The 55,983-nt window shown below is 66.6% G+C and carries 55 protein-coding genes and 1 pseudogene (2 of these 56 only partly in view); 20 read left to right on the forward strand and 36 right to left on the reverse strand.

What is annotated here, in order from left to right; all coding sequences use genetic code 11:
- On the forward strand, positions 1-914 hold the 3' portion of the coding sequence (locus ACE3TJ_RS09480) for a Do family serine endopeptidase (protein ID WP_374595858.1). Its footprint begins 640 nt before the window's first position; the window shows 914 of its 1,554 coding nt (coding positions 641-1,554); its start codon lies beyond the left edge, outside the window; its stop codon occupies positions 912-914.
- Positions 915-1,041: 127 nt separating this feature from the next.
- Positions 1,042-2,664 carry a helicase HerA-like domain-containing protein gene (locus ACE3TJ_RS09485; RefSeq protein WP_374595859.1) on the forward strand — a complete coding sequence of 541 codons (1,623 nt, stop codon included), beginning with the start codon at positions 1,042-1,044 and terminating at the stop codon, positions 2,662-2,664.
- Between the two features lies 1 nt (position 2,665).
- Here ACE3TJ_RS09485 and ACE3TJ_RS09490 read toward each other — a convergent pair whose 3' ends face one another.
- From ACE3TJ_RS09490 to ACE3TJ_RS09520, 7 genes are read right to left on the reverse strand one after another with little or no spacing between them, the layout of a single operon-like run.
- Positions 2,666-3,091, reverse strand: coding sequence for a DUF3035 domain-containing protein (locus tag ACE3TJ_RS09490; RefSeq protein WP_374595860.1), 426 nt, complete (start codon positions 3,089-3,091; stop codon positions 2,666-2,668).
- Between the two features lie 16 nt (positions 3,092-3,107).
- Positions 3,108-3,587, reverse strand: coding sequence for a signal peptidase II (gene lspA / locus ACE3TJ_RS09495; protein ID WP_374595861.1), 480 nt, complete (start codon positions 3,585-3,587; stop codon positions 3,108-3,110).
- Positions 3,584-6,433 carry an isoleucine--tRNA ligase gene (ileS, locus tag ACE3TJ_RS09500; RefSeq protein WP_374595862.1) on the reverse strand — a complete coding sequence of 950 codons (2,850 nt, stop codon included), beginning with the start codon at positions 6,431-6,433 and terminating at the stop codon, positions 3,584-3,586. The genes lspA and ileS overlap by 4 nt, the downstream gene beginning before the upstream one ends.
- A 5-nt stretch (positions 6,434-6,438) precedes the next feature.
- Complete coding sequence (locus tag ACE3TJ_RS09505) at positions 6,439-7,368, reverse strand: bifunctional riboflavin kinase/FAD synthetase (RefSeq protein ID WP_374595863.1); 930 nt, start codon at positions 7,366-7,368, stop codon at positions 6,439-6,441.
- 24 nt (positions 7,369-7,392) lie between these two features.
- Positions 7,393-8,550 (reverse strand): dipeptidase, encoded by a 1,158-nt coding sequence (locus ACE3TJ_RS09510; RefSeq protein WP_374595864.1) that lies wholly within the window; start codon positions 8,548-8,550, stop codon positions 7,393-7,395.
- Positions 8,550-9,065 (reverse strand): dihydrofolate reductase, encoded by a 516-nt coding sequence (locus tag ACE3TJ_RS09515; RefSeq protein ID WP_374595865.1) that lies wholly within the window; start codon positions 9,063-9,065, stop codon positions 8,550-8,552. The genes ACE3TJ_RS09510 and ACE3TJ_RS09515 overlap by 1 nt, the downstream gene beginning before the upstream one ends.
- Positions 9,062-9,856: a thymidylate synthase gene (locus ACE3TJ_RS09520; protein ID WP_374595866.1), complete on the reverse strand. Its 795-nt coding sequence runs from the start codon at positions 9,854-9,856 to the stop codon at positions 9,062-9,064. Before ACE3TJ_RS09520 ends, ACE3TJ_RS09515 begins: the two co-directional genes overlap by 4 nt.
- A 128-nt stretch (positions 9,857-9,984) precedes the next feature.
- Here ACE3TJ_RS09520 and ACE3TJ_RS09525 point away from each other — a divergent pair, with 128 nt between their 5' ends.
- Positions 9,985-11,394, forward strand: a complete 1,410-nt coding sequence (locus ACE3TJ_RS09525; protein WP_374595867.1) for a glycosyl transferase family protein — start codon at positions 9,985-9,987, stop codon at positions 11,392-11,394.
- Entirely contained in the window at positions 11,394-12,557 is a 1,164-nt protein-coding gene (locus ACE3TJ_RS09530) for a hypothetical protein (protein WP_374595868.1), read from the forward strand. The genes ACE3TJ_RS09525 and ACE3TJ_RS09530 overlap by 1 nt, the downstream gene beginning before the upstream one ends.
- A 2-nt stretch (positions 12,558-12,559) precedes the next feature.
- Here the strand turns inward: ACE3TJ_RS09530 and ACE3TJ_RS09535 are convergent, their stop codons facing one another.
- The 4 genes from ACE3TJ_RS09535 to ada form a co-directional block, all read right to left on the reverse strand.
- Entirely contained in the window at positions 12,560-13,633 is a 1,074-nt protein-coding gene (locus tag ACE3TJ_RS09535; RefSeq protein WP_374595869.1) for a diiron oxygenase, read from the reverse strand.
- A 22-nt stretch (positions 13,634-13,655) separates the two neighbouring features.
- Positions 13,656-14,360: a MerR family transcriptional regulator gene (locus tag ACE3TJ_RS09540; protein ID WP_374595870.1), complete on the reverse strand. Its 705-nt coding sequence runs from the start codon at positions 14,358-14,360 to the stop codon at positions 13,656-13,658.
- An 80-nt stretch (positions 14,361-14,440) separates the two neighbouring features.
- Positions 14,441-15,148: a 2OG-Fe(II) oxygenase gene (locus tag ACE3TJ_RS09545; RefSeq protein ID WP_374595871.1), complete on the reverse strand. Its 708-nt coding sequence runs from the start codon at positions 15,146-15,148 to the stop codon at positions 14,441-14,443.
- Complete coding sequence (ada, locus tag ACE3TJ_RS09550) at positions 15,145-16,233, reverse strand: bifunctional DNA-binding transcriptional regulator/O6-methylguanine-DNA methyltransferase Ada (RefSeq protein WP_374595872.1); 1,089 nt, start codon at positions 16,231-16,233, stop codon at positions 15,145-15,147. The genes ACE3TJ_RS09545 and ada overlap by 4 nt, the downstream gene beginning before the upstream one ends.
- 163 nt (positions 16,234-16,396) lie before the next feature.
- Between ada and ACE3TJ_RS09555 the strand changes: the two genes are divergently transcribed.
- The 3 genes from ACE3TJ_RS09555 to ACE3TJ_RS09565 all read left to right on the forward strand — a co-directional run bounded on the left by ACE3TJ_RS09555 (position 16,397) and on the right by ACE3TJ_RS09565 (position 19,806).
- Positions 16,397-17,311, forward strand: a complete 915-nt coding sequence (locus tag ACE3TJ_RS09555) for a sulfite exporter TauE/SafE family protein (RefSeq protein WP_374595873.1) — start codon at positions 16,397-16,399, stop codon at positions 17,309-17,311.
- Between the two features lie 8 nt (positions 17,312-17,319).
- The gene (locus tag ACE3TJ_RS09560) at positions 17,320-18,054 is read left to right on the forward strand and encodes a TIGR02186 family protein (protein WP_374595874.1); all 735 of its coding nucleotides are present in this window, start codon (positions 17,320-17,322) and stop codon (positions 18,052-18,054) included.
- Between the two features lie 123 nt (positions 18,055-18,177).
- Positions 18,178-19,806, forward strand: coding sequence for an ATP-binding protein (locus ACE3TJ_RS09565; RefSeq protein WP_374599376.1), 1,629 nt, complete (start codon positions 18,178-18,180; stop codon positions 19,804-19,806).
- Here ACE3TJ_RS09565 and ACE3TJ_RS09570 read toward each other — a convergent pair.
- Positions 19,803-20,741 carry a LysR family transcriptional regulator gene (locus tag ACE3TJ_RS09570; protein WP_374595875.1) on the reverse strand — a complete coding sequence of 313 codons (939 nt, stop codon included), beginning with the start codon at positions 20,739-20,741 and terminating at the stop codon, positions 19,803-19,805. The genes ACE3TJ_RS09565 and ACE3TJ_RS09570 overlap by 4 nt on opposite strands.
- Positions 20,742-20,834: 93 nt before the next feature.
- On the opposite strand from ACE3TJ_RS09570, the gene ACE3TJ_RS09575 reads away from it, so the two are divergent.
- On the forward strand, positions 20,835-21,449 hold the full coding sequence (locus ACE3TJ_RS09575; RefSeq protein WP_374595876.1) for an FMN-dependent NADH-azoreductase: 615 nt from the start codon (positions 20,835-20,837) through the stop codon (positions 21,447-21,449).
- Between the two features lie 3 nt (positions 21,450-21,452).
- Here the strand turns inward: ACE3TJ_RS09575 and ACE3TJ_RS09580 are convergent, their stop codons facing one another.
- From ACE3TJ_RS09580 to ACE3TJ_RS09620, 9 genes are all read right to left on the reverse strand, one after another.
- Positions 21,453-22,679 (reverse strand): dipeptidase, encoded by a 1,227-nt coding sequence (locus ACE3TJ_RS09580; RefSeq protein WP_374595877.1) that lies wholly within the window; start codon positions 22,677-22,679, stop codon positions 21,453-21,455.
- A gap of 23 nt (positions 22,680-22,702) precedes the next feature.
- Positions 22,703-23,056 carry a HesB/IscA family protein gene (locus ACE3TJ_RS09585; RefSeq protein ID WP_374595878.1) on the reverse strand — a complete coding sequence of 118 codons (354 nt, stop codon included), beginning with the start codon at positions 23,054-23,056 and terminating at the stop codon, positions 22,703-22,705.
- Positions 23,053-23,508, reverse strand: coding sequence for an SUF system Fe-S cluster assembly protein (locus tag ACE3TJ_RS09590; RefSeq protein ID WP_374595879.1), 456 nt, complete (start codon positions 23,506-23,508; stop codon positions 23,053-23,055). The genes ACE3TJ_RS09585 and ACE3TJ_RS09590 overlap by 4 nt, the downstream gene beginning before the upstream one ends.
- Complete coding sequence (locus tag ACE3TJ_RS09595) at positions 23,505-24,710, reverse strand: cysteine desulfurase (RefSeq protein ID WP_374595880.1); 1,206 nt, start codon at positions 24,708-24,710, stop codon at positions 23,505-23,507. The genes ACE3TJ_RS09590 and ACE3TJ_RS09595 overlap by 4 nt, the downstream gene beginning before the upstream one ends.
- The gene (locus ACE3TJ_RS09600) at positions 24,707-25,459 is read right to left on the reverse strand and encodes a SufD family Fe-S cluster assembly protein (protein ID WP_374595881.1); all 753 of its coding nucleotides are present in this window, start codon (positions 25,457-25,459) and stop codon (positions 24,707-24,709) included. Before ACE3TJ_RS09600 ends, ACE3TJ_RS09595 begins: the two co-directional genes overlap by 4 nt.
- Entirely contained in the window at positions 25,456-26,196 is a 741-nt protein-coding gene (gene sufC / locus ACE3TJ_RS09605) for a Fe-S cluster assembly ATPase SufC (RefSeq protein WP_374599378.1), read from the reverse strand. The genes ACE3TJ_RS09600 and sufC overlap by 4 nt, the downstream gene beginning before the upstream one ends.
- Positions 26,197-26,201: 5 nt before the next feature.
- Positions 26,202-27,668, reverse strand: coding sequence for a Fe-S cluster assembly protein SufB (gene sufB / locus ACE3TJ_RS09610; protein ID WP_374595882.1), 1,467 nt, complete (start codon positions 27,666-27,668; stop codon positions 26,202-26,204).
- The gene (locus ACE3TJ_RS09615; protein ID WP_374595883.1) at positions 27,668-28,105 is read right to left on the reverse strand and encodes an SUF system Fe-S cluster assembly regulator; all 438 of its coding nucleotides are present in this window, start codon (positions 28,103-28,105) and stop codon (positions 27,668-27,670) included. The genes sufB and ACE3TJ_RS09615 overlap by 1 nt, the downstream gene beginning before the upstream one ends.
- Before the next feature lie 81 nt (positions 28,106-28,186).
- Positions 28,187-29,035 carry a helix-turn-helix domain-containing protein gene (locus ACE3TJ_RS09620; RefSeq protein WP_374595884.1) on the reverse strand — a complete coding sequence of 283 codons (849 nt, stop codon included), beginning with the start codon at positions 29,033-29,035 and terminating at the stop codon, positions 28,187-28,189.
- Positions 29,036-29,613: 578 nt separating this feature from the next.
- Between ACE3TJ_RS09620 and ACE3TJ_RS09625 the strand changes: the two genes are divergently transcribed.
- From ACE3TJ_RS09625 to ACE3TJ_RS09645, 5 genes are all read left to right on the forward strand, one after another.
- On the forward strand, positions 29,614-30,666 hold the full coding sequence (locus ACE3TJ_RS09625) for a quinone-dependent dihydroorotate dehydrogenase (RefSeq protein ID WP_374595885.1): 1,053 nt from the start codon (positions 29,614-29,616) through the stop codon (positions 30,664-30,666).
- 41 nt (positions 30,667-30,707) lie between these two features.
- Positions 30,708-32,447, forward strand: coding sequence for a gamma-glutamyltransferase (ggt, locus tag ACE3TJ_RS09630; RefSeq protein ID WP_374595886.1), 1,740 nt, complete (start codon positions 30,708-30,710; stop codon positions 32,445-32,447).
- A gap of 24 nt (positions 32,448-32,471) precedes the next feature.
- Positions 32,472-34,274 (forward strand): long-chain fatty acid--CoA ligase, encoded by a 1,803-nt coding sequence (locus ACE3TJ_RS09635; RefSeq protein ID WP_374595887.1) that lies wholly within the window; start codon positions 32,472-32,474, stop codon positions 34,272-34,274.
- Positions 34,255-35,163: a DMT family transporter gene (locus ACE3TJ_RS09640; RefSeq protein ID WP_374595888.1), complete on the forward strand. Its 909-nt coding sequence runs from the start codon at positions 34,255-34,257 to the stop codon at positions 35,161-35,163. The genes ACE3TJ_RS09635 and ACE3TJ_RS09640 overlap by 20 nt, the downstream gene beginning before the upstream one ends.
- An 84-nt stretch (positions 35,164-35,247) precedes the next feature.
- Positions 35,248-36,027 (forward strand): SDR family NAD(P)-dependent oxidoreductase, encoded by a 780-nt coding sequence (locus ACE3TJ_RS09645; RefSeq protein ID WP_374595889.1) that lies wholly within the window; start codon positions 35,248-35,250, stop codon positions 36,025-36,027.
- Here ACE3TJ_RS09645 and ACE3TJ_RS09650 read toward each other — a convergent pair.
- Together ACE3TJ_RS09650 and ACE3TJ_RS09655 are read right to left on the reverse strand one after the other, a co-directional pair.
- Positions 36,024-37,388: an ABC transporter permease gene (locus ACE3TJ_RS09650; protein WP_374595890.1), complete on the reverse strand. Its 1,365-nt coding sequence runs from the start codon at positions 37,386-37,388 to the stop codon at positions 36,024-36,026. The genes ACE3TJ_RS09645 and ACE3TJ_RS09650 overlap by 4 nt on opposite strands.
- A complete protein-coding gene (locus ACE3TJ_RS09655; protein ID WP_374595891.1) occupies positions 37,385-38,338 on the reverse strand; it encodes an ABC transporter ATP-binding protein in 954 nt (317 codons plus the stop codon). Before ACE3TJ_RS09655 ends, ACE3TJ_RS09650 begins: the two co-directional genes overlap by 4 nt.
- 60 nt (positions 38,339-38,398) lie before the next feature.
- Between ACE3TJ_RS09655 and queG the strand changes: the two genes are divergently transcribed.
- On the forward strand, positions 38,399-39,541 hold the full coding sequence (gene queG, locus ACE3TJ_RS09660; protein WP_374599380.1) for a tRNA epoxyqueuosine(34) reductase QueG: 1,143 nt from the start codon (positions 38,399-38,401) through the stop codon (positions 39,539-39,541).
- On the opposite strand, the pseudogene ACE3TJ_RS09665 reads toward queG, so the two are convergent.
- Positions 39,521-40,093, reverse strand: a pseudogene (locus ACE3TJ_RS09665) (EI24 domain-containing protein); the annotation flags it as partial. The gene queG and the pseudogene ACE3TJ_RS09665 overlap by 21 nt on opposite strands.
- An 87-nt stretch (positions 40,094-40,180) precedes the next feature.
- Here ACE3TJ_RS09665 and ACE3TJ_RS09670 point away from each other — a divergent pair.
- Positions 40,181-41,170 carry an adenosine kinase gene (locus ACE3TJ_RS09670; RefSeq protein ID WP_374595892.1) on the forward strand — a complete coding sequence of 330 codons (990 nt, stop codon included), beginning with the start codon at positions 40,181-40,183 and terminating at the stop codon, positions 41,168-41,170.
- Positions 41,171-41,212: 42 nt separating this feature from the next.
- On the opposite strand, the gene ACE3TJ_RS09675 is transcribed toward ACE3TJ_RS09670, so the two are convergent.
- The 8 genes from ACE3TJ_RS09675 to ACE3TJ_RS09710 form a co-directional block, all read right to left on the reverse strand.
- The gene (locus tag ACE3TJ_RS09675; RefSeq protein ID WP_374595893.1) at positions 41,213-42,796 is read right to left on the reverse strand and encodes an amino acid permease; all 1,584 of its coding nucleotides are present in this window, start codon (positions 42,794-42,796) and stop codon (positions 41,213-41,215) included.
- A 140-nt stretch (positions 42,797-42,936) separates the two neighbouring features.
- Positions 42,937-43,317, reverse strand: coding sequence for a histidine triad nucleotide-binding protein (locus ACE3TJ_RS09680; protein WP_374595894.1), 381 nt, complete (start codon positions 43,315-43,317; stop codon positions 42,937-42,939).
- A 1-nt stretch (position 43,318) separates the two neighbouring features.
- Positions 43,319-43,651 carry a phosphoribosyl-ATP diphosphatase gene (locus ACE3TJ_RS09685; RefSeq protein WP_374595895.1) on the reverse strand — a complete coding sequence of 111 codons (333 nt, stop codon included), beginning with the start codon at positions 43,649-43,651 and terminating at the stop codon, positions 43,319-43,321.
- A 31-nt stretch (positions 43,652-43,682) separates the two neighbouring features.
- Positions 43,683-44,444 carry an imidazole glycerol phosphate synthase subunit HisF gene (hisF, locus tag ACE3TJ_RS09690; protein ID WP_374595896.1) on the reverse strand — a complete coding sequence of 254 codons (762 nt, stop codon included), beginning with the start codon at positions 44,442-44,444 and terminating at the stop codon, positions 43,683-43,685.
- Positions 44,441-45,169 carry a 1-(5-phosphoribosyl)-5-[(5-phosphoribosylamino)methylideneamino]imidazole-4-carboxamide isomerase gene (gene hisA / locus ACE3TJ_RS09695; protein WP_374595897.1) on the reverse strand — a complete coding sequence of 243 codons (729 nt, stop codon included), beginning with the start codon at positions 45,167-45,169 and terminating at the stop codon, positions 44,441-44,443. Before hisA ends, hisF begins: the two co-directional genes overlap by 4 nt.
- Before the next feature lie 27 nt (positions 45,170-45,196).
- A complete protein-coding gene (gene hisH, locus ACE3TJ_RS09700; RefSeq protein WP_374595898.1) occupies positions 45,197-45,853 on the reverse strand; it encodes an imidazole glycerol phosphate synthase subunit HisH in 657 nt (218 codons plus the stop codon).
- Positions 45,854-45,881: 28 nt separating this feature from the next.
- The gene (gene hisB, locus ACE3TJ_RS09705) at positions 45,882-46,481 is read right to left on the reverse strand and encodes an imidazoleglycerol-phosphate dehydratase HisB (RefSeq protein ID WP_374595899.1); all 600 of its coding nucleotides are present in this window, start codon (positions 46,479-46,481) and stop codon (positions 45,882-45,884) included.
- Complete coding sequence (locus ACE3TJ_RS09710; protein ID WP_374595900.1) at positions 46,478-47,800, reverse strand: sorbosone dehydrogenase family protein; 1,323 nt, start codon at positions 47,798-47,800, stop codon at positions 46,478-46,480. Before ACE3TJ_RS09710 ends, hisB begins: the two co-directional genes overlap by 4 nt.
- 93 nt (positions 47,801-47,893) lie before the next feature.
- Here ACE3TJ_RS09710 and hslV point away from each other — a divergent pair, with 93 nt between their 5' ends.
- Positions 47,894-48,445, forward strand: a complete 552-nt coding sequence (gene hslV, locus ACE3TJ_RS09715) for an ATP-dependent protease subunit HslV (RefSeq protein WP_374595901.1) — start codon at positions 47,894-47,896, stop codon at positions 48,443-48,445.
- A complete protein-coding gene (gene hslU, locus ACE3TJ_RS09720; protein WP_374595902.1) occupies positions 48,442-49,773 on the forward strand; it encodes an ATP-dependent protease ATPase subunit HslU in 1,332 nt (443 codons plus the stop codon). Before hslV ends, hslU begins: the two co-directional genes overlap by 4 nt.
- 7 nt (positions 49,774-49,780) lie before the next feature.
- On the opposite strand, the gene ACE3TJ_RS09725 is transcribed toward hslU, so the two are convergent.
- The 4 genes from ACE3TJ_RS09725 to ACE3TJ_RS09740 form a co-directional block, all read right to left on the reverse strand.
- Positions 49,781-50,767 (reverse strand): I78 family peptidase inhibitor, encoded by a 987-nt coding sequence (locus tag ACE3TJ_RS09725; RefSeq protein ID WP_374595903.1) that lies wholly within the window; start codon positions 50,765-50,767, stop codon positions 49,781-49,783.
- 58 nt (positions 50,768-50,825) lie between these two features.
- Complete coding sequence (locus ACE3TJ_RS09730) at positions 50,826-51,356, reverse strand: Smr/MutS family protein (RefSeq protein ID WP_374595904.1); 531 nt, start codon at positions 51,354-51,356, stop codon at positions 50,826-50,828.
- Entirely contained in the window at positions 51,340-52,566 is a 1,227-nt protein-coding gene (locus ACE3TJ_RS09735; protein WP_374595905.1) for a murein transglycosylase A, read from the reverse strand. The genes ACE3TJ_RS09730 and ACE3TJ_RS09735 overlap by 17 nt, the downstream gene beginning before the upstream one ends.
- A gap of 84 nt (positions 52,567-52,650) precedes the next feature.
- On the reverse strand, positions 52,651-53,307 hold the full coding sequence (locus ACE3TJ_RS09740; protein WP_374599382.1) for a Tim44/TimA family putative adaptor protein: 657 nt from the start codon (positions 53,305-53,307) through the stop codon (positions 52,651-52,653).
- Positions 53,308-53,522: 215 nt separating this feature from the next.
- Here ACE3TJ_RS09740 and secB point away from each other — a divergent pair, with 215 nt between their 5' ends.
- The 3 genes in view from secB to trpS are tightly spaced (at most 35 nt apart) and all read left to right on the forward strand, a layout consistent with a single transcriptional unit that may run on beyond the window.
- Complete coding sequence (gene secB / locus ACE3TJ_RS09745) at positions 53,523-54,047, forward strand: protein-export chaperone SecB (RefSeq protein WP_374595906.1); 525 nt, start codon at positions 53,523-53,525, stop codon at positions 54,045-54,047.
- Positions 54,048-54,072: 25 nt separating this feature from the next.
- Positions 54,073-55,635, forward strand: coding sequence for a murein biosynthesis integral membrane protein MurJ (gene murJ / locus ACE3TJ_RS09750; RefSeq protein WP_374595907.1), 1,563 nt, complete (start codon positions 54,073-54,075; stop codon positions 55,633-55,635).
- Positions 55,636-55,670: 35 nt separating this feature from the next.
- Positions 55,671-55,983, forward strand: partial view of a tryptophan--tRNA ligase gene (gene trpS / locus ACE3TJ_RS09755; RefSeq protein WP_374595908.1) — the start only. The gene runs 698 nt beyond the window's last position; the window shows 313 of its 1,011 coding nt (coding positions 1-313); its start codon is at positions 55,671-55,673; its stop codon lies beyond the right edge, outside the window.

Genomic DNA, 55,983 nt, shown 5'->3' on the forward strand with positions numbered 1-55,983 from the left:
CGGCGCTGCACCGCAACATCCAGGCGGGGCAATACGACCGCTACATCCAGACCGACGCATCGATCAACCAGGGCAACTCCGGCGGACCGATGTTCGACCTCGCCGGCAACGTGATCGGCGTGAACACGGCGATCTTCTCGCCCACGGGCGGCAATGTCGGCATCGGCTTCGCGATCCCGGCCGAGCAGGCCTCGCCCGTGATCGACCAGCTCCGCTCGATCGGCCGCGTGCGCCGCGGCTACCTCGGCGTCAGCATCCAGCCGGTGACGCCGGAAATCGCCTCCGCGCTCGGGCTCCAGAAGGATCGCGGCGAGATCGTCGCCAGCGTCGAGAACGACGGCCCGGCGAAGAAGGCCGGCATTCTTGCGGGCGACGTCATCACGCGCGTTAACAACCAGGAAGTCACCGTCGACAACACGCTGTCGTCGATCGTCGCGAACAGCGGCATCGGCAACCGCGTACCGATCGAGCTGTACCGCAAAGGCAAGCGTCAGACCGTGCAGGCGACGCTTGTGGAGCGGCCCGCCGAGATCGCCGCCGCAGGCAGTGAGAACGCGGCACCGGGTGACGACAAGGCGGCGAACGAAGCCACCGCGTCCGCGCGCCGCAGCCTCGGCATCACGCTCGCCGAACTGACGCCGGAAGTGCGCCGCCAGCTCGGCGTCGATAGCGATGTCGAAGGTGTCGTGATCGCCAGCCTGAACCGCAACAGCGATGCGGCCAAGCGCGGCTTGCAGCGCGGAGATGTGATCCTCTCGATCAACCAGCAGCCGACGAAGACGCCCGCTGCCGCTGCCGCCGCCGTGGATGCCGCGCGCAAGGCGGGACGCGACACGGTGGTGCTGTTCGTGAAGCGCGGATCGCGCCCGCCGCAGTTCATCGGCATCTCGATGATGGGCAAGGACGAAGGCTGAGCCCAAAGCGCTTCTGCAAGACACGAAACCCCGGCTTCGAGACACTCGCAGCCGGGGTTTTTCTTTTCCGACTTCCCGTTTTCACGCGACATGCTTTACTTGGGCGCAGGCGGACAGGGAGTTGGCGATGGGAACGATCTTCGTCGGGGCGGCGGGCGACAAAAGGCTCGAACTCGATCTGAAACGCGCCAACCGGCACGGACTGATCGCGGGCGCAACGGGCACCGGCAAGACGGTGAGCCTGCAGATCCTCGCCGAGGGCTTCTCGAAGGTCGGCGTGCCCGTGTTCATGGCCGACGTGAAGGGTGATCTCGCCGGGCTCGCGATGCCTGGTTCCGCGACGCACAAGGCGCACGCTGCGCTTCAGGAACGCGCCGCGAGCATGGGCGTCACCGATTATGCCTACGAGCCGTTCCCAGTGGTGTTCTGGGATTTGTTCGGCGAACAGGGTCACCCGGTGCGCACCACCGTCTCCGAGATGGGGCCGCTGCTGCTTTCCCGCCTGATGGGGCTCAACGAGACGCAGGAAGGCGTGCTCACCATCGCGTTCCGCATCGCCGACGAGGAGCAGTTGATGCTGCTGGACCTCAAGGACCTGCAATCGATGCTGACATACGTGGCGGACAATGCCGCGACGATCGGCACGCGCTACGGCAACGTCACCAAGCCGAGCGTCGGCGCGATTCAGCGGCAGTTGCTGGTGCTGGAGAACGAGGGCGGTGCGCGCTTCTTTGCCGAGCCCGCGCTCGACGTGAAGGACTTCATGAAGGTCGGCGACGACGGCCGGGGGCAGGTGAACATCCTCGCCGCCGACAAGCTCATGCAGAGCCCGCGGCTTTATTCCACGTTCCTGCTGTGGCTGCTCTCCGAACTCTTCGAGGCGCTGCCCGAGGTGGGCGACCCCGACCAGCCGAAGATGGTGTTCTTCTTCGACGAGGCGCATCTGCTGTTCGACGAGGCCCCGAAGGCGCTGCTCGAGAAGATCGAGCAGGTGGTGCGGCTGATTCGTTCGAAGGGGGTGGGCGTCTATTTCATCACGCAGAACCCGATCGACGTGCCCGAAGGCGTCGGCGGGCAGCTCGGCAACCGCATCCAGCACGCGCTCCGCGCTTTCACGCCGCGCGACCAGAAGGCGATCAAGGCCGCCGCCGAGACGTTCCGGGTCAATCCGGGGCTCGATGTGGTGACCGCGATCACCGAGCTGAAGGTGGGCGAAGCGCTCGTCTCACTGCTCGATCGCGACGGTGCGCCCGCGCCGGTGGAACGCGCCTTCATCCGCCCGCCCTGCTCGCGGCTCGGCCCGCTTACCGAGCAGGAGCGCAAGGTCATGATCGCGAGTTCGCCGGTCGCAGGGCGCTACGAAGAGACGATCGATCGCGAATCGGCGTTCGAGATTCTGAAGGGGCGGGCCGAACAAGCATTGGAAGAGTCGGAGGCCGACGCCGAGACAAAGGCCGAAGCGAAATCATCGGGCGGACGCGGCGGCAGCTGGTCGAACAGCATCCTCGGCAAGATCGCCGGTGCGGTGATCGGCGCGTTCGTGGCGAAGAAGGCGCGCGACTTCGGGGATAGTCTCGCGGGCAAAAAGCCATCGCGCCGGAGCGCCTCCGCGACCTCGACCGCTGTCGGAACCGCGGGCAGCCAGATCGGCTACGAGATCGGCAAAGCGATCGCCGGCCCAATGGGCGGGCGCATCGGCCGCGGCGTGCTCGGCAGCTTCAGCCGCGGGATGGCGAAGAAGATCGGCTGACCTAGATAGAAGCGCTCGCCGTCGCGGGGTCGGTGTTGCCCGGCTGCGCGTCGATGATCGTTTTCAGGAGCGCGCCCTTGTTGACGACCTCCGTGGCAGGATCGCCCGCCGTGGAGCGCGCCGACGGATCGGGGCGCGCGGCGCCTGCGTCATCGAGCAGCTTCTGTTCGCCGGCCGATTTCGGGGCCGGGCGCACGCCGGGGCCGAACAGCGCTTCCATCGCCTGCGTCTGCGCGTCGGTTTCCATCGGGCGCGGCGCACCGGGGCGCGGCGGCGCGAGGTTGTAGTCCGGCGGCACGACGAGCGGCGCAGCGCGGCCGATGGCGAACTCGTCCGGCGCATCACGCCCGAAGATGCCGCTGCTGCCGCAGGCGGAAAGGCCAAGCGCCGTGATCGCCACAAGAGCGGCGCGCGTCAGGGAAGACATGCTTTTCAACTCCACTTCATTCTGCTGCCGCAGACTTGCGTTCGAAGAACGCGCGCAGCAACAGGATTGCGACACCTATCGTAATCGCCGCGTCGGCGACATTGAAGACATAAAAGCTCCACGTCCCCACGTGGACGTGCACGAAATCGACGACGTAGCCGAAACGCACGCGATCGACGATGTTGCCGAGCGCCCCGCCGAGCACGAGCGCGAGCGCGAGAATGTCGATGCGGTTCGCTTCCTTGCGCATCCACCACGCGACACCCGCGGCGATGAGCGCGGTGACGCCGGTGAGAATCCAACGCTCCTTCGCGCCGTCCGCCTGGAGCAGCCCCATCGAGACGCCGCGATTTTCAACCCATGTGAGGCTGAGCACCGGCAGCAGGTTGATGCTGCCCTTCGCCTGCAGGCCGATGCCGGCAATGATCCACAGCTTCACGAGCTGATCGACGACGAAAATCGCCGCCGCGACGAGATAGCCCTTCGCCGCCGTCACGCGAGAACCTCCCCGCAGCGCACGCAGAGCTCGGTCGCGGGATCGACATCGCCGGTGTGACGCCAGCAGCGGGCGCACTTCTCGGCTTCGGTGCGCGTGACCACGGTGACGTCGCCGCCGTATTCGACCGCGCTGACGATCGAGACCTCGGCGAAGTCGGCGGCCGAGATGCCCGCGACTTCGGGGAGGCGCACGACAGCCTCGTTCGAAGAGCGGATCGTCTTTTCACGGCGGAACGGCTCGATCGCTTCGGTGACGCTTTCGCGCGCCGCGCGGATCGTCGCCCACTTCTGCCCAAGCGCCGCATTCAGCCACGCCGCATCGATCTCCGGCCAATCGAGCAGGTGCACCGAGCCGTCTTCGCTCGGGAAGCGGGCCTGCCAGGTTTCCTCGGCGGTGAACACGAGCACCGGCGCGAACCAGCGGGTGAGCGCGTGGAAGAGCGTATCCATCACCGTGCGGCAGGCGCGTCGTTTCGGTGACGTCACGGCGTCACAATAGAGGCTGTCCTTGCGCACATCGAAGTAGAAGGCGCTGAGGTCGTGGACGCAGAACGCCTGCAAAGCGGTCACGTAGCGCGTGAAGTCGTAGTCGTTCACGCACTGGCGCAGCTCGTCGCCGAGTTCGGCGAGGCGGTGCAGCACCCAGCGTTCCAGCTCCGGCATGTCGGCCGCCGCGATGCGCTCGGCCTCGTCGAAGCCGTCGAGCGCGCCGAGGAGATAGCGGAAGGTGTTGCGGACCTTGCGGTAGGCATCGGTCATGCCGCGCATGATTTCCGGGCCGATGCGGTGATCCTCGCGCCAGTCGACGTTCACCGCCCACAGGCGCAGCACGTCGCCGCCGCTTTCGCCAATCACTTTGTTGGGATCGATGGTGTTGCCGAGGCTCTTCGACATCTTGCGGCCCGACGCATCGAGCGTGAAACCGTGCGTGACGACCGCATCGTAAGGCGCGCGGCCGCGCGTGACGCAGGATTGCAGCAGCGAGGACTGGAACCAGCCGCGATGCTGGTCCGACCCTTCGAGATAGAGGTCGGCGGGCCAGCGCAGATCGGGCCAGCGGCCCGATTCGAGCACGAAGGCGTGCGTGCAGCCCGAATCGAACCACACGTCGAGAATGTCGCCGATGCGCTCGTAATCGTCCGCCTTGTAGCGATCCCCGAGGAAGACCTGCGGATCGGTGCCCGTCCACGCATCGACACCCTCGGCGCGGACCGCAGCGACGATGCGGGCGCTGACCTCCGCGTCGACGAGATATTCGCCAGTCTGCCGGTGCACGAACAGCGTAATCGGCACGCCCCACGCGCGCTGGCGCGAGAGCACCCAGTCCGGCCGCCCGGCGACCATCGCGCCGATGCGGTTTGCGCCGCGCTCCGGCACCCAGCGCACGCGCTCGATCTCCGCCATCGCGGTTTCGCGGAGCGTGCGGCCCTCACCCTGCGCGCTGCGGATGTCGGCTTCGGTCTTGCAGAGCGGGATCTGCGGATCGATCGGCTTGTCCATCGGCACGAACCACTGCGGCGTGCAGCGGAAGATCACCTTGGCCTTGGAACGCCACGAGTGGGGGTAGGAGTGTGGGTAATCCGCCGACGCCGCGAGCAGCGCGCCGACCTCTTTCAGCGCCGTGCACACGGGACCGTCCGGCGCGTTCACCTTGTAGACGTGATTGCCGCCGACGACCGGCCAATCCGCCTGATAGGTGCCGTCCGGCCCCACCACGAACTTCGGCTCGATCCCGTTCGCCTTGCACAGCCAGAAGTCGTCCTCGCCGTGGTCCGGGGCCATGTGGACGATACCCGTACCAGTATCGGTGGTGACGAAATCACCGGGGAGGAGCGGGCGCGGCTCAGCAAAGAAACCGCCGAGATGGTGCCACGGGTGACGGGCGACGGCGCCTTCCAGCGTTGAGCCCTTAATGCCCACGTGAAGCGGTTTCAGGTTATATTTCATACGGCTCGAAAGGCCGTCACGAAGATCGAAAGCGGCGACTACGTATTTCCCACGTAGACTCGTATCGTTGTGCTCAATCGGGTCGCCGATCTGGAACACTGCGTACTCAACATCCGGCCCATACGCCAAAGCCCGATTCACCGGGATTGTCCAAGGCGTCGTCGTCCAGATCACCGCGTACGCGCCGACCAGCTCCGGCGCGTTCGGCGCCTCGGTGATCTCGAACGCCACGTCCACCTGTGTGGAGACGATGTCCTCGTATTCGACCTCGGCTTCGGCGAGCGCGGTCTTTTCAACCGGCGACCACATCACCGGCTTCGCGCCGCGGTAAAGTTGGCCGCTTTCCGCCACCTTGAGCAGCTCGGCGACGATGATCGATTCCGCCTGGAAATCCATCGTGAGGTAGGGATTGTCCCAATCGCCGTTGATGCCGAGGCGCTTCAGCTGCTCGCGCTGGCGGTTCACCCAGTTCTGCGCGTAGGCGCGACATTCGGCGCGGAAGGCCTTGGGGTCGACCTCGTCCTTGTTCTTGCCCTTCTTGCGGTATTCCTCCTCGACCTTCCATTCGATCGGAAGCCCGTGGCAATCCCAGCCCGGAACATAGGGCGCATCCTTGCCGAGCAGCGTCTGCGTGCGGACGACCATGTCTTTCAGCACGTGGTTCAGCGCGTGGCCGATGTGCATGTCGCCGTTCGCGTAGGGCGGGCCATCGTGGAGGACGAACTTTTCGCGGCCCTTCCGCTCGGCGCGGAGGCGCTTGTAGAAGTCGAGGCCCTGCCAGCGGGCGAGCCATTTCGGCTCCGCCTCGGCAAGTCCGGCCTTCATCGGGAAATCGGTCTTCGGCAGGAAGACGGTGTCGCGGTAGTCTTTACGGGTATCGTCGCTCATATCGGGCATACGCCCTAGAGCAGCGCAGCGCGCGCGTCCACGATATCCTTGGCGATCTGGGCCTTCAGCACGTCCAGGCTGGCGAGTTTCATTTCCGGGCGCAGATGCGCGATCAGCTCGGTCTCGATGGTCTGCCCATAGAGATCGCCCGCATAATCGAACAGGTGGACTTCGAGCAGTTCCTTCGGCGGCGTGAACATCGGGCGGATGCCGAGATTCGCGACGCCTTCCACGACGCGCCCGTCCTCCAGCCGGCAGCGCACGGCATAGATGCCGTAGGCGGGACGGACATAGTCGCCGCCGATCGCGACGTTCGCCGTCGGCACGTCGATCGTGCGACCGCGCTTGTCGCCATGCTCCACGACCCCGCGAATGGCGAAAGGGCGGCCCATCAGCGCGGCGGCCTCTCGGCAATGCCCAGCCTGCAGCGCGGCGCGCGCGCGCGTGGAGGAGATGATCGCCGCGCCATCGTCGCGCACAGGCGCGACGGTCTCGGGGATGAGGCCGTGGGCGGCGCCCAGTTCAAGCAGCTTCGCCGTGTCGCCGCTGGCGCCGCGTCCGAAGGTGAAATCCTCGCCGGTGACGGAGCCGGTGAGGCCGAGGCGCCCGACGAGAACGCCGGATACGAATTCATCGGCCGGGAGCGCCGCGAACGCCGCATCGAAACGCAGCACCACGGCGGCATCCATGCCGAAGGATTCGAGAAGATCGAGCTTCTGGTCGGTCGTCGTCAGCGCGAAGGGCGGCGATTGCGGGCGGAACAGTCGCGCCGGGTGCGGATCGAAGGTGAGCGCGAGCGCGGGCAGGCCTTCGGCGCGCGCGCGATCCAACGCCCGCCCGACCACCGCCTGATGGCCGATGTGAAAACCATCGAAATTGCCGATCGCCGCGACGCCGCCGCGCAGGGCTTCGGCAAGCGGCGCATCCCCCGTGATGCGTTTCATGGCCGCTCTGCTATCCCGCCCGGCCTAGCGCGGCAAGGTGGCGCGGAGTACGCGGAGCACGTTGCCGCCCATTGCCTTCCGGATTTCGCCTTCGGTGAAGCCTTGATCGATCAGCGCCTGGGTGACCGCCGGCAGGTGCGCGGCATCGACGCCCACGGTCGTCGCGCCGTCCCAGTCCGATCCGAGCGCGACATGATCGATGCCGACGAGGTCGCGCACGTGCCGCATCGCACGCGCCGTCGCCTGCGGGGTCGGCTCGCACACAGCGGCATCCCAGAAACCGATGCCGACGACGCCGCCGGTTGCGGCGATACCCCTGATTTCCTCGTCGGTAAGATTGCGGTTGGTGTTGCACGTCGCCTTGACGCCGCCGTGGCTGTAGACGACCGGCTTCGTCACCAGCTTCAGCGCCTCTGCCACGGTCTTGTGGCTGGCGTGGGCGAGATCGACGACCATGCCCTTCGCCTCCATGCGGCGGATGACGTCGCGGCCGAGCGGGGTGAGCCCACCCTTTTCAAGTCCGTGCATCGAGCCTGCGACTTCATTGTCGAAGAAGTGCGTGAGGCCCGCCATGCGGTAGCCCGCATCGAAGAGCACATCGACGTTGCCGAGCTTGCCTTCGAGGTTCTGCAGCCCTTCGATCGAAAGCAGCGCGCCGGTCGCGGTCCTGTCTGCAAGCAGCGCATCGAGATCGCGGACGGTCTGCACGAGCCGGTAGCCCTTCGCGCGCTGCATCCGCTCGGCGTGCCAGAGCGAACGCTGGAGCAACGAATCCCACGTGCGCGGCGGCTGGAGCTGCGCGATGGCGAGCATGGTGATGTTGTCGGTATCGGCGCCGTTCGCCTCGTAATTCTGGCCCTTCGGCGTCTTGGTGACGGAGGAGAACACCTGCAGCTTGACGTTGCCGTCCTGAAGCCGCGGCAGATCGACGTGGCCACGCTCGGCACGCGCTTCGGGATCGCGTTTCCAGAGCAGCGTGTCGGAATGAAGGTCAGCGATCACGAGCCGGTCGTGGAGTGCCTGCGCGGCGGGGCTCACGGTCCATTCGCCCGACCCCGCGATGCGGTTCATCGACCGCTCCGCGATGCCCGGCGCGAGGCCGAAGAACAGCACGGCGGCGAGCACGACCAGCGCCGCCACGATCCACGGCCAGCGCCGCCTGCGCACCTTCGCCTTCGCCATCAAGCCGCCTCCAGCGTCACGAAATCAAAGGCGGGGTGCGTCTCCCCCGCCGGATGAACTTCGCGGAAGGTCTCACGCCAGCGCGCGGGATCAAGCTCTGGAAAATAGGTATCGCCTTCGGGCGCGGCGTGGATTTCAGTGAGCTCGATGCGCGTCGCGAAGGGCAGCGCCTGCGCATAGATTTCCGCGCCGCCCACCACCATGATCGCATCGGCGCGCGTGCGCGGATCAAGCCCCGCTGCCGCAATCGCTTCGGCGAGGTTCGGCACCACAGTCACGCCGTCGGCCTGCCAGCCCGGCTGGCGCGTCAGCACGATATTGTGGCGACCGGGGAGCGGCTTTCCGATCGATTCGAAGGTCTTGCGGCCCATGATGACGGGCTTTCCCACCGTGATCCGCTTGAAGCGCTTCAGGTCTTCGGAAAGATGCCACGGCATCGCGCCGTCCTTCCCGATCACTCGGTTGTCGGCACGCGCAACGACGAGAACAATGTCCGGCCTGTACGTGGGGGTCACACCGCCACCGGCGCCTTGATGTGCGGGTGCGCTTCATAGCCGACGAGTTCGAAGTCTTCGTAGCGGAAGCCGAAGATGTCCTTCACGTCCGGGTTGATGCGCATTTCGGGGAGCGCCATCGGGCGGCGCGTCAGCTGCAGATCGGCCTGATCGAGGTGATTGAGGTACAGGTGCGCGTCACCGAAGCTGTGGATGAATTCGCCCGGTTTCAGCCCCGTCACCTGCGCCATCATCTGTGTGAGGAGCGCGTAGGAGGCGATGTTGAAGGGCACGCCGAGGAACACGTCGGCGCTGCGCTGGTAGAGCTGGCAGGAGAGCCGGCCCTCGGCGACGTAGAACTGGAACAGGCAGTGGCAGGGCGGCAGCGCCATGCTGTCCACCTCCGCGACGTTCCATGCCGATACGATGAGGCGGCGCGATTCGGGATTGCGGCGGATCATCTCGACGAGGTTCGAAATCTGATCGATCACGCGCCCGTCCGGCGTTTCCCAGCGGCGCCACTGCTTGCCATAGACGGGGCCGAGCTCGCCTTCGCTGTCCGCCCAGTCATCCCAGATCGAGACGCCGTTCGCTTTCAGGTAGCCGATGTTGGTGTCGCCCGCGAGGAACCAGAGCAATTCGTGCACGATCGATTTCAGGTGCAGCTTCTTCGTCGTCAGCATCGGGAAGCCGTCGGCGAGATCGAAGCGCATCTGGTGCCCGAAAACGCTGAGCGTGCCGGTGCCGGTGCGGTCGCCGCGCTCCGTGCCGTGACGGCGGACGCGGGCGAGAAGATCGAGATATTGCTGCATGGGGAGAGATATACGCCGGGGAAGGGCGCTTGGCGAGCACCACAAATCCTTCAAAATTAAGGACTTGCCGAATCGATGCGAACAGCTTTCATTACGGACGCGTTTCTGAACGGGGGGATCGTTCAGCCTTGTTGGATTTGTACGTCTGGCTCGCCGGATACTGGCTGCTGACGCGAGAGCTGTTGCTTCTCGCGGCGGCGGGCGTTGCCGTGTCGAGTCTCGACGACCTTCTTTTCGACGCCCTCTATTTCGCGCGTCAGATCTGGCGGCGGATGACGGTCTACCGGGTCTGGGAGCGCGCCGATGCGAGCTCGCTGAAAGGCCCGGCGGCGGATGCGCCGATCGCCGTGTTCGTGCCCGCGTGGGACGAAGCGGACGTGATCGGGCAAATGCTCGCCACCTTCGCGCGCACCATGCGGCATCCGCACTACCGCATCTTCGTCGGGGTCTATCCGAACGACCCCGCGACACGCGCTGCGGTCGCATCGGCGGGCGATCCGCGCATCGAAATCGTCGTCGCGCCGCACCCCGGCCCCACCACGAAGGCCGACTGCCTGAACGCGATCTGGCGCGGCATGGAAGCCCACGAGCGAGCGCAGGGCGTGCGTTTCAAGGCGGTCGTGCTGCACGACGCCGAAGACGTCGCGCACGCGCGCGAACTCGACGTCATCGACTATCTGATCCCCGCGAAGGCCATGGTGCAGTTGCCTGTCGTGCCGTTTGCCGATCCGCAGTCGCGCTGGATCGCGGGGCATTATCTCGACGAGTTCGCCGAGAGCCACACGAAGGACATGGTCGTGCGCGAGGCGATCGGCGCGGCGCTGCCCGCCGCCGGGGTCGCGTGCGGGTTCGAGCGGGAGATGATGGGGCGCATCGCGGTAGCGCTCGGCGGCGCGCCGTTCGACCCCGATTCGCTGACCGAGGACTACGAACTCGGCCACCGCATCCACGCGCGCGGCGGCAAGGCCGTGTTCGTGCGCATCCCGGGTACGCGCGGCGAGCCGCATGTGACGACGCGCGAGCACTTCCCGGCGACGCTCGAAACCGCCGTGCGGCAGAAGTCGCGCTGGCTGCTCGGCATCGCGCTCCAAGGCTGGGACCGGATCGGCTGGCAGGGCGGCCTCGCCGCGCGCTACATGCTGATGCGGGACCGCAAGGCGCTTTTGAACGCGCTCGTCGTGATCGTCGCCTATGTGGCGGCGCTCGCCTACGCAGCCGCGATCGTGCTCAAGAGCACGGTGCCGGACGCGCGCCTGCTGCCCGCCGTGGTCGAGCCTGGCTCGGCGCTCCACGGGCTGCTTCGCCTCACGACCATCCTGCTGGCCTGGCGGCTTGCCATGCGCATGATGTTCACAGGCCGCCAGCACGGCATCATCGAAGCCGTCCGCGCCCTGCCCCGCGCCTTCATCGGCAACATCGTGAACTTCCTCGCAGCGCTCAGGGCCTCCGCGCTCTATGTGCGCGGCGCGATTCGGAAAACGGCGCCGGTGTGGGAAAAGACCGCGCACCGGTTCCCGGAAACGGTGGCGCACGACTGATGCGCCCCGTCCGCGCCTTCGCCATGCTTTCGGTCACGCTCGCCATGTGGGCGGTCTGGCGCTTCGATGAAGCCAGCGTGACCTATGCGGCGATGCTTTCGGCGCGGCGAGGGGCGGCCGCAACACAGGCGCGATCTGCCGAACCCGTTCCCGCCGTACACGCGCTTGTGCCGCTCGCTATTTCCGACGCACCCGCGCTCGCCGGACGGCTCGTCGCGATGCATTCCGCGCCTGAGCATGGTGCGAAAACGATGATCGCAGGCGCCGCTGCGTCGCCCGACGCACACCGACCGGACACCGCGAGCGGCGCTCCGCCGGTGTCCGCATCCCGGCTCGACAGCATGGACACGGCATTCGGAAGCGCGGAAGCCGCCTATCGCGCGCTCGCCGGGGGCGACAGGCGTGCGGCCGCACAGGGATTTACGTCTGCGCTTGCTGCCGATCCCCGACACCCGAATGCCGCAGCCTGGCGCGCTGAGCTTTCCGCACTGCGCAAGCGCTGGCGCATGGACGCCTACAGTCTCGTTCGCGAGGGCGCCTCCGGCCTCGTCAGCGACCGGCCGCTGCTCGGTGGCGGGCAGAGCGGCATCCGGCTCAGCTACGCGCCCGATCCGCTGGCGCGGCACCCGGTCGAACTCTTTGGCCGTGCAGCGATCGCGCACGACGGGCTCAGCCCCAAAGGCCGCAGCGCGCAGGCGGCGATCGGTGCCGCGTGGATGCCGCTTGGGCGGGGCGGGCCGGCTGTCGGCGTGGAACGACTGATCGCGCTTGGCCGCGAGGGACGGGATGCTTGGGCCATCCGCGTCTCCGGCGGCGCGTGGCACGCGGCGGACGCGCAGCTCCCGCTCGATCTCAGTGCCTATGCCGAAGCCGGTATCGTCGGCGCCAACAGGCGGGACGGATTTGCAGGCGCGCAAGCGTTCGCGCTCTATCCGGTCGCAACGCGCAAGGGGACGCGGATCGGCATCGGCGGCGGCGTATGGGGCAGCGTGCAGGACGGCGAGACCCGCACGGCCTCGCGCCTCGAACTCGGTCCCGGCGCACAGCTTTCCCAACAGATCCGCAAGGGCACGATCGAGCTGCGCGGTGAATACCGGTTCCGCATCGCGGGCGATGCCGCGCCGGGCAGCGGTCCGACCCTCACCGTCGCGACGCGGTTCTGAACCTATTCGGCGGCGACCCCGGCAACCTCCTCGATATTCCTGCGGCGCGCGTCGAAATCCTCGGCGATCTTCTCGTCGTTCGCCTGCAGCGCATCAACATCGACATTCACGTAATCGAGGACGCCCATCTGGGCATAACCGCGCTGCACGGTCTCGCCCCACAGGCCGATGTCGGCAACGACGGGAACGATGCGGTTGAAAAGGTGGTTGCGGAAGTTGCGCGCACCCTCGCTCTCATCCGCCCAGGCGATGCACTCGCCAACGTCAAGGCCAAGAGTCTCGTAGACCTCGCGCGACTGGAACCGGTCGCGCATGTGATAACAGGCCTCGACGAGGAACTCCTCGCGCTCCTTCCTCTCCGCCGCCGTCAGGTGCGGGTAGTATTCGCGCAAGGTGAGGCGGCCGAAGGCGACGTGACGCGCTTCATCCTGCATCACATAGGCGTTGACGGCACCGGCGAGCGGTGAGGTCGACATGTCGCGGATGCCCGCAAACGCGGCGAGCGCCAGCCCTTCGATCACCACCTGCATCCCAAGGTAGGTCATGTCCCAGCGCTTGTCCTCAAGCACCTGTTCGAGCAGCGTCGCGAGCGGGCCGGTGATCGGATAGCTCATGCCGATCTTCTCGATCAGGTGCTTGTACGCCTCCACATGCCGCGCCTCGTCGATCGTCTGCGTGGAGGCGTAGAACTTCGCTTCAAGGTCGGGCACCTGCTGCACGATTTTCGCCGAGCAGATGAGCGCGCCCTGCTCGCCGTGCAGGAACTGCGAGACCGACCACGCCTGCATGTTGCGGCGCAGCTCTACGCGGTCCTTCGCCGACATCTTCTCCCACATCGGCGACCCGAAGATGCCGATGGTCTGCTCCGGCATACCCTGCGGATTTTCCCAATCGAGATCCTGCGACCAGTCGATGCGATCGGCCGCATCCCACTGCATCTTCTTGCCCTTGGCATAGAGGCTGAGGAGATCGCTGCGATCATCGGAATATTCGAAATCGAAAACCGTCTTGAATTCCTGCGCAACGTTCCAGGTCGGGCCGTTCGGGGTCAGCCGGTACAGATCTGAAAAAGCCATGCTGTATCCTCTTCCCAATGGATCATATGTTGTCGTTGGCGATCCTGCGCCGCGCCTCCAGCTGACGGAGGATTTCCCGCGTCCGCATCAGGCTCAGCATTTCATTGATGGTGGAGATGCCGCGCTCGGCCATGATCAGCGCTTCCTCGTCGCCGATCTTGCCCGCCGTGTTCTCCAAGAACAGGCGCATTTCCTGCCCCACGAGCCATTCGACGAACTGCGCGTACATAGCGCCGCCGCCGACAAAGCCGCGTTCCTCGGTGAAACCGATGACATTCAGTTCCCTCAGGCAGCGTGCAACGGCAAGATCGCGCGGCCCGAAGCGGCCGTCGCGATCGGGGCAGAGCACACCCTCCTCCACCGCGCGGCCAAGCTCTTCGATCGTGAAGCCGGTCTGGGCGGCAAGCTCTTCAAGCGTTACGCCCTCGCCGCCGGTATCGAGCCGAGCGCGCAGCATGGCATCGAGATCGGGAAAGGCGTCGGCGTGGAGCCAGCGGTCGCCATCTTCCCCATCGAGCAGCGTGCGGATGATCGCGAGCGGCAGGAAGCGTTCCTCCTGCAGGCGCTTGATCGCCTTCAGCCGCGCGACGTGCATGTCGTTGTAAAAGGCGCTGTTCGCGCTCGCACGGTCGGGTTCGGGGAGCAGGCCTTCGCGGATGTAGAAGCGGATGGTTTCCCGCCCCACGCCTGTCAGCCGTTCAAGTTCGCGCATTCGCACGTCGTGCATCTCCCTCCTGAGCGCGACTCGGAAGCTATCAGATTTTGCGGAGTTGTAATACGCAAAATCTGATAGGGCCCCGCCTCGCTTCAGAGCGCGTCGTGAAAGATGATCCCGAGCGTGCGCCGCGCGCCGCGTTCGATGCTGGAAACGCCGTGGCGAAGCTGCGTTCGATACGCGCCGCGCGGACCCTGCCGCGGCCGGTCCCGCACCGGCAGGATCGTGACCGCGCCCTGCGGCGCCAGCACCGCCTCGCAGCGCGACTGGCGGCGCGGGCGGTTTTCCACGAGCACGAGCGCACCGCCATCGAAATCCGCGCCCGGCCGATCGAGCTGGACGACCGCCTGCAGCGGGAAATGCACCGGGCCGTACAAATCCTGATGCAGGCAGTTGTAGTCGCCGGGCCCATAGCGGAGCAGAAGCGGCGTCGGCCGCACCTGCCCGGCGGCGCGGCAGCGTTCGAGCAACGCCGCGTGCGTCGGCGGCCAATCCGCAGGCGTGCCGAGCCGGGCTGCCCAGCCATTCGCGATCCGCGCGAGGTGCGGATAAAGCGCCTCTCGCAGCGCCGCGACGACGGGCGGCAGCGGGTAGGCAAAGTAGCGGTAACTGCCCTGCCCATAACCGTGCCGGCCCATCACCACCGTGCTGCGAAACGCCGCGTCGTCGCCATAGCGCGCTGCGAGCGCGGCACATACCTCTGCATCCAGCAGCGGCGGCGTCACCGCATAGCTGCGCTCTTCGAGCATGGCTTCAAGCGCCGTCCAATCGAGCGCGTCGACACTCTCGGCGTGTGTCACGCCGCCCGTCCCCGTCGGCGCTCGGCCTCCAGCAGCGTGCGTTTCCGTTCCACACCCCAGCGATAGCCGCCGATGCCGCCGTCGCCGCGCAGAACGCGGTGGCAGGGCACCAGCACGGCGACCCGGTTCGCACCGCAGGCGGACGCCGCGGCGCGGACGGCGCTGGGCGCGCCGATCCCGGCGGCGACTTCCGCATAGGAGACGATGGTGCCGCTCGGCACGCTGAGCAGGAAGCGCCAGACCTTCATCTGGAACGCCGTGCCGCGCAGATCGACGGGGATATCGGGATGCGGCGCACCCTCCGCGAGATGCGCCCGAAGCGCATCGATCCAGGCATCGAGCTGCGGCGACGCCGTGGCATCCGAGGGCACGATATCGGCGCGCGGGAATTCGGCCCGCAGCCGCGCGACGAGCGCGCTTTCATCGTCACCGAAATTGACCGCGCAGACGCCCCGCGCCGTCGCCGCCATCAGTAGCAGGCCAAGACCGGTGGAGCGGCACGCCCACGCGATCGTCTCGCCCGCACCGCCCGCGCGGTAGGCCGCAGGGGTCATGCCGAGATGGCCGTCCATCCGCTCGTAAGCGCGGCTCGTCGATCCGAAGCCGGCCTCGAAGATCGCGCCGGCGACACCGTCGCCGTCCTTGAGGCTTGCCTTCAGCCGCTTCATCCTGAGCGCGGTCTGGAACGCTTTCGGGCTGACGCCGATCACCGCCGTGAACGCCCGCTGCACCTGGAAGCTGCTGAGCCCCGCGATCTCCGCGAGGCGGGCGAGCGGCAGCGGTGTGTCGGCGTGCGCCTCGATATAGCGCGCGAGCGATGCCATCCGGTCCGCCGCCGGATCGCGCCCCTCGAGCGCGCCGGGACGGCAGCGCAGGCACGCCCTATAGCCATCCGCCTCGGCAGCCGCACCGTTTGCATAAAAGCGCACGTTCTCGCGCTTCGGCGTCCGCGCCGGGCACGATGGGCGGCAATAGACACCCGACCGTTTCACGGCATAGACGAACCGCCCATCGAACGCGCGATCCCGCCGCACGACGGCATCCCAGAATTGCGGCTGATCGGCCAATTCCGTTTCCATGATCATCTGCTCCTCCTTTTCGGACAGGCCCGCAAGCTAGGCGTCCCGGAAGCGGCAGGCGTTCCGATCCTTGCAACGATACGCACGGCCCAAATTTTGTCTCGATACAGGCGCATGTTGGCGGCAAAGGTGGTGGCGGGCGACTCCCCGCTGGGTTAGTCAGGACGGCATGGACATCTATCTCCCGATCGCCGAACTCAGCGTCAATTCGCTGGTGATTGTGGGGTTCGGCGTTCTTGTCGGCTTCATGTCCGGCATGTTCGGCGTCGGCGGCGGATTCCTGACGACGCCGATGCTGATCTTCTACGGAATTCCGCCAGCCATCGCCGTGGCCTCGTCCGCCACGCAGATCACCGGGTCGAGCGTTTCCGGCGCGCTTGCGCACTGGCGGCGCAACGGCGTCGATCCCAAGATGGGCGCCGTCCTCGTTGCTGGCGGCGTGGTGGGCTCCGGGATCGGCTCCTACGTGTTCAAGCTGCTCCAGAAAATCGGCCAGATCGATATCACCATCTCGCTGATCTACGTTGTGTTCCTCTCCACGATGGGCGGGCTGATGCTGGTGGAATCCTGGCAGACGCTGCGGCGCGCGCGGGCCGGCGAAATCCGCCGTGTGAAGCTGCACCCGCACATCCCGTTCATCGCGGCGCTGCCGTGGAAGATGCGTTTCTACAAATCGGGTCTCTATATCTCGCCGCTCGCCCCGTTTGGCATTGGCGTGGCGGTCGGCATCCTCACCTTCATCATGGGCATCGGCGGCGGCTTCGTCATGGTGCCGGCGATGATCTACCTGCTCGGCATGTCCGTCTCGGTCGTCGTCGGCACCTCGCTGTTCCAGATCGTGTTCACCACGGCTGCGGTCACGCTGATGCACGCCGTACAATCGAAAACGGTCGACATCGTGCTTGCGCTGATGCTGCTGATCGGCGGCGTTATCGGCGCGCAGATCGGCGCGCGCATGGCGCAGCGACTGCCGCCTGAAAAGCTGCGCTTCGGGCTTGCCGTCCTCGTCATCGCGGTCGCGATCCGCCTGCTGGTCGGCCTCACCTGGACGCCGAGCGAGCTTTATTCGGTCTTTACCGAATGAAGCGGCTGTTGCTGCCACTGCTCATGCTGCTGCTCTCGGCAGCGGCACCGCCGCGGCTGATCACCGATATCAGCCATAGCAAGATCGACATCGTCTACAGCTTCGCCGGCGCCGAACTGCTGATCTTCGGCGCGATCCAGTATCCGGGCGGGCAGACGCCCGACGAGCCCCCCGATATCGCGGTGATCGTGCGTGGGCCGCCCGAAGCGGTGACGGTGCGGCGCAAGGCGCGCGTCGCGGGCATCTGGATCAACACGCGCGCGGTGCGTTTCGAGACGGCGCCATCATTCTATAGCGTCGCAACGACACGCCCGATTTCAGAGCTGGTCAACGACGAGACGGCCGCGATCTACGAACTCGGCCTCTCGCACCTGCAGCTTTCGCCGGTTTCGAGCGATTCCAGCGATATCCGCACGTTCGAGCAGGGCTTCCTCAGCCTGCGCCGCCGCGAGGGCCTGTATTCGGACGACGCGCAGGGGGTCGAACTTACCGAAAACGTGCTTTACCGCGCCCGCATCCAGATCCCGAGCCAGGTGCCGGTGGGCAATTACACGGTCGAAATCCATCTGATCGACGAGGGCAAGGTGGTGGCAAGCGCCATGCGCGAGATCAGCATCGACAAATCCGGCTTCGAACGGCAGGTCTCGGTCGCCGCCGAGGAGCACAGCTTCTCGTACGGGATGCTCGCCGTTGTTCTGGCGCTGGTACTCGGCTGGGCTGCCGGGCTCTTTACGCGACGATAAACGCTTCCTTATCCCTTCGCTGTTACACCGCTGCGGCAAAGCCTTGTCGCAGTGAAGGAGTACGTCTTGGATCAGTCGTTCATGCCGGTGAACCCCTCGTCGGCCGATGGTCACAACGTCTTCATGCAGCCTAAAAAGGTCGCAAGCCTGCCGAGCACTTGCGTGATCGGCCGCGTGCGCGAGATTGCCGGCGGCTCCGCGATCTGCAGCTTCGATCCAACGCAGTTGAAGGCGATCACCGGCCACGAGGACACGACCGTTGCCATGTCCGGGCAGGTCGGCAGCCAGGTGAAGATGCGCGTCGGCGACCTCTGGCTGCTCGGCAACGTCCGCGACATGCGCATGGACGAAGCGGGCTCGGTCATTCTCTCGCACATCGACTTTCTCGGCGAAGGCCCCGAAGACCCCGCGACCGGATCGATGAAGGCGTTCCGCCGCGGCGTGACGCGCTATCCCGTGCCGGGCGACGACGTTTTCACCGTCTCGCGCGCCGACCTCGTGCTGGTGTTCGCCGCCGAGGACCGACCGCACATCGAAATCGGCACCGTCTATCCCACCGAAGACGTGCGCGGCTCGCTGCTCATCGATGCGATGCTCGGCAAGCATTTCGCGCTGCTCGGCTCCACCGGTACGGGTAAATCGACGAGCGCTGCGCTGATCCTGCACCGCATCGTCGAGAAGGCGCCCAAGGGCCACATCATGATGCTCGATCCGCACGGCGAATATGCCGCGGCGTTCAGCTCGAACGGCATGATCTTCAACGTCGACAACCTCAACCTGCCCTACTGGCTGATGAACTTCGAGGAACACTGCGAGGTCTTCATCACCACCGACGGTTCCGAGCGCGAGAAGGACATGGACGTGCTGGCCAAGTGCCTGCTCGCCGCGCGCTCCAAGAGCCGCATCGCCGAATCGCTCGGCAAGATGACAGTCGATTCGCCGGTGCCCTACCTGCTTTCGGACCTGCTCGGCGCCATCAACGCGCAGATGGGCAAGCTCGACAAGGCAAGCGACCTCGGGCCGTACATGCGGCTCAAAACCAAGATCGAGGAGCTGAAGGGCGATCCGCGCTACGCGTTCATGTTCAACGGCCTGCTCGTTTCGGATTCGATGGCGCCGTTCCTTTCGAAGATCTTCCGGCTTCCGGCGGAGGGCAAGCCGATCTCGATCGTCGACCTGTCGGGCGTGCCGTCCGACATCGTGACCGTGGTCGTCGCGGTGCTCGCGCGCATGGTGTTCGACTATGCGATCTGGGCCCGCCGCGAGCCGCAGCGGCCGATCCTGCTCGTCTGCGAGGAAGCGCACCGCTACGTGCCTTCCGACCGCGAGACGAAGGGGGTCGCCGTCCGCAAGGTTCTCGAACGCATCGCCAAGGAAGGTCGTAAATACGGCGTCTCGCTCGGCCTCATCACGCAGCGTCCCTCGGACCTTGCCGAAGGCGTGCTCTCGCAGTGCGGCACGATCATCTCCATGCGCCTCAACAACGAGCGCGACCAGATGTATGTGCGCAATGCCATGCCCGAAGGCGCGCGCGGCTTCCTCGATTCGATCCCGGCGCTCCGCAACCGCGAATGCATCATCTGCGGCGAGGGTGTTTCGATCCCGATCCGCGTGCGGCTCGACGATCTTGCTGCGCAGCTTCGACCGGCGTCGGACGATCCGATGTTCAGTCAGCTCTGGACCGAAGAAGGCGACGAAGCCGGAATTCTCAGTCGCACCATCCATCGCTGGCGCGGGCAGGGTCGCGGCTAGCCAGCGGCCTTCATTGCGGTCCAGCACGGATCCCACGTCGGCTCGGGGCCGAAGCGGGCGGCGAGAAAATCCACGAGTGCACGCACCCGCGCCGTCGCGCTGCGCCCGGGCGGCATGACGGCATAAAGGCCAGTTTCGCCCGGCGCCCAGTTCCCGAGCACGATCTCCACGCTTCCCTTGGTGATCGCAGGAGAGGCGATGAAGGTGGGCAGCATGGCGATGCCGAGGCCCGCCTCTGCGGCGGCGAGCAGCATCTCTCCACTGTTGGAGCGTAGGCGCATACGGCCCTTCACATATTCGCTGCGCCCATCGATCTCGAACCGCCACGTCTCCGAAGGTGCGACGTTCGTATATTGCAGCAGATCGTGATCCGCGATTTCGCGCGGATGCGACGGAGTTCCCATGCGCGCGAGATAGGCCGGGCTTGCAATCGCGACGGCACGGATCGGCGCGAGCTTGCGCGCAATGAGCGTCGAATCGACAAGCTGGCCGATGCGGACGGCCAGATCGAGCCCTTCGCCGATAATGTCGGCGCGGCGGTCGTCGAAGGCGATGTCAAACTCGACCCGGGGATGCGCGGCGGCGAACTCCGCAAGCGCGGGCGCGAGGTAGGCGAGGCCGAACGAAAGCGGCGCGGAAAGGCGGATCGGCCCCGCGATCTCGGCCATCGCGGCAGCAACTGCATCGCGCGCCGCTTCGAGGCCCGCAATCGCTTCCCGAACGCGGCCGAAATAGTCCACGCCAACATCCGTTGGCCGCGCGCCCTGCGCGGTGCGTGTCAGCAGGCGGGCGCCGAGCGCGGCTTCGAGCCGTGCGACACGGCGGCTGACGATCGACTTCGAGATGCCGAGACGCTCCGCAGCACGGCTGAAGCTGCCGGTTTCGACAACGGCAACCAGCGCCGCGATATCGGAAAGGTCGCTCGACTGTTCCATTTCATGCAACTCCGGTGTTCACGTTGCTGCGCTATCGGCAACACCGGTCGCACATTAGCTATGGCTCTGCAACCGAGAACAAGGACCAGACCCATGCAGAATATTCTTGTCGTGCAAAGCAGCGTACTCGGCGACGCATCGGCGTCGCGCAGCCTGATCAACGATTTCCTCACCGCTGTCGGAACGAACGCGAACGTCACGATCCGCGACGTCGGCGGGAGCCCCCTGCCGCATCTTTCGGGCACCACGCTCGGCGGTTTCAGCGGTGCGGATACCTCCGAAGCTGTCGCGGAACGCGCGCTTTCCGATGAACTGATCGCCGAGCTTCAGGCCGCGGATGTCGTCGTGATCGGCGCGCCGATGTACAATTTCGGCATCACCTCGAACCTCAAGAGCTGGTTCGACCGCGTGCTGCGCGCCGGCGTGACCTTCCACTACACGGCGGAAGGCCCCGTCGGTCATCTGTCCGGCAAGCGTGTGATCGTCGTCGAGACGCGCGGCGGCTTTTACAGCGAAGGGGAGGGCAAGGCGCTCGACGCGCAGGAGCCGCACATCCGCACCATGCTGAACTTCATCGGCATCACCGACATCACGTTCGTCCGCGCCGAACGCCTGGCGATTTCGCCCGAAGCGCGCACGGAATCGCTCGCCGCTGCGGCTGATGAAATCAAGAAACTCGGTGCAGAGGGGTTCGCGCTGGCCGCTTAGTGTTTAGCCCGCGAACCTGACCTCGCTCGGCCCTCGCTCAGCCTTGAGCCGGGCCGAGACTTTTTCCGCCTGCCGCATCGCGCGCAGGATGTTGCCGCTGGCGATCTTCGCGAGATCGGCCTTTGAATAGCCGCGCTTCGCAAGCTCCGCGAACAGCGCAGGGTAATCGGCGACCGTGCCGAGCCCGTCCGGATAGCTCGGCAGCCCATCGAAATCAGAACCGATGCCGATGACGTCGATCCCCGCCACCTTGCGGATATGATCGATATGGTCGGCCACCTGCGCAACGTTCGCATGAGGTTGCGGATTTGCCGCCTGCCAGTCCGCGAGGCCTTTCTCGACAAGGTCCGGCCGATCCGGGTGATCATAGCCGAGCCGAGCCTTCTGCGCCGCCAGCTCGCGATGCCATGCCGCCACGGTTTCCGTCACCGCATCCTGGGCGAAAAAGACCATGATGACGCCGCCATTGTCCTTGAGACGGATGAGCACGTCGTCCGGCACGTTGCGCGGGCGGTTCTGCACGGCTTTCGCCGACGAATGGCTGAAGATCACCGGCGCCACGCTTACATCGAGGGCGTCATGCATCACCTTCGGCGTCACGTGGCTGAGATCGACGAGCATCCCGAGGCGGTTCATCTCGCGCACCACCTCCTTGCCGAAGGGTGCGAGGCCGTTGTGCCTGGGCGCATCGGTGGCGCTGTCCGCCCATGCCGTCGTCTTGCCGTGCGTCAGCGTCATGTAGCGCGCGCCGAGCGCGTGGAGCTGGCGCAGCACGCCAAGCGAATTGCCGATCGAATGGCCGCCCTCCACACCGAACACCGAGGCGATCCTGCCCGCCTTCATCGCGCGTTCGAAGTCGGCGACCGTGGCGGCCTTGGTGAGCATCGACGGGTTGGCATCAATGAGGCGCTGCATGATGTCGATCTGCTCGAGCGTCAGGCGAACGGCCTCCGGGCCTTCGGTATCGGCAGGAACGTAGACCGACCAGAACTGGCCGCCGACGCCGCCCGTCTTCAGCATCGTGAAATCGGTGACGATCTTGCCGCGCAGCCGCTCCGGCAGGTTGCGGAAATCGAAATCGCTTGTGCGGCTGCCGTTCAGCTGGCGGAGCGCCCACGGCAGGTCGTTATGACCATCGACGATGGGCGCGGGCACTGCCGATGGCAGCGGCTGGGCTTGGGCAGAAGAGGCGAGAAGGGCGGCGGCGAGCGCGAGACGAAGCGTTTTCATCCCGCCTTGCTAGCCGGAAAGCCTCAGACGGTGAAGCTCTCGCCGCAGCCGCAACTGCCCTTGGCGTTCGGATTTTCGAAGACGAAGCCGGCGGCGAAATCGTCTTCCTTCCAGTCCATGCGGCTGCCGATCAGGTAAAGCAGCGAGCCGCCGTCGACGAAGAGCGTGCCGCCCGGCGTTTCGATGCGCTCGTCGCCCGGCTTCGCATCGGTGACATAGTCGATGCTGTAGGCAAGGCCCGAGCAGCCGCGCCGGGGCGTCGACAGGCGCACGCCGAGCGTGCCTTCGGGCGCGCGCGCCATCATCGCGGCGATGCGCGCGTGGGCGTTCTCGGTGAGCGCGATCGGCGCCGGGCGTTCTCGAACGATCGTGCTCATAGCATTCCAAGCTCCAGCTTCGCCTCGTCGGACATCTTCTGCGGGTCCCACGGCGGATCCCAGACGAGGTTGACCTCCGCCGAGCCGACGCCCGGCACGCTGCCGACGCGGATTTCGACTTCGGCGGGCATCGATTCGGCGACCGGGCAATGCGGCGTCGTCAGCGTCATGGTGACGACGACGTGATCATCGGCGATATCGACGCCGTAGATGAGCCCGAGATCGTAGATGTTCACCGGAATCTCGGGATCGTAGATCTCGCGCAGCGCCTGGATGACCTGATCGTAGACCTCGCCGCCCGGGCTGCCGGGATCGGGCGCGGCGGGCTTCTGGCTGAGAAAGCCTTCGAGATAATCGGCCTTGCGCCGCGCTTCCTGAAGCACCGGCCGCTCCGGCGCCGGCGGCGCGGCGTCGACGCTTTCGACGGTGTAGGGCCGCGTATCCTCGCTCATCCGAAAATCCTCTTCACCCGCGCGATACCGCGAAGCAGCCGCTCGACATCGCTTTCATCGCTGTAGACGCCGAAGCTGGCGCGTGCCGTCGCCGGCACGCCGAGCGTTTCCATCAAGGGCTGGGCGCAGTGGTGCCCGGCGCGGATGGCGACGCCTTCTTCGTCCAATATGGTGCCGATGTCGTGGGGATGAACCCCCTCCATCGCGAAGCTGACGATGCCGCTCGAATCTTCGGGCCCGAACAGGCGCAGCGAGTTGACCTTGCGCAGTTCGGCGCGTGCGAGAGCCGCGAGGTGCCGTTCGTGCGCGTCGATGGTGTCCAAACCGATCGCCGAGACATAATCCATGGCGGCGGCGAGGCCCACGGCACCGACGATGTGCGGCGTGCCGGCTTCGAAGCGTGTCGGCGCGGGCGCGTAGGTGGTTTTCTCGAACGTCACCGTTTCGATCATCGAGCCGCCACCCTGCCACGGCGGCATCGCGGAGAGGATATCCCCGTGCGTCCACAGCACGCCGATGCCGGTGGGACCGTAAAGCTTGTGACCCGAGAAGGCGTAGAAATCCGCGCCGAGCGCCTGCACGTCCACACCCATGCGCGGCACCGCCTGGCAACCATCGACGAGCAGCTTCGCACCCACAGCGTGCGCGGCGCGGGCGATGCGGGCGATGTCGGCCACCGAGCCGAGCACATTCGAGACATGCGCGACGGCGACGAGCTTGTGCGCGGGGGTGAGCATCGCTTCCAGCGCATCTTCATCGATGCGGTGGTCGGCGGTGAGCGGCGCGACGTCGATCTCTATGCCGGTGCGGTCCCGCAGCAATTGCCACGGCACGATGTTCGAATGATGCTCCAGCCGCGAGAGCAGGATGCGGTCACCCGCCTTGAGGTTCATGCCCCACGTCTGCGCGACGAGGTTGATGGCTTCCGTCGCGCCGCGCACGAAAACGATCTCGCTCGGGCTCGCGGCATTGATGAAGCGCGCGGCGGTGTTTCGCGCGGCCTCGAAACGCTCCGTCATCGTTGCCGAGCGCGCATAAACGCCGCGGTGCACGGTGGCGTACTCGGGGCCGTAGGCGGCGGCGATGGCGTCGATCACGATCTGCGGTTTCTGCGCGGTCGCGGCGGAATCGAGATAGGCCCAGTCGACGACACCGGGGAAATCTGCGCGGCGCGAGACGGTGATGGGCGTGAGCGCGTTCATGCGAGCTGCTCCAGCGCCGCAAGCGCCGCCGCTTCCAGCCCCTCGCGCGCCTCGGCATCTTCCATGTCCGCATAGGCATCGGCGAGGAACGCCTGCAGCAGCAGCCGCTTCGCTTCGGATGGCGGCAGGCCGCGGCTTGTCAGATAGAAATACTGCGTCGCGTCGAGTTCGCCGACCGTCGCGCCGTGCGCGCACTTCACGTCGTCCGCGTAGATCTCAAGCTCCGGCTTGGCGTTCGCCGTGGCGGTGCGATCGAGCAGCATTGCCTTTACCGACTGCTCGGCATCCGTCTTCTGCGCGCCGCGATCGACGACGATCTGCCCGAGATAGGTGCCGGTGGCCTGCTGCGCGAGAACCGTGCGCACGGTCTGGCGGCTGGTGGCGTTCGGCGCTGCGTGGCGTACGCGCGTGACGATCTCCAGCGTCGTCTTGCCGCCCGCGACCTGCGCTGCGCCGAGTTCGAAATGCGCGCCGTCGCCCAGCGTCACATCAAGGGCAATGCGGCCGTAGCGGCCACCGAGATTCAGCATATGCAGATCGAGCCGCGCGCCGTCCGCAAGGGTGACGGCGATATCGCGCACCGAAACCGGCTGCGCGGCATCGGCGACGATTGTGCGCGCAAGGCGTTCCCCGGCGGGCACCACGATGGTTTCCGAAACCACGCCCGACGGCCACACCTCGGCAAGCGCGTCGAGATCGCTGTAACGCCACGCCTCGTCACGGCGGGTGGGGAGCGCGCGCGCGTTCACGCCGCCAGCTCTCCATAGCCTTCGCGCTCGAGTTCATGCGCGAGTTCCGGGCCTCCGGAGCGCACGATGCGGCCGCCGGAAAGGACGTGCACCTTGTCCGGCTTCACATAGTCGAGCAGGCGCTGATAGTGCGTGATGAGCAGGAAGCCGCGCTCCGGCGAACGCAGCCGGTTGATGCCGCTGGCCACGGTTTTCAGCGCATCGATGTCGAGGCCGGAATCGGTCTCGTCGAGCACCGCGAACTTCGGGGCGAGCAGCGCCATCTGCACCATCTCGTTGCGCTTCTTCTCGCCGCCCGAGAAGCCGACGTTCACGCCGCGCTTCATGTGATCCATGGTGAGATCGAAGGCATCCGCCTCGGTACGTGCGAGACGCATGAAATCGGCGGCCGAGATGTCCGGCTCGCCGCGCAGCTTGCGCTGGGCGTTGAGCGCGGTGCGCAGGAAACTGAGATTGGAAACGCCGGGGATTTCGACCGGATATTGCAGCCCGAGGAAGAAACCGGCGGCAGCGCGCTCGTGCGGTTCGAGGGCAAGGAGGTCCTTGCCGTCGAACGTCACCGAGCCCGAAGTCGCCTCATAGCCCTCGCGCCCCGCGAGCACGTAGCCGAGCGTCGACTTGCCCGAGCCGTTCGGGCCCATAATGGCATGAACCTCGCCGGCACCGACTTCGAGCGTCAGGCCCTTGAGGATTTCCTTGTCGCCGACGTTGGCGTGGAGGTTTTCGATTCTAAGCATGGCCATCAGCCGACGCTCCCTTCCAGACTGATACCGAGGAGCTTCTGTGCCTCCACGGCGAATTCCATCGGGAGCTGCTGGAGCACCTCCTTGGCGAAACCGTTGACGATGAGCGCCACGGCGGCTTCGCGGTCGAGGCCGCGGGACTGGGCGTAGAAGAGCTGGTCGTCGCTGATCTTGCTCGTCGTCGCTTCGTGCTCGATCTGCGCCGAGGGGTTCTTCACCTCGATGTAGGGCACGGTGTGGGCGCCGCATTCGGAGCCGAGCAGCAGGCTGTCGCACTGCGTGAAATTGCGCACGCCTTCAGCCGAGGGGCCGACGCGGACGAGGCCGCGGTAGGTGTTGTTCGAACGACCCGCCGAGATGCCCTTCGAGATGATCGTGGAGCGCGAGCCCGCGCCCAGATGGATCATCTTCGTGCCGGTATCGGCCTGCTGCATATTGTTGGTGAGCGCGACCGAATAGAACTCGCCGACGCTGTCCTTCCCCGAGAGTACGCAGGACGGATATTTCCAGGTGATCGCCGAGCCGGTTTCGACCTGCGTCCACGACACCTTGGAGCGATCACCCCGGCAGTGCGCGCGCTTGGTGACGAAGTTGTAGATGCCGCCCTTGCCGTTCTCGTCGCCCGGATACCAGTTCTGGACGGTCGAGTACTTGATCTCCGCGTCTTCGAGCGCGACCAGCTCGACGACGGCGGCGTGGAGCTGGTTCTCGTCGCGCTGCGGCGCGGTGCAGCCTTCGAGGTAGGAGACGTAGGCGCCCTTGTCGGCGATGATCAGCGTGCGCTCGAACTGGCCGGTGTTTTCCGCGTTGATGCGGAAATAAGTCGACAGTTCCATCGGGCAGCGGACGCCTTCGGGGACGTAGACGAAGGTGCCGTCCGAGAAGACCGCGCTGTTGAGGCAGGCGAAGAAATTGTCGCGCACGGGGACGACCGCGCCGAGGTATTTCTTCACAAGCTCGGGATATTCGCGGATCGCCTCGCTGATCGACAGGAAGATGACGCCGGCGCGCTTCAATTCCTCGCGGAAGGTGGTGGCGACGGAGACGCTGTCGAACACCGCATCGACCGCGACCTTGCGCGCGCCTTCGACGCCCGCGAGCACCTTCTGCTCCTCGATCGGAATGCCGAGCTTCTCGTACGTGCGCAGGATCTCGGGGTCGAGTTCATCGAGCGACTTCAGCGTCGGCTTCTTGCGCGGCGCGGCGTAGTAATAAGCGTCCTGATAATCGATCGGCGGAATCGACAGCTTCGCCCAGTCCGGGCTTTCCATGCCCTGCCACAGGCGGAACGCCTTGAGGCGCCATTCGAGCATCCATTCGGGCTCGGCCTTCTTCGCCGAAATGAAACGAACGGTATCCTCGTCGAGACCCTTGGGCGCGAAATCGGATTCGATGTCGGAGGTGAAGCCCCACTTGTACTTCGACTGCTCCTTGGCGAGCGCCAATGCCTGTTCGTTCGCGACCATTAGGCGGGCTCCCCGATGCGCTGGTTCGCGCGTTCGGCGGCAACGATGGCGGCGAGGCTCACGTCGCTGAGCGCCTCGCGCACGCGTACATTGATGAGCGACCAGTGCGGGCGCACCGCGCAGCTCGATTCGAGCGCGCAGTCCGACGATTTGTCATGCAGGCACTGGGCGATGGCGATGGGGCCGTCCACCGCCTCGACGATGTCCGCAATGCTGATCTCTGCTGCGCCGCGCCCGAGCTGGACGCCGCCGGTGACGCCGCGCGCCGAGTCGAGCAGACCCGCGCGCGCGAGGATGCCGGTGAGCTTTGCCGCCGTGGGCGCGGGCACGCCGGTTTCGGCGGCAAGCTCGGCGGCGGAAAAGCGACGATCGGGCGCGCGCGCCGCCGCCGTCATCACGACGACCGCATAGTCGGCAAGGTTGGTCAGGCGGATCACGGACGCTCCGGCGCTAAATCAGACGAATTCGGTCCGGCTTATGTGGGGCGCGCCGCGCCCGAGTCAAGCGGCGAGGTGCCTCTAGCTGACGAGCGAGAGCCTGGGAAGCGTCGGAAGCTGGCGGCGCAGGCGAATGCTGTGACTCATCACCGCAGCCCCGTTCGCCGCGAACTGCGTGGGTGTCATGCCCACGAACGTGCGGAACTCGCGGATGAAGTGCGACTGATCGTAGAAGTCCTCGCCCGCGACATCGAACCAGCGCGCATCAGGATCGACGCTGATCTGGACCGCTGCGCGCAGCGCGCGATATTTGCGCATCAAGAGCTTGGGCGGCGCACCATAGGTGCGGCGGCACAGGCGTTCCACCTGCCGCGCCGAGCGGTCCGCCAGCCCGACCAGCGCGTCGACACCGCCGGGGCTGCCGCGCACCAGCCAATCTTCCACCAGCATTCCGAAGCCGACATCCTGCCGCACGGCCTGTCGCCGTGCCATCGACAGGAAAAAAGCGTCCGCCGCCGCAACGAGATCCTGGTCAGTGACGCCGTTCTGCATCCGGCACAGCGCCGAACGCGCCGCGCTTCCCGCGACGTCCTCCAAAGGCAGCATCGCATCGGCCATCTCGTCGGAATCGACGCCGAAAAAGCGCAGCCAGCCATCGGACATGATCCCCGCGCCGAACACCAGCGCCGGGCCTTCGAGCACCATGCCGAGCGGCAGGCAGCGCGGGCCGAACAGGCTGGCGCCGAGGCCGCGCCGCACGCTGCCATCGGGCCAGGTGAGATCGGAAGCGCCGCGAATCAGGAAGCGCACATTGGGAAGCTCTGCCCGCATCACATCGGTGATGCGTCCCGGGCCGATCTCGACGACGTAATAGCTCGAAATCTGCCGCCGAAGCGGCGGCGCGGGCGAGTGGTAACGCATCGAGAACATGGGACTGCGACCGGCCTTTCGTGCACCCTGCCTGAGCCGAAAGTTTCGGCTCAGATACCAAAGCTTGCGGCGCCCGGCGAGTCGCAGTTCGCCGCTGACAAAAAAAGCGGGGGGTCCGGGTTGGAACGGACCCCCCTGTCAGTCGGGGTCGTGAATGCCTTGATGGCATAGGAGACGAACCCTTGGGTCGCAGGGCTGCGTTTAGGGCGGCCCCGTCAAAGCCCCGTCAAAATGCTGTGAGCGATTCGCAAAAACGTCGCGAGGGCGAAAAAAGAAGGCCCGGACGCATTGAAACGTCCGGGCCGGAAAGTGAGGGTCGTGTTCATTCCGGCCTGCTGGTTACCGGAAGAAAGGACGTCCCCTGAGTCGCGAGGCGGACCCTAGCGGGTGCCCCCAGCCGTGGATTGTACGAATCCGACATCGGGCCGGCTTTGTCTTTCGATCCAGAGGTTTATGGCCGCAGGCTGCAGTTCCGCGAAGGGCGCGGTTTGCGGTGAGCGCCGAGTCGCGAATTTGCGCCGTGCCGTTCGTGCTTCCTTTTGACCACCGGGCGCTCCCTGCGCTAAGGCTTGCAGCATATGCAGATCCCTTACGGGCTGGTCCGCCCCGTCCTCTTCAAGCTCGATGCCGAACGCGCGCACCGCCTGACGTTGCGGTTGCTGGGCGCGATGCCGCCGTCGCGCATCGCAGACGACCCGCCCAGCCTGCGGACGACGGTCGCAGGACTGCGCTTTTCGAACCCGGTGGGCATCGCCGCGGGCTTCGACAAGAACGCCGAGGTGCTGAACCCCCTGCTGCGGCTCGGCTTCGGCTTCGTGGAGGCGGGGACGGTGACGCCGCTGCCGCAGCCGGGCAACCCGAAGCCGCGCATGTTCCGCCTTGCCGAAGACCAGGCCGTGATCAACCGGCTCGGCTTCAACAACAACGGCCTCGAACAGGCGCTCGACAAGTTCAAGGAGCGCGCCTGGCACCGCGGGCCGCGCGGCGTGACCGGGCTCAACGTCGGCGCAAACAAGGACTCGCGCGACCGCATTGCCGACTATGCGCTTTCGGTGGAGCACGCCGCGCCCTTCGTCGACTATATCACGGTCAACATCAGCTCTCCCAACACGCCGGGCCTGCGCACGCTGCAATCGAAGGACGAGCTTGCCGAACTGCTGGGCCGTGTGATGGATGCGCGCGGCCATCGCAAGACGCCGATCTTCCTGAAAGTGGCGCCCGACGTTACCGACGCCGATATCGGCGACATCGCGGTCGCGGTGGTGGCGGCAGGCGTGGACGGCCTTGTCGTTTCGAACACCACCATCGCGCGGCCGGACACGCTGAAAAGCCCGCATGTTTCCGAAACCGGCGGCCTTTCGGGACGGCCGCTGATGGCGCGCTCGACCGAGGTGCTGCGCGCCTTCCGGCAGGCGACCGTGGGCGCTGTGCCGCTGATCGGTGTCGGCGGTATCGCAAGCGCCGACGACGCCTATGCGAAGATCCGCGCGGGCGCGAGCCTCGTGCAGCTCTACACCGCGCTTGTCTATCAGGGGCCCAGCCTCGTCGGGGCGATCAAGACGGGGATCGCCGCGCACCTCCGGGCAGACGGCTTCGAACGCGTTTCGCAGGCCGTAGGCGCCGACGCCTAGAAACCTTGCCCGCACGCGCATCGGCGTCCTATGACGTCACGATGTTGAAGCACCCAGCCGTCCGCGCCGCGACAGGCATGTTCCTTTCCGGCCTCGCCGCCTGTACCACACAGACGCCCGCGCCATCCGCGGCCTTGCCGCCGCCGGCGTTCGAGGACGCGCCCGTTTACAGCAGCCTCGTTTCCGCGGCGCACCCGCTTGCGGCGGACGCAGGCAAGGAGATGCTGGCGGCCGGCGGCAGCGCGGCCGACGCCGCGCTTGCCACGATGCTGGTGCTGACCGTGGTGGAGCCGCAGTCATCCGGCATAGGCGGCGGCGGCTTCCTGCTTTACCACGATGCCGAGAGCGACAAGCTCTACACGATCGACGGACGTGAAACGGCGCCCAAGGCGGCAACGCCCACGATGTTCCTGAATGCCGACGGCACGCCCATGCCGTTCCGCGAGGCCGTGCCCGGCGGCAAGAGCGTCGGCGTGCCCGGCAACATCCGGCTGATGGCGATGGTGCACGCGCGCTTCGGCCGCCTGCCTTGGGCGAAGCTGTTCGAACCGGCGATCCGGCTGGCGCGGGACGGCTTCGAGATGAGCCCGCGGCTGCACGAGATGCTGGCGGCGCGCCCGCAGCACGCGGGCATGACCGAATGGGCAAAGGCGACCTTCTTCCGTGCCGACGACACGCCGCGCCTGGCCGGCGAGACGATCCGCAACCCCATGCTCGCCCGCTTCCTCGAAAAGCTGGCGGCAGAAGGCCCCGATGCCTTCTATCGCGGTGCCGAGGCGGCACGGCTCGTCAACACCGTGGCGAGCGCGCCGAAGAATCCGCAGGCAATGACGGTGGGCGACATTGCGGGCTACAAGGCCGTGTGGCGCGATCCGGTGTGCGGCACCTATCGCACGTGGCGCGTCTGCGGCATGGCGCCGCCGTCTTCGGGCGGCACAACCGTGCTTGCCATCCTGAAGCAGCTCGAACGCTTCGACCTGAAGGCGCTTGGTCCGGGCAGCCCGGAAAGCTGGCACCTGATCGCGGAGAGCATGAGGCTCGCCTACGCGGACCGCGAGGCCTATCTCGGCGATCCCGATTTCGTCTCCGTGCCGACGGCCGGCCTTGTCGACTCCGCCTATCTTTCGGGGCGCAGCGCACTCATCGACCCGGCGAAGGCCGCCGCGAAGGTCGAGGCGGGAACGCCGCCGGGCGCAGGTGCCGTGGCGCGCGTGCCGGATGGAGAAGTGCCTTCGACCTCGCACTTCGCAGCGGCCGACCGGCAGGGCGACGTGGCGAGCTACACCTCCACCATCGAGGGCGTGTGGGGCAGCGGGCTCACGGTGAACGGTTTCTTCCTCAACAACGAACTCACCGACTTCTCGATGCTGCCCGAGGTGGACGGCAAGCCCGCGCCGAACCGCGTGCAGCCGGGCAAACGGCCGCGCAGCTCGATGTCGCCGACCATCGTCTACGACGCGTCGGGCAAGCCCGTGCTTGCGATCGGTGCGGCGGGCGGATCGACGATCATCGCGCAGGTCGCGAAGGCGCTCGTCGGCGTGCTCGACTGGGAGATGGATGTGGAGGACGCGATCGCCCTCCCGCAGGTCTATGCGCCCGGCGACCGCGTTGCCATCGAGGCCGGATCGCGGCTGGAAGCGATGGTCCCGGCACTCACCGCCAAGGGACATGCGCCGACCACCGCAACACTGCCGCTGAAGGCGAATGGCGTACAACGAAAATCAAGGGGATGGATCGGCGGCGCCGACCCGCGCAGTGAGGGCGCAGTCGCCGGGCTCTAGCCGATCCGGGGAGGAGACGAACCGATGCAGACCGCAGAGCAAACAGCGGAGACGTGGCCCAACCTCGTCGAGATGTTCTTCGATCAGGCGAGCCGGCGCGGCAAGCGCCCGATGCTGCACGCCAAGGCGGACGGCGCGTGGCGGACGACGACGTGGGCCGAAGCGGCTCAGCAGGTCGCGACGCTGGCGACGGCGCTGAACGCGCGCGGCATCGGCAAGGGCGACCGCGTGGTGCTGGTGAGCGAGAACCGGCCCGAGTGGTGCATCGCCGATCTTGCGATCATGGCGGCGGGCGCGATCACGGTGCCGACCTATACGACCAATACGGAGCGGGACCATCTCCATATCCTGGAGAACAGCGGGGCGAAGGCGGCGATCGTTTCCAACGCGAAGCTCGCGAAGGTGCTGCTGCCCGCCGTCTACCGATCCACCAACTGCCGCCAGGTGATCGGCATGGAGAAGCTGCGCATCGGGCAGGCGAGTGGCGCTGAACTGCTGGACTGGGCGGAGCTGATGGCGGCGCATACCGGCGATGTCGCCGCCGTGCGCGCAGGCGCCACCATGCAGCGCGGCGATATGGCCTGCATCATCTACACGAGCGGCACCGGCGGCGCGCCGCGCGGCGTCTGCCAGCACCACGGCGCGATCCTCTGCAACCTCGCGGGCTGCGAGGACGTGCTGTGGAACGACTTCCCCAAGGGCACCGAGACCTTCCTGTCGTTCCTGCCTTTGAGCCACGCCTACGAACACACCGGCGGGCAATTCCTGCCGATCGCACTCGGCGCCCAGATCTATTATTCGGAAGGCCTCGAGAAGCTCGCCGCCAACATCGAGGAGACGCGCCCGACGCTCATGGTGGTGGTGCCGCGCCTGTTCGAAGTGCTGCGCCAGCGCATGTCGAAAGCGATCGAAAAGCAGGGCGGCGCGGCGGTATGGATGCTGGAGCAGGCGCTGCGGCTCGGCCGCAAACGCTACGAGAAGGGGCGGCTGCCGCTCAGCGACAAGCCGCTCGACCTGCTGCTCGACCGCACGATCCGCAAGAAGGTGCAGGGCCGCCTCGGCGGACGGCTGAAAGCGATGGTGGCGGGCGGCGCGCCGCTGAACCCCGAGGTCGGCATCTTCTTCGCCGCGCTCGGCGTGACGCTGCTGCAGGGCTATGGACAGACCGAGGCCGCGCCTGTGATTTCCTGCAACCGCCCGCGCGCGAAGCTGAAGATGCACAGCGTCGGCCCCGCGCTGAAAGGCGTAGAGGTGCGCATCGCCGAGGACGGCGAAATCCTCGTGCGCGGCGAACTCGTGATGCACGGCTACTGGCAGAACCCGGCGGAAACCGAACGCGTGCTGAAGGACGGCTGGCTGCACACCGGCGACATCGGCCATATCGACACCGATGGCCACATCGTGATCACCGACCGCAAGAAGGATATCATCGTCAACGACAAGGGCGACAATGTCGCGCCGCAGCGGGTGGAGGGGATGCTGACGCTGCAGCCCGAAATCCTGCAGGCCATGGTTTATGGCGACAAGCGCCCGCATCTCGTGGGCCTCGTGGTGCCGGACCCCGAATGGTCGGGCGAATGGGCCGCAGCACACGGCCATTCCAGTGACCTCGCGATGCTGAAGGGCATTCCCGAATTTCACCGCGCCATCGCCGCAGCGGTAGACCGCGTGAACGCGCAGCTTTCGGTGATCGAGAAGGTGCGGCGCGTGATCGTTGCCGACGAGGCGTTCACCGTGGAAAACGAACAGATGACGCCCTCGATGAAGATCCGGCGCCACGTGCTGAAGCAGGTGTACGGGGAGCGACTTGACGCCCTCTACAAGTAGCACCGCCGCAAGCCGACCGCTCGCAGGGGCGGCATGGATCCTCGTTGCCTCCGTGGGGTTTTCCGCGGCGTGGGTCTTCATCCGGCTTGCAAGCGAGACCATTCACCCGTTCGCGCTCGTTTTCTGGCGAAACGCCGCGGGACTGCTGCTGATCCTGCCGCTCGTGCTGCGCGATCCTTCCATGGCATCGCCGCGCCAGTGGAAAAGCCATGCCGCACGATCCACAAGCGGCGTGATCGGCATGTTCACCGTCTTCTATGCCGTGGCGAACGCACCGATGGCGACCGTGCAGGCGATCAACTTCGCCGCACCGATATTCGCGACCGCTGGTGCAGCGTTGTTTCTGGGAGAAAAGCTGCGGGCGCGGCGGGTCGGCGCGCTGCTGACGGGCTTCGCCGGCGTGCTCGTCGTGCTGCGCCCCGGCGAACAGCCGCTGACGCCGGGCATCCTTTCCGCGGTTGTCGCGGCCGCCGCGGTCGCCTTCTCGATCATCGCCGTCAAACGGCTGGTGGGGATCGCCCGCCCAATGTCGGTCGTGTTCTGGAGCTTTGCACTGCCTGTGCTGCCCACCTTCCTCGTCGCGCTCGCGTTCTGGACAACGCCGTCGGGCGTGGCCTGGCTTTACATCCTCGGCCTCGGCGCGGGCACGCTCATCGCCCAGATCGCGACCGTGCGCGCCTTCGCCATCGCCGAGGCGACCGCCGTGATGCCTTATGATTTCGTGCGTTTCGGCATCATGATCGCCATCGGTTTCGTGCTCTTCGGCGAAACCGTGGACGGCATCACGCTGATCGGCGGCGCGCTCATCCTCGGCAGCGCGATCTACCTCGCCTACCGCGAAGCCGTGCTCGCCCGGAAGGGCCCGGCCAGCACGCCGGCATTGGACTGACCTTCGCATGTGAAGAGGTTGCTCCTGCCGCCGCTTCGATTAGGAAGGCGCGCGACAGACAGTTTTGAACATGGGAGATCAGGAATGAAGCTTGCAGGAACCGCAGCGGTTGTGACGGGCGCCTCCTCCGGCCTCGGCGCCGCAACGGCGCGCGCGCTGGCCAAGGAAGGCGTGAAGGTCGCCATCTTCGACATGAGCGCCGAGAAGGGCGAGGCGCTGGCCGCCGAGATCGGCGGCATCTTCTGCAACGTCGACGTGACGAGCGATGATTCGGTCGACGCGGGCTTCGCCAAGGCGCGCGCCGCGCACGGGCAGGAACGCATCCTCGTCAACTGCGCCGGTGTCGGCAGCGCCGTGAAGACCGCGAGCCGCGACAAGGCGAGCGGCGAGATCAAGCACTATCCGCTCGGCGCCTTCGAAAAGGTCATCCAGATCAACCTGATCGGCACGTTCCGCTGCATCGCGAAGTCGGCCGCCGGCATGATGACGCTGGAGCCGATGGAAGACGGCGAGCGCGGCGCCATCGTGAACACCGCTTCCGTGGCCGCCGAAGATGGCCAGATCGGCCAGGCCGCCTATTCCGCCTCCAAGGGCGGCGTTGTCGGCATGACGCTTCCCATCGCGCGCGACCTGATGAGCGAGGGCATCCGCGTCAACACCATCCTGCCCGGCATCTTCAACACGCCGCTGCTGCAGGCCGCGCCGGACAATGTGAAGGCCTCGCTCGCCGCCTCCGTGCCGTTCCCCAAGCGACTCGGCGAGCCGGAAGAATATGCGAAGCTCGCGCTCGCGATGATCACCATCGGCTATTTCAACGGCGAGGATGTGCGGCTCGACGGCGGCATCCGCATGGCGCCGCGTTAAGCCACTCTCGGTTTCAGGCCCGCCAGCTGACGCAGCGTCGGCGGCGGGCCTGAGCGCAGTACGCCGTAGCGGAACAGCCGCGCGGCAAGCGCGATCACCAGCGCCGCGAAGGCGAGCTGCCACGCGATCGACGCGAGATGGATGCCGAGCCCCGTATCGGCGGCGGCGCGACCCAGCATCATGTAGGGCGCCGAAAGCGGGAACCACGACACGAACTGAAACCAGGCCCCACCGGGGTTCGCGAGCGCGCCGAGCGTGGAGATCAGGATCACCATCTGCAGGATGGTGACGGGCATCGAGAGCGTCTGCACCTCGCGGATCGTGGAACAAAGGCTGCCGACGCCGAGATAGATCGCGCCGTAGATGAGATAGGCGCAGGTGAAATAGGCGATGCCGAGCGCCAGCAGCTCCGGCCAGCCGCGCGGCGGCGTGGGGAGGAGCCCGGCGGGAAGCTGCGCGGCCGCCAGCATGAAGCCACCGCCGAACAGCAGCCCCCAGACGGTGACGCCGATCAGCGATACGGCGAGCATGGCGATGAGCTTTCCGGCATAAATCGCCGGAACCGGTACGGCGGCGACCAGCACCTCGATGATCTTGTTCGACTTTTCTTCGACCATGTTCGAGAGGAGCGCGCCCGCGAGCAGCGAAATCAGCGCGAAGAGCACGGTCGCGGCGCCCGTGGCGAGGACGGGCGCGCCGCCCTTGCGCCCGGCAGGCTGCGCGCCTTCATCGAGGACGGTGACGGAAACGTCCGGCTGCGCAGCGCGAACCGCTTCGACGCGCGCGGCGAGACCGTCCTGTGCGAGCGCGCGCTTGGTCCATGCAAGGCCCGCGAGGGTTCGGATGCGATCGGCGGCGGGTGCCTTGTCGCCGGTGAAAAGCGCAAGCGTGCCCGGCGCGACGACCAGCGCGGCGCCGAAGCGGGTGTTTCCCGAGAGCAGCCGGTGCGCCTGCGCCTTCGGATCGGCCTCGGCGCTGACCGCGGCGAACGACAGCGCGCCAAGCGCGGCAATCGCCCCGATATCCTCGCGCTTCGCCAGCGCATCGAGTTCGGCATCGGTGAGCAGCGCGGCGGGCCGCGCGAAGGCCGCATCCTTGTGACCGGCGCGCAGGCGTTCGTAGGCGGTGCGCGTCCGCTCGCGCGCCGCGACGGCCTGCATCCACGGCGTGAAATCGCCGGCCGGATCGATCACCGCGACCGCCTGCGACGCCGTTGCCGTCGCCCGCGGACCGCCGACGATCGAAGCGAACACCGCGAAGGCGAGGCCGATCACCGGCATCGCCAGCCAGATGAGGAAACCGCGCGACAGGATCGTCGCCATGATATCGCGGCGGGCGATGGTGAACGTCGCGCGGATCATGCCGCCTCCCGCGTTTCGGCGGGCGCATCCGCCTCGCCGACGATGGTCACGAAGGCGTCGTGCAGCGTCGGGCGTTCGATGTGCATGTCGCGGATGCCGCTTCCCGTTTCGAGGAGGCGGGCGAGCAGCGGCTCGATCCCGCCCGGCGGCAGGGGGAAGCGATAGGCGTTGCCGGTGTCGGCCCCGCTCCGGGGCAGGATATCGACCGTGCTGCCCGGCGGCAGCAGCGCGTGAAGTTCGGTGAGCGGACGTTCGGTGACAAGGACGACGCGCGAGGGCAGATGCGCCCGCGCCGCGTCGACGCTGCCCGAGAAGCGCGTGCGCCCGTGCGCAATGATGACGAGGCCGTCGCACATACGCTCGGCATGCGCCATCACGTGCGTGGAAAACAGGATGGTCGCGCCGCGTGCGCGCTCGGCGCGGATCATGTTTTCGAGATCCTGCTGATTGACGGGGTCGAGGCCCGAGAAGGGCTCGTCGAGCACGATGAGATCGGGGCGGTTCACGAAGGTGGCGAGGAGCTGCACCTTCTGTGCCATGCCTTTCGAGAAGGTGCGGATGCGCGCGTTCGCTTCATGGCCAAGGCCATGCGCGGCGAGCAGTTCGTCCGCCCGCACGCGCGCGTCGCCGAGCTTCAGGCCGCGCAGCGCGCCGACGTAGGCGATGGCTTCCCGCGCGGTCATTGCCGGATAGAGACCGCGCTCCTCGGGGAGATAGCCGACGCGCGCGGCGACCGAGAGCGGGCGTTCCGATCCGAGCAGGCGGCGTGTGCCGCCGTCAGGCTCGAGGATGCCGAGCAACATGCGCAGCGTCGTCGTCTTGCCCGCGCCGTTCTGGCCGAGGAAACCGTAGATGGCGCCCGTCGGCACGCGAAGGTCGACGCCCGCGACCGCCTGCTTGTCGCCGAAGCATTTCGACAGGGCTTCAGCTTCGATGGCGTAATCCAACAACCCGATCCTTCACACGCGTGACCGCAACGATGCTATGAATAGCGGGTGGATACGAACAAAATCTTGAAGGACTTGAACGCGAAAGCGGCGGAGCTGGGGTTTTCCGCAATCGGCATCGCACCCGCCGACGCCGCCCCGGCCGCCGGCGCGCGGCTGAAGGCGTGGATCGCGGACGGCCGCCACGGCGACATGCTGTGGATGGCGGAAAAGGCGGACCGCCGCGAAAGCCCGCGCGCGCTGTGGGGCGAAGTGCGGTCGATCATCATGCTTGGCATGAGCTATGCGCCCGGGCTCGATCCGCTGCGCCATGCTGAGCACCCCGAGATCGGCGTCATTTCAGTCTACGCGCAGGGGCAGGATTATCACGACACGATCAAGGCGCGGCTGAAGACGCTCGCGCGCTGGCTGCTCGAAGCCGCGGGGGAGGGCGAGGTGAAGGTGTTCGTGGACACCGCGCCGGTGATGGAAAAGCCGCTTGGCCAGGCCGCGGGGATCGGCTGGCAGGGCAAGCACACCAACCTCGTGAGCCGCGAACATGGGAGCTGGCTGTTCCTCGGCGCGATCTACACGACGCTGGACCTGACGCCCGATGCGCCGCACACCGACCGCTGCGGTTCGTGCGACGCGTGCCAGCGCGCGTGCCCGACGGCGGCGTTCACGGGGCCGTACAGCCTCGATGCGCGGCGCTGCATCTCCTACCTCACGATCGAGCTGAAAGGTCCGATCCCGCACGAGTTCCGACGGGCCATCGGCAACCGCATCTACGGCTGCGACGATTGCCTTGCGGTGTGCCCGTGGAACAGCTTCGCGCAGGCCTCCGCCGAAGCCGCGTTCCAGCCGCGCGCCGAGCTGACCGCGCCGCGCCTTGCCGAGCTTGCCGCGCTCGACGATGCCGGGTTCCGGCAGGTGTTCGCGGGATCGCCGGTGAAGCGCGTGGGGCGCGACCGTTTCGTGCGCAACGTCGCCATCGCGCTCGGCAACAGCGGATCGGCAGGTGCCGTGCCTGTTCTGGAGCGATTGCAGGAAGACGCCTCCGACCTCGTGCGCGAGGCAGCGGAATGGGGCCTTTCAGCGCTTGCCGATGATCTGGAACGCATGCGCGGCGAGCGCGGCGGCGATGATCGGCGCGAACAGGTTGAGGACGGGGACGAGGAACAAGGGCGCAGCGGTGAGGCCGAGCCGCAGACGGAGCGCGCGGTTTGACACGATCAGCGCCGCGGCCTCGGCGCGCGGCATGTGGCGGATGGCAACCATCTCCAGAAGATCGCGCCCCATCAGCCAGCCGTTGACGGCGGTGAAGAGCAGCAGTGGACCGATCGCCGTGAACAGCAGCAGCAGATAGATAGGCGCGAGCGCGAGGTTCCACAGCACGACGCGCAGTGCGGAGGCCAGCGCGAGAAGGCCCGCTTCGGCGAGGGGCACGCGGCGATGCGCCATCGCGCGGGGGTAATGGCGGTCTTCGACGGCATCGACGACATCGTCGAGGAACAGGCCCATGACGCCGGTGGCGATGCCGGGGAACAGAAACCAGCCGCCGATGACGACGATCGGCAGCGCCGCCCAATCCGCCGCATCCACCCAGAAGCGCTGCATCCACACGGGCAGCGGCGGCGCGCTGCTGCCGCTGAGCCAGCGATCGAGACCGTACCAGACGCCCGCGAGGATCAGCAGCGTGAGCGCGATCGATTTCAGGAACACGGCGACGAAGCGCCGGTCGGAAAGCTGGGCAAGGACGCGCGGCAGTTCGGCGAGCATGGCGCGATACTAGCACCGAAGGTTGCGAACCGCGAGATGCGCCGCTAGGGCTCGGCTTTCTCCCCTCTTCGCAGGTGAAACAGCCCGATGACCAGCGCCTACGACATCGTCGTGATCGGCAATGCCCTTGTCGACGTGATCGCGTCCGCCGACGATGCCTTCCTCGCGGAGAACGGCCTCCAGAAAGGCTCGATGCATCTGATCGATACGGCGGAGGCGACGCGGCTCTATGGCCGCATGGGACCCGGACGCGAGGTTTCCGGGGGTTCGGGCTCCAACGCCGCGGTGGGTATGGCAGCACTCGGCAGACGCGTGAACTTCATCGGGCGCGTTTCGGGCGACCAGCTCGGCGAGGTGTTCGCGCATGACATTCGCGCCTCGGGCGTGGACTTCACGACCCCCTACGCGGCGGACGATACGCCGACGGGACGCTGCCTGATCCTGGTGACGCCGGACGCGCAGCGCACGATGAACACCTTCCTCGGCACGAGCGCGATGCTGAGCGAAACGGACGTCGACTACGAGCTGATCGCGGCGAGCCCGCTCACCTACCTTGAAGGCTATTTGTGGGACGCCGCCGATCCGCGCGCGGCGATGGCGAAGGCCTGTGAGGTGGCGCACGCGAACGGGCGGCGCGTGTCCTTCACGCTTTCGGACGTGTTCTGCGTGGAACGGCACCGCGCCGACTTCCTGCGCCTCGCGCACGGCGGCGTCGACATCCTGTTCGCCAACGAGAACGAGCTGAAGAGCCTCTACGAGACGGACGACTTCGACGCGGCGGTGGCGGCGCAGCGCGGCGCGTGCGAGGTGAGCGTGATCACGCGCTCCGAGAAGGGCGCGCTGGTGCTGACGAAAGACGAAGCCATCACGATCCCGGCGGAACCCGCCGCGCGCGTTGTCGATACGACGGGCGCGGGCGACCTGTTCGCGGGGGGCTTTCTTGCAGGCTTCTCGGAAGGCCGCGCGCTCGGCGACTGCGCGGTGATGGGCGCCGTGGCGGCTGCGGAAATCATCAGCCACATCGGCGCACGCCCCGAAGCGGACCTTGCCGCGCTCGTCAAGAAACGCCTGGGCTAAAAACAGTTCGGCCCGGTTCTTGTGGAACCGGGCCGATCCGTATCAGGCCTGCTTGCCGCCCGGCGTCGGCGCGCCCGGCATCGGGGGCACCGGCTGCGGCGGGACATCGGCGTCGGCTTCGTGCACTTCGATGATGCCGCGGCCGACATGGCTCTTGCGGTAGCCGTAGGCGAAGTAGAGCACGAGCCCGATGCCGCCCCAGAGCGGCAGCACGATCTTCGCATCGAACGGCAGCGCGAAATACAGCCCCACGCAGCCGATGATCGTGAGCGGACCGACGAGCCACAGCGCCGGCGTGCGGAACGGACGGACGCGGTTCGGATCGCGCTTCCGAAGCAGCATCACCGCAATCGCCACCATCATGAACGCGAACAGCGTGCCGGCGTTGGCGATGTCTGCAAGCTTGCCCACGGGCAGGAACGCCGCCGTGAAGGTGACGGCGAGACCCGTGATCAGCGTGATGATGTGCGGCGTCTTCCACTTCGGATGGATGGTGGAAAGCTTCTCCGGCAGCAGGCCGTCGCGCGACATCACGAAGAAGATGCGCGTCTGGCCGAACAGCATGACGAGAATGACCGACGGCAGCGCAAGGAAGGCGGCAAGGCCGATGAGGTTGCCGATCTTGAGATAGCCGATCTCGCGCAGCACGTGGGCGAGCGCCTCCTTCGAACAGGCGAGGGGCTCCTGACCCGCCGCCATCAGCGTCGAGCAGCGCGCGCCGAGTTCGGCCGAGCCGGGGGCCAGCCACTCGCCGAGCGCCGACGTGACCGGCTGCGAACCGAGCGGTGAGCCGATCGCGCCTGCTGCAACGAGCATGTAGAAGACCGTGCAGATCGCGAGCGAGCCGATGAGGCCGATCGGCACGTTGCGCTGCGGGTTCTTGGTTTCCTCGGCTGCGGTCGACACCGCATCGAAGCCGACATAGGCGAAGAAGATAGATGCTGCCGCGCCGACGATGCCGGCACCGCCCGAACCGTACCAGCCCTGCGGGGCGAACGGTTCGAAGTGATCCATCTGCATCACCGGCAGCGCGAGCACGACGAACGCGGTGAGCGCGGTGACCTTGATCGCGACGAGAACGGCGTTGACGCGCGCGCTTTCGGTCGTGCCGAGCATCAGGAGGCCCGTGATGAGCAGCGCGATGACGACAGCAGGGAGATTGATGATGCCGCCCGGCACATAGGGGCCGGAAATGAGCGAAATCGGCAGATCGATACCGAACCAGCCTTTGATCTGCCCGACGAAATAGCCCGACCAGCCGACCGAGACGGCGCTGGCCGCGACGGCATATTCAAGCACCAGCGCCCAGCCGACCATCCAGGCGAGAAGCTCCCCCATGACGGCATAGGTGTAGGTGTAGGCGGAGCCTGAAACGGGCACCATCGAGGCGATTTCCGAGTAGCAGAGCGCCGCGACGACGCAGACCGCGCCGGCGATGACGAAGCTGAGCATCATGCCGGGGCCGGCCTTCTGCGCGGCTTCCGACGTGAGCACGAAAATACCCGTGCCGATGATGGCGCCGACGCCCAGAAGCGTCAGCTGAAGCGCGCCGAGCGAGCGGTGCAGCGACTTCTTCTGTGCTGTCGCCAAAATGGCGTCGAGCGATTTGACACGGCCAAAGATCATTCGGGAACTCCCCCCAGATACGAAAAGCTGCGCCTCCCCAGCCGCAGCCCGGACACTGAAACAATGTTGCGTGGTCTAGCGGCTTTCCCGCCGACAACAAACTGAAAAGCGCGCGATTCGGCGCGAAAAGCAGGAGTGGCTCAGGCGGTCACTAGCATCGGCCCGAGTTTCTTCCCGCCGAAGATATGCACGTGGAGGTGCGGCACCTCCTGATGCGAATTGGGACCGGCGTTGGCGAGCAGGCGGTAACCGGCCTCCTCTATGCCAAGCTCGCGCGCAACGGCGCCCACCGCGCGTACGAATCCGGCGATTTCGGTGTCCGCCGCCTTAGCAGCGAAATCCGCCCAGCTGACGTAGCGGCCCTTGGGGATCACCAGCACATGCGTCGGCGCCTGCGGATTGATATCGTGAAAGGCGAAGGCGTGGTCGTCTTCATAGACGGGCTTTGCCGGGATCTCGCCGCGCAGGATGCGCGCGAAGATGTTGTTGTCGTCGTATGGCTCAAGCGTTTCGACGCCCACGTCAGTCTCCCGGTGTTGCGGTTTTTCTGGCGGCTTTTTCGGAGATGCCCGACACGCCCTCGCGGCGGGCGAGTTCGGCATCGATATCATCGGGCGTAATGCCCGCGTCCGCCCAGAGGACGGAGAGGTGGAACAAGAGGTCCGCGCTTTCGCCGATCAGCCCCTCGCGATCGTTCTGCATGGCGGCGATCACGGCCTCCACGGCTTCCTCACCGACCTTCTGCGCGATCTTGGCGCGGCCCTTCACGAAGAGCTTCGCGACATAGCTTGCCTCCGGATCGGCGGCGCGGCGCGAGGCGACGATGGCGGCGAGACGTTCGAGCGTTGCGGTCATGCCGCGACCCTGACGCGCGGCGCGGGGGGCGTCAACGGTTTCGCACCTTGATGCCCGCGGCGCGCATCGCCGCGCGCGCTTCGCCGATCGTGACCTCGCCGAAGTGGAAGATCGAGGCGGCGAGCACGGCGGAAGCGTGGCCTTCGCGTACGCCCTCCACCAGATGCGCGACATTGCCGACGCCGCCGCTGGCGATCACCGGCACGGGCACCGAATCAGCGATGGTGCGCGTAAGCGCGAGATCGAAGCCCGACTTGGTCCCGTCCCTGTCCATCGAGGTGAGCAGGATCTCGCCCGCGCCCTTTTCGACGACCTGAAGCGCGAATTCGAGCGCATCGATGCCGGTTGCCTTGCGACCGCCATGGGTGAAAATTTCCCAGTGGCCGGTGCTCGACTGGCGCGCATCGATGGCGACGACGACGCACTGCGAACCGAAATGTTCGGCAAGCGCGGTGACGACATTCGGGTCGCGCACGGCGGCGCTGTTGATCGCGACCTTGTCGGCGCCCGCGAGCAGCAGCGCGCGCGCATCCTCGATCGAGCGGACGCCGCCGCCGACGGTCAAAGGCACGAAGCACTGGTCCGCGGTGCGCTGCACGATATCGAGCAGCGTGCCGCGATCCTCGTGCGTCGCGGTGATGTCGAGGAAGCAGATCTCGTCGGCGCCCGCCGCGTCATAGGCCTTGGCGGCCTCGACCGGATCGCCGGCATCGCGCAGATCGACGAAGTTGACGCCCTTGACGACGCGGCCGTTCGCCACGTCGAGGCAGGGGATGATGCGCACGGCGCTCATGCGGCGATGGCGAGCGCTCGGCCGAGATCGAGACGGCCATCATAAATCGCGCGGCCGCAGATGACGCCCACGATCCCGTCTGCCGCGATCGCCTTCAGCGCATGAATATCCGCCTCGCCCGCGACACCGCCGCTGGCGATGACGGGGAGCGTCTGCGCCTTCGCGAGCGCGTGCGTGGCTTCAAGATTGACGCCTTTCAGGAGACCATCGCGGCCGACATCGGTGAACAGCACGGCAGCAACGCCCGCATCCTCGAAGCGGCGCGCGAGATCGGCGACCGGCATGTCGGACGCTTCCGCCCAGCCTTCGGTGGCGACCATGCCGCCCTTCGCATCAACCGCGACGACGATCCGGTCCGGATACGCCTTTGCCGCGGCCTTCACGAAATCGGGGTCTTTCAGCGCGGCGGTGCCGATCACAGCGCGCGTGACACCGCGCGCGAACCAGCTTTCGACCGCCGCCATGTCGCGGATGCCGCCGCCGAGCTGCACCTTGCCGGCGAAAGCGGCGACGATTCGCGCCACCACATCGCCATTGACGCTGCGGCCCGCGAAGGCGCCGTCGAGATCGACGACGTGCAGCCACTCGGCGCCGCCCTGCGAAAAGACGGCCGCCTGCGCGGCGGGATCATCGGAGTAGATGGTGGCCCGCGCCATGTCGCCTTCGGCGAGGCGCACCACCTGACCGGACTTGAGATCGATGGCTGGGAAGATCGTGAAGGACATTGCGGGGCTGCATTAGCCCCGGCCGGATTACGGCGTCCAGCCCAGAAACGCGGCGAGGAACGAGAGACCGTAATGCTGGCTCTTTTCCGGGTGGAACTGCGCGCCGAGAATATTGTCGCGTCCGATGATCGCCGTGACCGGTCCGCCATAGTCGCAGGTGGCAAGCAGATGCGAATGATCGGCGCACTCGAAATGGAAGCTGTGCACGAAATAGGCCTCGCCGCCGTCTTCGATGTGGCGGAGCGCATCGTGATTGATACCCGCGAGCTTCATCGAGACGGGCGACCAGCCCATGTGCGGAATCTTGAGGTTCGGATCGTGCGGATCGAGCTTCACGACCTTGCCGGGAATCCAGCCCAAACCCTGGTGAACGCCCTTTTCCTCGCCGCGCTTGGCGAGGAGCTGCATACCGACGCAGATGCCGAGGAACGGGCGCTGCTTCACGAGCACGACCTCGCTCAGCACATCCTCCATGCCGTCGATCGCGCGCAGCGACGTCGCGCACTGGCCGAACGCGCCGACGCCCGGAAGTACGATGCGATCCGCCTGCGATGCCGTGGAGGGGCTGTCCGTGACGACGATCTGCACGGCCACACCGATCTCGTTCGAAGCCGCCTCCAGCGCCTTCGCCACCGAGCGCAGGTTGCCCGCGCCGTAATCGATGACTGCAATCCGTTCCGCCATACCGTGCCTGATCCTTAGAGCTTTCCGGTCAGCCGCCGAGAACGCCCTTGGTGCTCGGCACGCTGTCCGCCTTGCGCTGATCGATCTCCGTCGCCGTACGCAAGGCTCTGGCCAGACCCTTAAAGCAGGATTCGATAATATGATGTGAATTTTCGCCCGAAAGCTGCTCGATATGCAGCGTCATGCCGACGCTGCCCGCGAAACTGTGGAACCAGTGCGGGAACAACTCGGTATCCATCTCGCCGAGACGCGCCTGCGGGATCGAGACCTTCCAGACCATGAACGGGCGACCCGAGATATCGAGCGCGACGCGCGTGAGCGCCTCGTCCATCGGCGAGAGCGCGTCACCGTAGCGACGGATTCCGCGCTTTTCACCGAGCGCCTTGTGGATCGCCTCTCCGAGCGCGATGCCGCAATCCTCCACCGTGTGGTGCTGATCGATGTGAAGGTCGCCCTTGCAGCTGAGCTTCACGTCGATGAGCGAGTGGCGCGAAAGCTGCTCCAGCATGTGATCGAGGAAACCGACGCCGGTTTCGATCTCGTACTTGCCGGTGCCGTCGAGGTTCACTTCGACGGCGATGTCGGTCTCGTTCGTCTTGCGGACGATGCTTGCGGTGCGCGCGGTCATTCCGGCGCTATAGCGGGTTCCTTGGCAGGCTCAAGGTTCTTGAGCGCGGGACCGGTTACGCGCCAGATGCGGTTGCCGACGTCGTCCGCGACCAGCAGCGCGCCCGTGCGATCGAACGCAACGCCGACGGGGCGGCCCTTCGCATGGTCGCCGACGAGGAAGCCGGTGAGGATCTCGCGCGGCATTCCAGCGGGTTTTCCGTTCGCGAACGGCACGAAGATCACCTTGTAGCCCGAGCGGGGCTTGCGGTTCCACGAGCCGTGCTGGCCGACGAACGCGCCGCTGCCATCGGGCAGGAACGCGAGGCCGAGGCTCGCCGTGTGGGGGCCGAGTGCATAATCGGGCTTGATGGCCTTCGCGACGAGATCGGGGCGTTTGGGCTGCGGGCGGGTGTCTTCGTTCTGGCCGTAGTAGCTGTAGGGCCAGCCGTAGAAGCCGCCGTCCTTCACGCTCGTCATGTAATCGGGCACGAGATCGCTGCCGAGCGCGTCGCGTTCGTTGACGGCGGTCCAGAGCGCCTTCGTGACCGGGTTCCAGTCCATGCCGACGGGATTGCGGAGTCCGCTCGCGAAGATGCGCGCTGCCCCGGTCGCGAGGTCGATTTCGTGGATGGCGGCGCGGCCTTCCTCCACGTCCATCCCGCCCTCCGCGGCGTTGGAGACGGAGCCGACCGCGACATAGAGTTTCGTGCCGTCCTGGCTCGCCAGCAGGTTCCGCGTCCAGTGACCGGTGCTCTCGCCTTTGTTCGGCAGATCAATGACCTTCGCGCCGGGGCCTTTCAGCGACATCGCGCCATCCGCATAGGGCCAGGCGCGCACGTCGGCGTAATTGCCGACGTAGAAGCGGTCTCCCACGAGCGCCATGCCGAACGGCGAGCCAAGGCCTTCCGAGAGGAACGCACCGCGCGTGTCCACCACGCCGTCGCCATTGGTATCGCGGAGCAATGTGATGCGATCGGCCGAAGGCGCGCCCGCACCCGCCTTGCCCATGATATAGGCCTCGATACGGCCCATGATGCCCTTCACCGGGCGCGGCGGCTTGTTCGATTCGGCCACGAGGACATCGCCATTCGGCAGGCGGTAGAGCCAGCGCGGGTGATCGAGACCTTCGGCAAAGAGCGCGACGGCATACCCCTCGGCAGCAGTCGGCGCTTCACCCTGCCCCCACGGCTTCGCATCCGCGATGTGCAATGTGGGCATCATCGTTTCGACGGGGGCGGGAAGTTTCGGATCGGCGCCGGTGCCGTCCTCCACCTTCAGCGTCGCGGTATCGCCGCAGGCGGCGAGCGCAAGCAGTGCGGTAACGATGGCGATCCTCATGTCGGTCTCCCGAAGGCGGAATTGAAGCGCGATTTTCGCTTCCTATATCAGTTGGCGAACAGTCTCACATCCTGATGAAAGACACTTTCCAACATGGCTGAACAGGTAATGCACGGCACGACCATCCTCGCCGTGCGCAAGGCAGGCAAGGTGGTGATCGCGGGCGACGGGCAGGTCAGCCTCGGCAACACCGTGATGAAGGGCGACGCCAAGAAGGTGCGCCGCCTTGGCGACGGCAGCGTGATCGGCGGCTTCGCCGGCGCGACCGCCGATGCCTTCACGCTCTTCGAGCGGCTGGAGGCGAAGCTCGAACGCTTCCCCGGCCAACTGAAGCGCGCGGCGGTGGAACTCGCCAAGGACTGGCGCACCGACCGCTACCTCCGGCGGCTGGAGGCGATGATGATCGTCGCCGACCGCGAGGTGACGCTGGTGCTGACCGGCACGGGCGACGTGCTGGAGCCCGAGCACCACGTGACCGCGATCGGATCGGGCGGCAATTACGCGCTTTCCGCCGCGCGTGCGCTGATCGACGTGGACGGGCTTTCGGCGGACGACGTGGCGCAGAAGGCCATGGCGATTGCTGCCGACATCTGCGTCTTCACCAACAACAATCTCACCATCGAAACGCTGGAGGCGGCCCAATGAACGTCGAAGCTCCCATCAGACCCGCCGAGGCCATCTCGGCGCTGACCCCCAAGGCCGTCGTCGCGGCGCTCGACCGCTATATCGTCGGCCAGAATGACGCCAAGCGCGCGGTCGCCGTCGCGCTCAGGAACCGCTGGCGGCGCCAGCAGCTGCCTGAGGACATGCGCGACGAGGTGAGCCCCAAGAACATCCTGATGATCGGGCCGACGGGTTGCGGCAAGACCGAGATCAGCCGCCGCCTCGCGAAGCTCGCCGAGGCGCCGTTCCTGAAGGTGGAAGCCACCAAGTTCACCGAGGTCGGTTACGTCGGCCGCGATGTCGAGCAGATCGTGCGCGATCTCGTGGAGGAAGCCATCCGGCTCGTCCGCGAGCAGAAGCGCAAAGGTGTACGCGAGCAGGCCGAACACGCCGCCGAGGCGCGCGTGCTCGATGCTCTCGTCGGCAAGGATGCGAGCGGCGCGACGCGCGACCGCTTCCGCGAGAAGCTGCTCGCGGGCGAGCTTTCCGACAAGGAGATCGAGATCGAGGTCGACGAGGCGCCGCAGATGCCCTTCGAGATCCCCGGCATGACCGGGCAGGTCGGCATGATCGATCTCGGCAACATGTTCGGCAAGCTCGGCGGCCAGCGCACCAAGAAGCGCAAGCTGAAGGTGCGGCAGGCGTGGGAAGCGCTCGTCAACGAGGAGTCCGACAAGCGCCTCGACCAGGAAGAGGTGAACCGCGAGGCGATCGTCTCTGCAGAGCAGAACGGCATCGTGTTCCTCGACGAGATCGACAAGATCGCGGTTTCCGACGTGCGCGGCGGCTCCGTCTCGCGCGAAGGCGTGCAGCGCGACCTGCTGCCGCTGATCGAGGGCACGACGGTCGCCACCAAGTATGGCCCGGTGAAGACGGATCACATCCTCTTCATCGCTTCGGGCGCGTTCCATGTGGCGAAGCCTTCGGACCTGCTGCCGGAGCTGCAGGGCCGCCTGCCCATCCGCGTTGAGCTGAAGGGCCTGACGGAAGCCGATTTCCGCCGCATCCTGACGGACACCGAAGTCTCGCTGGTGAAGCAGTACGCAGCGCTGATCGGCACCGAGGGCGTCACCCTGGAATTCGCCGACGACGCGATCGACGCCATCGCGCGGATCGCGGCGCAGGTGAACGACCGCGTCGAGAACATCGGCGCGCGGCGGCTGCAGACCGTGCTCGAAAAGCTGCTCGAGGAGGTCAGCTTCGACGCTTCCGAACGCGGCGGCACGGCGGTGAAGATCGACGCGGCCTACGTGGACGCGCAGCTTTCCGACATCGCGCGCGACAACGACCTGTCGAAGTATATCCTCTAGGCGGTCATCACCCGCAGGAAACGCGGGTGATCTTTCCGCCTTCGTCGGTGGCGATGGTCAGCCGGTCCGGCCGGAAGTCCATCGTCACCGCGCCGTTCGGCGGCACGACGCGCGCGGTGCGGGCGCCGGTGGCCTGCTTCATCTTGCCGACGGTTGCATCGTCGGCAGGCTGACCGATGAAGCTTTGCGCCTTCTCCACATCGCAGACCATCGCGAGATCATCCTTGGGTGCGCCGTCCGGCTTCACGAACTTGTAGACGACGCGGTCGGTCTTGCCGCGCACGGCGGGATCGAACACCGATTTCGCGAGGTCGTCGCCAGGGGTGCGCAGCACATCCGATTCGCCTTCAAAGGCGAAACCGGCGCGTTCGAAATCGGCGCGGATCACGGCGGGATCGATGCGGTGCGTCTTGTCGACCTCGGCGCGCGTGTCGCCGCCTGCCGGGCCGACATGATCGATCACGCCGACGATGCCGCCGGGCTTCATCGCGCCGTAGAGCTTCGCGAGCACGTCCGCGGGTTCCAAGCGCACGAAGCCGTACTCGGCGCTTTCCCAATAGGTGTCGTGATAGACGAGGTGCAGCAGCGCGAAATCGAAGCTGGCGGGCGCGAGCGCAAGGTTCGGCAGCGGCACCGCGAACCCCGAGGCATTTTTCACGCGGGCACGAATGCCCGCCCACGCGGCTTTTGCCTGATCATTGGCCGCAATACCGGGCGGGTTCCACGCCACGACCGCGCCCTTCGGGCCGACGGCACGTGCCATGATTTCGCTGTAGTAGCCGCGCCCCGCCATGAAATCCAAGGCGCGGTCTCCGCGTTCGAGCCCAAGGAATTTCAGCACTTCGGCGGGCTTGCGGCTCTCGTCGAGCTTGGTTTCGTCAGCCGGGCGATCCTTCGCGGCAACGGCGGTGGCGATGGCGGCAGGCGCGGCCTCTACGGGCAATGCGGGCATGAACAGCGCGGCGGCAAGCAGCAGGAACGTCTTCGATTTCATCGGTGATCTCCCCTGAGTCCTGTTTCCGATCATGCCATCCACGGGGAGGACGGTACAGCTACCGCTTGCGGCGGAGGATCACGTACCACGCGCCGCTCCCGCCATGGCGTGGATGCGCGGGGCGGATCGCGGCGATGAAGGGGCGGAGCGCCGGAGTCGCGGCCCAGCGGGAGAAATTGGCGGCGATGACGCCGCGCGGGCGCCCGTCCTCTCCGGCGGGCCGGGTCTTGCCGGTGATGACGAGCAGCGTGCGCACATCGTCGCGCCATGCGCGTTCGAGCGCGCCCGCGAGCGCCGCATAGGCTTCGTCCTGCGTGTGGCCGTGAAGATCGACGGTACGCTCGGCTTCGATGCTGCCTTTTCGGATGCGGCGATCCCAGCCGCCGTCGAGCGAGGCGTCCTCCGGCGCGGCAGCGGCGCGCTGGCGGGACATATCGGGCGCCTCGACCCGCTGCGGACGCACGTTCACGCGTGGGCGCGGCGTTTCGGGCGGCGGTGCGGCGCGGGATTTCAGCGGGCGGACGGAGGCCGTGACCTTCGCCCAGAGAGCGGTCTCGGCGTCCGAAGGCGGTTCAGGCCGCCGGGCCACGGAGAAGCCGCGCCGCCGCCGCCTTCGGCAACAGGATGAAGGCGGCGCCTTCGCTGGAAAGTCCGCCCGCAATGGTGCGCGCACGCTCGCCCGCACCCCAGAACAGATCGAAGCGGTTCGCACCCTTGATGGCGCCGCCGGTATCCTGCGCGACCATCAGCGCCGAAAACGGTTTCATGCTGCGATCGACATCGGTGTAGCGCGTGGAAAGCCAGACGGGCGCGCCCAGCGGCACGAACATCGGATCGGCGGCAAGGCTGCGTTCGGGCGTAACCGGCGCGCCCATCGCGCCGAGCGGTCCTTCGCCGGTGAGTTCCTTGAAGAAGATGTAGCTCTTGTTCTCGTGCATGATCTTGCGGCCGTCCTCGGGGTTGGCGCGCAGCCAGCGCATGATGCCCTGCATCGATGCCTCGCCGGGGGCGAGCACGTTCATGTCGCGCAGGCGCCGACCGATGCCGACATATTCCCGCCCGTTCTGCCCCGCATAGCCGATGCGCATGACGCTGCCGTCGGGCAGGCGCAGGCGCCCCGAGCCCTGGATCTGCAGGAAGAAGAACTCCACCTCGTCCGCCGCCCACGCGATTTCGAGGTTGCGATCGAAAAGCGCGCCGTTGTCGATATCCTCGCGCGACCAATAGAGCTGGTAAGCGCCGGTTTCGTCGATGCGCCCGGTCGCCTTCTTCGTCTGGCCGGGATTCGCGGGGTCGGGCTGATCGACGCGCACGAGATCGTCCGGCACGCCGTAGATCGGCACCAGATAGCCGGGGCCGCGCGTGCGCGATCCGGCGATTTCGGGTTCATAATATCCGGTGACGAAAGCCGCGCCGGTGCCGACGCGCACGGGCGTGAAGTTCAGCTCGAAGAAAGCGCGCGGGTCTGTAGCGGCGGGTACGAGATTGCAGGCGGTTTCCCAATCGGAAGCGATCGTGAGGCCGCTGACGTCGGTGCGGCGCGTGACGGCGCGGCAGGATTTGCGGAAGGCGGCGAGGGTGGCGGCGAAATCGTTGGTTTCCCAGCCCGGAATCTCGGCGAAGGTCGCGGGTGCGGCGCCGAGCGCGGCTGCAGTCGCAGGCCCTGCGGGGACGGCAGGCGTCGTCGGCGCGGGTTCGGCGCCCGGCGACACCGGCCCGGTGGGTGTGGCGACGGGACGCGGCGACGCGCACGCGGCAATCGCGAGCAGCAGCAGAACGGGGAAAAAGCAATGACGCACGCGGAACTCCGGCAAAACTGATGGTGCAGAGCTAGCGGATTTTGCGCGTGGCAGGAATCCGCATTCGTCGCGGAGATCGCGCGATCAGGCGTCTTCGTCGGTGTCGATGAGCAGCCAGTTGGGGTCTGCAGCGCCGGTGTGGCGGCTGAACGTCCAGACATCGTGCGACTGCACGGCGTCCGACAGCGAACCGCTGACGACGTTTCCGGCCTTGTCGCGCGTGACGGCAACGAGATCGGCATCGAAGCGCAGCGTGACTTCGGCCATGGCGCCGTGAAGCCGTGCGGCGACGATTTCGACCTTTTCGAGCGACACGAGCCGGTTTTCGAGCGTCAGCCCCTCCGCCTCGCGCGCGGCAATCGCTTCGGCGAACTGATCGGCGATATCATCGGACACGAGATCGCGCAGCGCCTCGGCGTCGCCCTTCCAGAAGGCTTCGAGAACCATGCGATACGCGGCCTTTGCGCCTTCGGCGAAGCGCGGCGGATCGAACGTCGGGTCGGCGGCGGCAATCGCGTTCAGCGATTCCTTCAGTGCAGGTGACATGTCCGCGGGCAGATCGAGCGGCGCGGCGGGCGGCAGGTCGTAGCTGCCGGCACGCGGCGGCGTCTGCTGCTCCGCGGGGCTGCGGCGAACGACTTCGCCGGCGGGCTCTTCATGGCCGGTGCGGCGGCCAAGCACGCTGACCAGCCGAAGGGCGATGAACCCCGCGAGCATCGCCAGAACGACGATCTCGATCAGTCCGCTGCTGTCGCCCATAATTCTACCTTCAAGCGTCCCTTCAAACGCATTTGCTTAACAGCGCCGCGTCGCACAGTCCACGCAGCTTAACCTGTTTTCGGTTAAGATAGGCTATTCCGAGCCGCATACAAGGAACAGCGCTGCCTTGCGCCGGTTCCATGCGCCTGCTAGCGAGCGCGCCATATAACTGTCCAACAGAATTGAGACCTCACATCATGGCCGAGAACGAAACAGGCGACGAAGGCTACATCAACGGCAATGGCGGCGAAGCGCCGGCGGAAGCCCTGCCGCAGGTGAGCATCCTTGCACAGTATGTGAAGGACCTGTCGTTCGAAAACCCTGGCGCGCCGCAGTCGCTGCAGCAGGGTGCGGGCCAGCCGAAAATCGAGATCAACGTCAACGTCGGCGTCCGCCAGCAGGGCGACAACGTCTACGAGGTGGAGCTGAAGCTCTCCGCGAACGCCACGTTCGAAACCGGCAAGACCGCCTTCATCACCGAGCTGCTCTATGGCGGCCTTTTCGGCCTGCAGAACGTGCCCGAGGAGCACCTTGAGCTGTTCCTCGTCGTCGAGGCGCCGCGCCAGCTCTTCCCGTTCGCCCGCCGCATCTTCGCCGATGCGACGCGCGACGGCGGCTTCCCGCCGCTGATGCTCGACCCGATCGATTTCGCCCAGCTCTATTTCGCGCGCCAGCAGCAGGCGGAAGCCGCGGAGCAATCCGGCGAGATTGGGCACGCCTAAGAGGCCCGGGCGGGAGGCCGCGCCCATGTCGCTCGTCAAGAGCGTCGGCGTTATCGGAGGGCTGACTCTCGTCAGCCGCATTTTCGGCTTTGCCCGCGACATGCTGCTCTCCCGCCTGCTCGGCGCGGGCGCGGGGGCGGACGCCTTCTTCGTGGCGTTCAAGCTGCCCAACATCTTCCGGCGTCTGTTCGCGGAGGGCGCGTTCAGCGCCGCCTATGTGCCGATGTTCAGCAAGGAACTGCACGGGCCGGGCGGCATAAAGGCCGCCGAGCGCTTCTCGGCAAACGTGCTATCCGTGTTCCTGCCGATCCTGCTGCTGTTCACGGCACTGTTCGAGATCTTCATGCCCGGCGTCGTCTGGCTGATGGCGAGCGCCTACAAGGATGTGCCGGGCAAGTTCGAGCTGACCGTCGAGCTGACGCGAATCGCCTTTCCCTACCTGCTGCTCGTCAGCCTCGTCTCGCTGCTCTCGGGCGTGCTCAATTCGATGTCGAAGTTCGCCGCCGCCGCCGCCGCACCGATCCTGCTCAACATCTGCCTGATCGGCGGTGTTCTGTTCTTCGGCAGCACCACAGGCGACAGCACGGAAACGGCCCGGGCGCTCGCGGTTTCGGTGAGCGTGGCGGGCGTCGTGCAGTTCGTGTGGCTGCTGTGGGCGGTGCGCCGGGCGGGGCTGACGCTGCGCCTCCGCTGGCCGCGACTCGACCCCAAGGTGAAGGAACTCGGCCGCATCATCGTGCCCGCGACATTCGGAGCGGGCATCTACCAGCTCTCGCAACTGATCGACACGTTCTTCGCGACGCGACTCGAAGAGGGCGCGATGAGCTTCCTGAACTACGCGGACCGGTTGAACCAGCTGCCGCTGGGCGTCGTCGGCATCGCGCTTGGCACCGCCATCCTGCCCGCGCTCAGCCGCTTGATCGCACGCGAAGACGCCGACGGCGCGCAGAAGCTGCAGGGCACGGCGGTCGAGCTTTCGATGCTGCTGACACTGCCCGCCGCAGTGGCACTCGCCGTTGCCGCGCATCCGATCGTCGAGGCGATCTTCCTCGGCGGGCGTTTCACGGCGGAGCATGTCACCGTCACTTCGGGCGTGCTCGTGGCGCTCGTCGCCGGGCTGCCCGCCTACGTGCTCATCAAGGTGCTGACGCCTGGTTTCTTCGCGCGCGGCGATACGAAAACGCCGGTGAAGACCGCCGCGGCAGCGCTCACCTTCAACGTCGCCGTCATCTTCTTTGTGATCGAACGCTTCGGCATCATCGGACTCGCGGGCGCAACCGCGGTTTCGAGCTGGTTCAACTGCGCGCTGCTCTACACGATCCTGCACCGGCGCGGGCACTTCACGCTGACCGGAGACGTGATCCTGCGCGTCGGCAAGCAGCTTCTCGCCGCGCTCGTGATGGCCGCGGGGCTCTGGTGGGTGACGAACACGCTCGGCGATGCCTTCATCGGCGGTGCGCTGGCGCGCGCAGGGGCGCTGACGGCGGTCGTCGTGACCGGAGCCGGGCTCTATTTCGGGACGCTGTGGGCGATCGGCGGCTTCCACCACGAACACCTCGCCAAGCTGAAACGCGGCAACGGCGCTTGACCTGTGACCCAAGCGGGGCCTAACGGCGGCGCGCTATGACACAGACTTTCGCACCGCGCGTCTTTTCCGGCATCCAGCCGACCGGCAACCTGCACCTTGGCAACTACCTCGGCGCGATCCGCAACTGGGTGGACATGCAGCACCAGCACGAATGCGTCTATTGCATCGTGGACCTGCACGCGATCACACTGTGGCAAGACCCCGAAGCGCTGCGCCGGGGCATCCACGAGATGGCCGCCGCGCTGCTCGCGAGCGGCATCGATCCCGACCGTGCCGTGCTCTTCAACCAGAGCCAGGTGCACATGCACGCCGAGCTCTGCTGGATTCTGATGTGCACCGCGCGCATGG

Source organism: Sphingosinicella sp., assembly GCF_041916975.1.
In the GTDB taxonomy this organism is placed as follows: Bacteria; Pseudomonadota; Alphaproteobacteria; order Sphingomonadales; family Sphingomonadaceae; genus Sphingosinicella.

Bases quoted from the DNA above. Each gene is read 5' to 3' on its own strand.
- ACE3TJ_RS09485 (WP_374595859.1), top strand. From the start codon at position 1,042: ATGGGAACGATCTTCGTCGGGGCGGCGGGCGACAAAAGGCTCGAACTC.
- ACE3TJ_RS09490 (WP_374595860.1), bottom strand. From the start codon at position 3,091: ATGTCTTCCCTGACGCGCGCCGCTCTTGTGGCGATCACGGCGCTTGGC.
- ileS (WP_374595862.1), bottom strand. From the start codon at position 6,433: ATGCCCGATATGAGCGACGATACCCGTAAAGACTACCGCGACACCGTC.
- ACE3TJ_RS09505 (WP_374595863.1), bottom strand. From the start codon at position 7,368: ATGAAACGCATCACGGGGGATGCGCCGCTTGCCGAAGCCCTGCGCGGC.
- ACE3TJ_RS09510 (WP_374595864.1), bottom strand. From the start codon at position 8,550: ATGGCGAAGGCGAAGGTGCGCAGGCGGCGCTGGCCGTGGATCGTGGCG.
- ACE3TJ_RS09520 (WP_374595866.1), bottom strand. From the start codon at position 9,856: ATGCAGCAATATCTCGATCTTCTCGCCCGCGTCCGCCGTCACGGCACG.
- ACE3TJ_RS09530 (WP_374595868.1), top strand. From the start codon at position 11,394: ATGCGCCCCGTCCGCGCCTTCGCCATGCTTTCGGTCACGCTCGCCATG.
- ACE3TJ_RS09535 (WP_374595869.1), bottom strand. From the start codon at position 13,633: ATGGCTTTTTCAGATCTGTACCGGCTGACCCCGAACGGCCCGACCTGG.
- ACE3TJ_RS09540 (WP_374595870.1), bottom strand. From the start codon at position 14,360: ATGCACGACGTGCGAATGCGCGAACTTGAACGGCTGACAGGCGTGGGG.
- ada (WP_374595872.1), bottom strand. From the start codon at position 16,233: ATGATCATGGAAACGGAATTGGCCGATCAGCCGCAATTCTGGGATGCC.
- ACE3TJ_RS09555 (WP_374595873.1), top strand. From the start codon at position 16,397: ATGGACATCTATCTCCCGATCGCCGAACTCAGCGTCAATTCGCTGGTG.
- ACE3TJ_RS09565 (WP_374599376.1), top strand. From the start codon at position 18,178: ATGCAGCCTAAAAAGGTCGCAAGCCTGCCGAGCACTTGCGTGATCGGC.
- ACE3TJ_RS09570 (WP_374595875.1), bottom strand. From the start codon at position 20,741: ATGGAACAGTCGAGCGACCTTTCCGATATCGCGGCGCTGGTTGCCGTT.
- ACE3TJ_RS09575 (WP_374595876.1), top strand. From the start codon at position 20,835: ATGCAGAATATTCTTGTCGTGCAAAGCAGCGTACTCGGCGACGCATCG.
- ACE3TJ_RS09580 (WP_374595877.1), bottom strand. From the start codon at position 22,679: ATGAAAACGCTTCGTCTCGCGCTCGCCGCCGCCCTTCTCGCCTCTTCT.
- ACE3TJ_RS09585 (WP_374595878.1), bottom strand. From the start codon at position 23,056: ATGAGCACGATCGTTCGAGAACGCCCGGCGCCGATCGCGCTCACCGAG.
- ACE3TJ_RS09590 (WP_374595879.1), bottom strand. From the start codon at position 23,508: ATGAGCGAGGATACGCGGCCCTACACCGTCGAAAGCGTCGACGCCGCG.
- ACE3TJ_RS09595 (WP_374595880.1), bottom strand. From the start codon at position 24,710: ATGAACGCGCTCACGCCCATCACCGTCTCGCGCCGCGCAGATTTCCCC.
- sufC (WP_374599378.1), bottom strand. From the start codon at position 26,196: ATGCTTAGAATCGAAAACCTCCACGCCAACGTCGGCGACAAGGAAATC.
- sufB (WP_374595882.1), bottom strand. From the start codon at position 27,668: ATGGTCGCGAACGAACAGGCATTGGCGCTCGCCAAGGAGCAGTCGAAG.
- ACE3TJ_RS09620 (WP_374595884.1), bottom strand. From the start codon at position 29,035: ATGTTCTCGATGCGTTACCACTCGCCCGCGCCGCCGCTTCGGCGGCAG.
- ACE3TJ_RS09625 (WP_374595885.1), top strand. From the start codon at position 29,614: ATGCAGATCCCTTACGGGCTGGTCCGCCCCGTCCTCTTCAAGCTCGAT.
- ggt (WP_374595886.1), top strand. From the start codon at position 30,708: ATGTTGAAGCACCCAGCCGTCCGCGCCGCGACAGGCATGTTCCTTTCC.
- ACE3TJ_RS09635 (WP_374595887.1), top strand. From the start codon at position 32,472: ATGCAGACCGCAGAGCAAACAGCGGAGACGTGGCCCAACCTCGTCGAG.
- ACE3TJ_RS09645 (WP_374595889.1), top strand. From the start codon at position 35,248: ATGAAGCTTGCAGGAACCGCAGCGGTTGTGACGGGCGCCTCCTCCGGC.
- ACE3TJ_RS09650 (WP_374595890.1), bottom strand. From the start codon at position 37,388: ATGATCCGCGCGACGTTCACCATCGCCCGCCGCGATATCATGGCGACG.
- ACE3TJ_RS09670 (WP_374595892.1), top strand. From the start codon at position 40,181: ATGACCAGCGCCTACGACATCGTCGTGATCGGCAATGCCCTTGTCGAC.
- ACE3TJ_RS09675 (WP_374595893.1), bottom strand. From the start codon at position 42,796: ATGATCTTTGGCCGTGTCAAATCGCTCGACGCCATTTTGGCGACAGCA.
- ACE3TJ_RS09685 (WP_374595895.1), bottom strand. From the start codon at position 43,651: ATGACCGCAACGCTCGAACGTCTCGCCGCCATCGTCGCCTCGCGCCGC.
- hisF (WP_374595896.1), bottom strand. From the start codon at position 44,444: ATGAGCGCCGTGCGCATCATCCCCTGCCTCGACGTGGCGAACGGCCGC.
- hisA (WP_374595897.1), bottom strand. From the start codon at position 45,169: ATGTCCTTCACGATCTTCCCAGCCATCGATCTCAAGTCCGGTCAGGTG.
- hisH (WP_374595898.1), bottom strand. From the start codon at position 45,853: ATGGCGGAACGGATTGCAGTCATCGATTACGGCGCGGGCAACCTGCGC.
- hisB (WP_374595899.1), bottom strand. From the start codon at position 46,481: ATGACCGCGCGCACCGCAAGCATCGTCCGCAAGACGAACGAGACCGAC.
- ACE3TJ_RS09710 (WP_374595900.1), bottom strand. From the start codon at position 47,800: ATGAGGATCGCCATCGTTACCGCACTGCTTGCGCTCGCCGCCTGCGGC.
- hslV (WP_374595901.1), top strand. From the start codon at position 47,894: ATGGCTGAACAGGTAATGCACGGCACGACCATCCTCGCCGTGCGCAAG.
- hslU (WP_374595902.1), top strand. From the start codon at position 48,442: ATGAACGTCGAAGCTCCCATCAGACCCGCCGAGGCCATCTCGGCGCTG.
- ACE3TJ_RS09725 (WP_374595903.1), bottom strand. From the start codon at position 50,767: ATGAAATCGAAGACGTTCCTGCTGCTTGCCGCCGCGCTGTTCATGCCC.
- secB (WP_374595906.1), top strand. From the start codon at position 53,523: ATGGCCGAGAACGAAACAGGCGACGAAGGCTACATCAACGGCAATGGC.
- murJ (WP_374595907.1), top strand. From the start codon at position 54,073: ATGTCGCTCGTCAAGAGCGTCGGCGTTATCGGAGGGCTGACTCTCGTC.